Genomic DNA, 42720 nt, shown 5'->3' on the forward strand with positions numbered 1-42720 from the left:
ATGCGAATTTCATCAATTGATGAATAGGTGTAGCGTCCAGTTGTCTGTCGAACCGCGTCGCATCCCGCATCATGTTCATTTCTCCCCGCAAAGCCACGCCGGCTATGGCTTGCAGGCAAATGTCGCTACCTGTCTCTCACCTCCGTTTTGCGTCGCCGGCCATCGGAAATTCTCCCGATCGTCAAGAAATTTCCGGCCGCCACAGGCTTTTCATGCGCACGCAATCGCCGTCCCGCCTTTCGGACAGAACGCAAATTATTTGAAACACAACTGCCAGTCGCCAGTCGGCGGTGGCAGGGTTCCTCAGAAAAGTGGGGAAATAAGGGCTCGGCGTGTCCGCAGGTGACACCTTCGGGACATGCGAATCGAAGAATTTGACAGTACCGGCGATTTCGCTCGTTACAGCCAGAAAAACCAACATCAATCACTTCTTACACCACGCGCGGCAAGTCGAAAAACGGAGTGGCGAGATTGTATCCGCGAACCGGTCGGCCAACGTAAGAACGTCAAAATTATCCACAAAACCCCATTTTCGGGGGTGCTTTGCACAAAATTTAGGCGCCTGTGGATAACTTTATGGATAACTTATCGGACTAGATGTGCATGGGTTCGGGATAACTTGCGAATCTTTCCACAGGGGCAAAAACTGTCCCGAGTTGTTCTTGGGATACCCGCTGTTTTTCCATCCAGTTCTCATTCGGGCAACTTTCTGTTTACACAACGTTAACTGTGGTTATCCACAGGAGTGGGTTGCCTTTGTTAACTACTACTATGTATACATACAGTAAACCTATTAAAACCTTAAAAACTGACTACGAGCGACGCGAAAACCGGAAAACCCGCTCAGCCTGGACATCGGAAAACGCAGCGCTCGCGGTGCGTGATCCTGGCCTTGCCAGAACGTTCTGCCATCGTTAGCGGCACAAACGGGAGGCACGTTCCGTCCAGTGCCGCTGAATCCGCATGCTGCAAATCCAGCAGGCAATAAAAAACCCCGCCAAGGCGGGGGTTTCGTCACACCGATCGCATAACGACGGGCGTTGCCACAGACAAACGGTCGGGAAACGGCGCCGTTCCCCTCGACATCAGGTCATGCCACCCATCGCAAGCATTGCTGGCGAACCATTTCGTTGAGCGACTTCGCGTCGGCGTATACGTCGCGCAACCAGACTGCGTCGTTCTTGCCCGATGCAATGAGCTGACGAATCTCTTCACAGGCCGCTTCGGCCTCCAGCGCCGCTGCATGCGGCTTGATGACTTCCAGCGTCTGCGCGACGTGCTGACCCAGTGTGGTGCGCTCACCCGTCTGTGGGTCCACGTAGGCGCCGTCCAGACCGAAACGGCAGGCCTCGAAGCGATTGAACGTGTAGACGAGGTAATCGTCCTCACTCAGGATGAACGGACGCTCCTCGAGCAGATAACGGGCCAGAGACTGGATATAACAGGCGATGGCGGCCGCTCGGTCGACCGACAAGGGGGTATCCATGACTCGCACTTCGATCGTCCCAAAACCCGGTTTAGGACGGATATCCCAGTAGAAGTCCTTCATGCTCTCGACAACACCGGTTTTCACCATCTTGTCGAAGTACGTCTCGAAGTCCTCCCACTTCAGAACGAACGGCGCACGGCCCGAGAGTGGAAACGCAAATACCGAATTCAGACGCGCTGAATGAAAGCCTGTGTCGACCCCTTGCACGTACGGCGACGATGCCGACAGCGCAATAAAGTGCGGGATATAACGCGACATGGCGTGAAGCAGGTATAGCGCGCTGTCGGGGTCTGGACAGCCGATGTGGACGTGCTGTCCGAATACCGTGAACTGCTTGGCGAGGTAGCCGTAAAGCTCGGAGAGAAAGTGAAAACGCGGCGAGTCGTAAATCGTGCGTTCGCTCCAGCGCTGGAAGGCATGCGTGCCGCCACCGCACAAGCCGACGTTAAGTTGCTCGCTCGCGGCCACCAGCACATCGCGGACGCGTCGTAGTTGCGTCACGGCGTCGCTGTGGTGATGGCAGATGTCCGTCGACAACTCGATCATGCTTTCGGTCATTTCCGGTTTGATCTCGCCTGGATGTGTCTCCTTGGCCACGAGCCGCATCAGATCGGCAGCGGCCTTCGTCAGATCGTAATCGTGACGATTGACGAGTTGCATCTCCAGCTCCACGCCGAAAGTGCACGGCTTCGAGGGAATGAATTCTTCTAATGACATGGCTTAATCCTTCCGTTCACCGACAAGGGCCAATGCCCAATAGACTGCCAACGGCCCAACCAGTTGCAGCAGCGCAATGGCACACATCACCACGGCCTTGAGCATCGGGTCGAACTGCGGGTAGATATCGTACGTGTCGGCAACGAGTACGAACGCGAGGCTGGCCATCGGGCACAACGACAACCCGAGCGCGATGGCCTGCTTGTAGCTGATGCCTGCCTGATGGGCGACGGCAACCGTGCCCACCACCTTGGCGAGCGAGCGTACGATGATGATCGCCAATGCCGCCAACCCGCCGATCACAACGTATTGCCACTGGAACGCCAGAGATGTCAGAACGAAGAGCACAACCGCGAGCAACCAGCCCGCCGTGCCGAAGTACGCGGGCCAAAGCTGTGGGCGCTCCTCGACGTTCCGGAAAATGATCCCGGCTAGCAGCAGCGTGAGCGAGTTCGGCAGCTTGAGCATATGCACGAGCGCGACCATCAACATGATTAGACCGATGAGCACCACGAAGGCATGATGATCCTGACTGCCGAAATTGCGGAAGACGAGATTGCAGGCCTTCGCAAGTACGAACGCCAGCACGATCGAGCCGATGAGCAGATACAACGGGTGAAACAGCACTACCCAGAAGCTGGAGTGGTAAGCCTGGTGCATCCAGCCGTAGACAAGCTTGACCGCGACGACCGCGTACACGCTGTTGAGTGCCGCCAGTGCCAGCAAGCGCTCCGTCACCTGACCTTCGGCGCGCAGTTCGTTCTTGAGCTGGATGACCACGGCAGGCGAGGTCGCCATGCTGATGGCGCCGATGAGCACGGCCGTCAGCGGCGACACGCCGAAGACCCGCAGCACCACGTAGACGGCCACGAAGGTGAGCAAGGCCTCCAGCGCGCTAGTGACAATGATCCAGGGATTCGCCCGCATCCATTTCAGGTTGAGGCGGCTGCCCAGTTCGAATAACAACAGGCCCAACGCCAGGTCGATCAGCAGCCGGATGGCCGCGCTTGTCTGTGCGTCCAGCATCGACGAAAGACCCAGGGTGCCACCGGCTAGCCCGACCACGGCGTAACCGGTAATGCGCGGCAGGCGCAGTTTCCGGAAACAGATCTCCCCGGCGAGTCCGGCAAATACCAATGCCAGCCCGGCGAAGAAAACGGGATCGGGCGCCGGCGGCCAGCCCGGAAAAAGGGACAGTTCCGACGTCATTAATGCTCGCTTTGCGCCGCTTGACGGCGCATCAAGTGGTGGAAAGGAAAGAAGTCGCGCGCGGGGTTGCAGATGAAGGACAAATGCGCGACGAACCCGAAGGGTTGGGTTCATTTTGCCACACTCGGTTTCTGCCGATTTCAAACGGCCGTCACGTTGGTAGTACGTCTGCTGTGCGGGAACGTTCGGATGGTCGCGTTTCCTCACCCTGCCGAACAAGGGGAAGGTGACGCTTCGGGACGGATGTCGGGCGAGCGCAGAAAGGTACGGGGGCAAGCGCCGTAGGCGCGTCGCTCCCCGCACGGGGCGGGCTTTCTACCCATATAGGGTCAGATTCGATTTATTACCGCAGCGCCAATTTTCGGAGAAAAACACTTTAGGACCCGTCACACGCAGGCGTGAGGGGCGCGGCGAACGGATATGCGTGGGTTTTGGCTCGCGATCCAGAATAGATGGGAACCGGGCGGCGAGAGGTGACGCGCCGGTTCTCGGGCTTGTCAGCCTTTGCGCAGCGCGTGCATCACGTAGCGAGCAGGGTCGATGGCGTCGGCCAGATCCGCACCGATGGGCCACGGTTCGCCTTCGATTTGGCTGGCGACCAGTTCCGCACAAAGCGACGCGAACACCAGCCCCCGTGAGCCGAACGCAAAGCTTGCGTACAGGCCTTCTAGACGCGGCAGGTCCCGCAGGTGCCCACCGGTCAACCGTCGTCGTAGCGGCTCGATGGCGGCCATATCCGGCAGTTGCCCGGCCATCGGCAGCCGGTCGGGCATCAACGAGCGGAATGCCGTGCGTCCGCCTAGCTCGGCGGCGGCGCTTTCGCTGGCCAGTCCTGCATCGCCGAACACCTCGGCACGGGCCGGCAGCAGCGCGGCAAGACGGCGCAAATTGGCTTGATGGTCGGCTACACGCACTTCCTCTGCCGGATCGTCAAAGCCGTATGTCGCGCCTGTGATTGGCCCGGCGCCTCCGAGAGGCGATGGTGCGACATAGCCATCACCGCAGACCGGCACGCGCAACTCGGGCAACGTGTCGGGCGGCAGAAAGGTCAACTGCCCGCGCACCCGTTTGACGGGCAGGAACTCGGGCGCGAGATACGGGGCGAGCAGTTTCTGCGAGACATCGGCGGCCGTCACCACCGCGACGTCGGCCTCGGCGAGCACGCGTCCCGTCTCGTCGATCGCGGCCCAGCGGCCATTGCGCGGTTCGAGCCGTTGCACGTTCACGCCATAGCGCGCGTCAAGCGACGGGCCGGCAGCGACCAGTTCCGCTCGGCACAGCATGGCCGGTGCGAGCCAGCCGCCTTCCGGATACCAGATACCGCCGTGTGCCAGCGTTTCCCCGGCAAGTGCCGAGGCTTGGGTCTTGTCGACCCACTTCGCATACGTTTCCGGATACCCATGTACGGCAGCGAGCTGCTGCATGGCCTGCGCTTCCACGTCGGTCATGGCGACCTGCAACAAGCCGTCGGCCCGTCCGGGCAGCCCGCCCGGCAACGTTCTCCACTGCGAGAGTGCATACAAAAACCCTGCGCGGGTGAGGCGCGACAACACATTGTCGTCCGCCGAGAGTTGCGGATGAAAGACACCCGCCGGATTGCCCGACGCGGCAGTTCCAGGTGCCTGTGCCCGTTCGAACAGACGCACCCGCCAGCCGCGCGCGATGAGCCGCCGCGCCATCGCCGCGCCCGCCATTCCGGCACCGACGACAATGGCCTCGCGGCCTCGCGGCGGCGGGGCCGCAGGCGGATCGTACCGGCGCATCCGGTACGCTGGCGCGTAGTCGCCCGCGAGCATGTCGCGCTTGTAGCCATAACCGGGCCGCCGTGCCATCGTGAAGCCGGTGGCAATCAGATCGCGCCGCACCTGTCCGGCAGATGTGTAGGTGGACAGCGTCGCCCCGTCGCGCGCCAGGCGGCTGAGCGTCTTGAAGACGTTCGCCGTCCACAAGTCGGGATTCTTGGCCGGGGAGAAGCCGTCGAGATAGAAGGCATCCGCGCCGGCCCGCAGCAAAGGCATCAGATCGAAAAAATCGCCGAAGCCGACGCTCAGCACCACGCTTGGCGCCACTTCCAGCCGGTGCCAACCCGCCACCGGAGACGGCCAGAGGTCGCACAGCCGTTGCACGAGCGGCGCCAGTTCGGTCATGCCGGGCAGCACGAGCATCGACTCGAGAACGCGGCGCAGATCCTGCGCACGGAACGGAAACTTCTCTACCGACACGAAATGCAGCCGCGTGGGCCGCTGCGGATCGTCTCGCCACGCAGCCCACGTCGCCAGGAAATTCAGGCCCAGACCGAAGCCGGTCTCGACGATCACGAATTGCTCGCGGCCGCGCCAGCGCTCGGGAAGATCGTTGCCACCGAGAAAGACGTGCCGCGCCTGCCCCAGCGCCCCGTTGACGCTGTGATAGACGTCGTCGAATACCCTCGAGTAAGGCGTGCCGTCTGTGGCGGTTGCCGGTTCTGCCGGCTGGATGCGGCTCGGGCCTGGTCGATGGCTCATTCGCGCCCCCGTTCTTCGGTCACGATCTCGATGAGCCCCGGCAGCGAGACGACGCCCAGCCACTTGCCTTCCCCATCCGTCACGGGCACCCAGTCGGCGTGCATCGTGCCGACGGCGCGCAGGGCGCCGACTAACGTCATCTCGCCGTCGAGCGCCTTGCACGGCGTGATCGCTTCCGTCCACAGTTCCGGCTTGCCGGTGGCCTGACGCTTCCACCAGTTCGCGGCGTCCAGCATTCCGGCAAGACGCCCGTCCGGTGCACGCACCACGAGGTTACGATAGCCTGTCGCGATAAAGCGCTCTCCGATGATCTCCGAGTGGTCGGCGGCGCTCACTATGGCGTCGTTGTCCACTGCAAGCGATGACAGACGCATCGCGCTGCCTTCGCCGGTCATCGATAACCACCGGCCGGCAACCCGATTGCGGCGCAGCGACTTCGCGTACACGGAGTCGGCACGCAGTGTCTGAGCGGTGAGATAGGCCGTCACGCAGGCCAGCATCAGGGGCAGCACGACCTGGTAACTCAGCGTCATCTCGAAGATCATCAGAATCGACATCAGCGGCGCGTAGGTCGTTGCCGCCAGAAACGCGCCCATGCCGACCACGGCGTAGCTGCTGGCCACTGAGGCCGTCGCCGGAGCGAGTGCGTTCATCGCCAGACCGTAAAGGCTACCGAGCGCGGCACCGACGAAGAGCGTGGGTGTAAACACACCGCCCACCGCGCCGGAACCCGCCGACGATGCGGTCGCCAGCACCTTGAACACCAGCACCATCGCCAGCGCCTGCCAAGCCCAGTGGGTGTGCAGGATCGAGTTGACCACGCTGTATCCGTTACCCCAGACCTGCGGCACTTGCAGCGACAGCACGCCCACGACGAGACCGCCCAACGCCAGACGCACGAACAGCGGCACGGGCAATGCGCCGAAGCGTTCCTTGGCGGTGTCGAGCAGACGCAGGAACAGCGGCGCGAGCACACCCGCGAGCATGCCGAGACCCACATAGAAGAAGACTTCCCAGCCGGAAACGAAATCGAAGCGCGGCATCTGATAGACCGCTTCGTAGCCGAGGAACTGGCGGATGACGATGTTCGCGATGACCGAGGCCACGACCAGCGGGCCGAGCGTTGCCGTCGAAATCGAGCCGTAGACGATCTCGGAGATGAACAGTGCACCCGCGATCGGGGCGTTATAAGCCGATGTGATCCCGGCCGTCGCGCCGCAGGCGACGAGCAGACGCAGACGCTCCGGGGGAAACGCGAGAATACGGCCGACGAGCGACGCGAACATCGCGGCGAGCTGCACCATCGGCCCTTCCCGCCCGATCGACGCCCCCGAGGCCACTGAGCACAGCGACGACAGGCTTTTGACGAGCGTCTGGCGCAGGCTGAGCACGCCCGTGCCGATGGCAATGGCTTCCATATAGTCGTCGGCGCCCTTCTTCGGTACCCACAACGTGGCGTATTGCAGGATTAGCCCGGCGATCAGGCCGCCGGCGGTGGGCAGCAGCAGGCGCTGCCACCAGTTCAGGTTCTGCGCGAGTTCGACCATGCCGCTGCGGTGTCCGGCGAGCAGGAATTGCAGGCCCGAGAGCGCTTCGCGAAACGCCACGGTCGCTAACGCCCCCAGCAGACCGACGATGCAGGCAAGCAGCAGCGTGATTTGCAGAGTGTTTGGTGCGAATTGGCGCCGCACCCACACAACGACGGGCAATTTTGCCCAGGCGGACACTGCTGACACGGATAGAGGACGGTGCGTGATCGAAATTGGGTCCCATGGTATCGACCGACGCCTTTTTTTGAAAGCGCGCGACCCGCCGTGCGATTTTCGCCCTCAAAACTGAGTCGTGCTCAGGTAACATCGTTTTGACGGTGTTTTTCCCGCTGAAGCGGATTCGCGCCGCCGGGTGTTGGTGGGCTCCGCTGTGGATTGTCATGTGACGAGGCGATTTCGCAGATGACCTTCCACCAACCGGAATTCGCTGCCTGTCTCAGCATTGCGCTGTGAATGCCATCGGAACTGCCGATTTCACCGGTAAAACTGAGTCCCGTTCAGATAAAGGTAAATTCCGGGCACCTGGCGCGAGGTTGGGACATTTTTCTTCGTCGTATTCCGGGGCCGGCTTCACCGCCGGTGATGGTTTCCGCCGGTGTCGGCGTTGCCGGCACGAAAGCACTATCCTGGCCCTTACCGCGAGCCCTCTCGACCCGGTGTCATCGTTTCCTGTGCTGCGTGCGCCGGCTGCGTGGACTTCCCTCAAGATTTCACGCGAAGCGCGTCGTTCGGTTCGTCTTTCGAACTGGTCACATTCCACGCGGTGAAATAGAATGGCGCGCAATCGAATTGGAACTGAGAAGTCATACCGGAATGGCAGTGAGCAAAAAAGCCGCACAAAAATCACCCGTGCGTCTCGAAGAGCAGTTGGGTTTCGCGTTGTACTCGGCATCGCTTGCCATGACAAAAGCACACAAGCCGATGCTCGATAGATTGGGGCTGACCTATTCGCAATATCTTGTGATGATTGTGCTTTGGGAGCAGGACGATATCGCCGTCAATCAGCTTGGCGCACGTCTCGGACTCGACTCCGGCACACTCACGCCATTGCTGAAAAGACTGGAAATCATGGGGCTTTTGACGCGTCGCCGTGGAGAGGCGGACGAACGTCAGGTGTTCATCGACCTGACATCGAGAGGTGTGAACCTACGTCGAGAGGCGCGTCTGGTGCCCGCGCAGATACAGGCCGTCACCGGGCAATCCGATGCGGTGCAAAAGACCTTGCGAACCCTGCTCCTCCAACTTCGCGAAGTCCTCAACGAAGCGTGATCCAAAAAAAGACGCGCACTTCCTTGCGGATAAGTGCGCGTCATTCAGTGGTGCGCAATGCATTGCGCTAACGGCGAAAAATCAATGCGCCGGGACGAGCATGTCGATGCCGTCGATTTTCTCGACGGTGTAGCCGGCATCTCGCCAGGCGTCGAGGCCGCCAAGCAACGGGCGCACTTCGGCAAAGCCCTGCGCACGCAGTTGCTGTGCCAGACGGGCGGCCGTCACCTCGTTCGGACAAGCGCAAAACACCACAATCCGGCGATCGCGCGGAATGTCCCGCAGTTTCTCTGCGATTTCATCCGGCTCGATCGCGAGCGAACCGGGAATCGTGAACGGATCGATCGCCCGGCGAGCGGCCGAGCGCACGTCGATCACGACCGGCGTCACTTCGTCGTTCATCCACGCCTCAAGCGTTTGAACGCCGATACGCGCCATGCGCAGCGAGCGCAGCAGGCGGTAACGGTTGAGCCATCGATTGAGCAGATACAGCGCAAAGACGAGCGCGACCAGCCACAGCACGCCACGGCCGAGCGTATCGAAGGCGTCGAGTACGGCCACGATGTGCGACGCGAAGCCGAACCCGATAGCTACGGCGACACCTGACCAGAGCACCGCACCGATCGCGTCGTACATCAGGAACGTGCGCCAGGACACGCCGAGCGCACCGGCCATCGGCACCGACAGGGCCGAGAGTCCCGGCACGAAGCGGGCGAACATCAGCACTCGCACGCCATGACGTCCCATCGCACCCTCCGTGCGGCTCACGCACGTATCGGGAGAGATCGACAGCCGGCACATCAGCCGCAGAATGTGGTGGCCATAGCGTCGTCCGGCGAGGAACCAAAGGGTGTCACCCAGCAGCGCAGCGAAAACCGCGAGGCCGACAATCAACGCTGCCGGGAAGAGCGACGTCGACGCCGTGACGATGAGTGTGGGATAAGCCGGCAGCGGCAGCCCCAGCGCTTGTCCGAAGATGTTCAGAAAGACCAGCCAGAGCCCGTAGCGGGCGATCAGATCGAACAGCATGCCGGGTACCTGTTGGCGAATGAGCGCAATATCGCATGTTAGCGCCCGGTCGTGACGGCCAGAAGCCAGAATGCCGGAAAGTATTGTTGCTTTTCTGGAACGATCGCCGGGGCTGGCCGGACGAAAGCGAATGTCAGTGGCCCACCGCAGCTTTGGCGCCACGCTTGGGATGGGTTAGCCAGACGAGCGCCGCCATGACGAGAAAGACATATCCCGAGAGGTGAAAGACGTCGTTCGTGGCCAGCATGAAAGACTGCCGGGTGACGAGATCGTTGAGCACGCCGAAGTCGGCCCCGTTCGCGAGCCCCAGCCCCTGGCGCAACTGGTCGAGATAGCTCGTCGTGGCGTCGGAATAGGGGGTGATGCTCTCGGCGAGCCTTGCGTGATGGTAGATCGCCCGGTCTTCCCACAGGGTCGTACTCACGGCGGTGCCGATGGCGCCCGACAGGGTGCGGAAGAAGTTCGACAGCCCGGAAGCCGCGGCGAGGCGATCGTCTGAAATGCTCGAGAGCGTGATGGTCGTCACGGGCACGAAAAAGCACGCGATACCGATGCCCTGAATGAGCCGGGGCTCGATGACCTTCGCGAACGACAGATTCAGCGCAAAATGCGAATTCCAGAAGGACACCCCAGCGAACACGACGAACGCGAACGAGGCGACTGCCCGCAGGTTCAGCCGGTTCATGTTCTGCCCGATGAGCGGTGAGAGCACCAGCGCCAGCAGGCCGACAGGCGCCGTCGCCAGCCCGGCTTTGCCCGCCGTGTAGTCCATTACCGTTTGCAGCCACAGCGGGAAGATGACTACCGAGGCGAAGAACGTCATGAAGCCGAACGAAATCACCACCACGCCCAATGCGAAGTTACGATCCTTGAACAGCGTCAGGTCGACGATGGGTTTATCGGATGTCAGCTCCCACAGAATCAGGAACGACAGGCAGATCGCGGCGGTGAGGGCGAGCGTGACGATCAGGCTGCTGTTGAACCAGTCGCGGTCCTTGCCGAGGTCGAGCATCATCTGTAACGACCCTACGCCGATGGCCAGTAGCGCCAGGCCGATCAGATCGATGGACAGCTTTTGCGTCTTCGTCTCGTGCCCGCGTAACAGGAGGAAGCAGGACGCCGCCGAGAAGATGCCGACGGGCACATTGATGTAGAAGATCCACGGCCATGTGTAGGTGTCCGTGATCCACCCGCCCACGACGGGGCCGAAGATTGGCGCGACAATCACGGTCATGGCCCACAGTCCGAGCGCGAGACCCCGCTTTTTCTCGGGGAAGCTGCGCAGCAAAATGGTTTGCGAGAGCGGCACCATTGGACCGGACACAAGGCCCTGCAACAGGCGGAAGACGACGAGCGTTTCCATGTTGGGGGCCAGACCGCAGAGCATCGACGCCACCGTGAAGGCCGTGACCGACGACACGAACAACTTCGCTTCGCCCACGCGTCGTGCCAGCCAACCGGTGAGCGGCACCGCGATAGCCGCGGCCACTGCGTACGAGCTGATGACCCAGGTGCCCTGACTGTTCGACACCCCTACGCTTCCCGCGATGGTGGGCACCGCAACGTTGGCGATGGATGTGTCGAGCACTTCCATGAAGGTGCCCAGTGCGAGGCCTATCGTGAGGATCGCCAGTCGCGCACCGGTCAGCGGCGCCCCTTGCGGCGCGGCGGTGGCGTTTGCCGTGGCGGCGTCTGCCATATGCATCGTCTCCCTGAAATTGACGGCCGGGTAGTGATGGACCGCGACTGGAATCTTTCCCCGGATGGTGCCGCAGAACGGCAACCATGTGCGCCGCGAGTTTGGAAAACGGGCTCTAAATCGTCTTTGTCTTGCGAACGCAAGATGCTTTTGCCCCTTGGCGCGAGTGGGCGGGCAAGATTGAATCGGCACTGACGCACGACGTGCGCGATGCCACGTCGCAGTCCCCTGGGCGTGTGTGCCGGCTCAATAAAGTTCTCTCTCCCGCGCTTCCGGCGCCGGGGCGACAGCGAAACCACAGGATAAGCCCATGCAGCCAGGCAGCCTCGTTCCCCTTTAATACAGCGAGCTTCTTGTTCTACTTTCCTTCGTGATATCAGCGCTGGGGGCCTATGTCGCGCTGTGGCTGGCGTTCCATCTGGAGACCACGCTGGCAACGTGGGCTGGCGTCGTTGGTGATGGCGGTGGCCGTGTGTGGCATGCGCTACACGGGCATGCGCGCGGGCATGATCATCTGTCGCGCAAGCGGCGCGACTCGATGCGCTCATGCGCCAGTGCGCGGACCAGGTTTGAACCCCGTTCCGTCCACTTGACAAGCGAAACGCCGACCCGTCTTTCGATGGGCCGGCGTTTTCTTATCCGAGCGCCTTTCGGCGCAACACACTATTCAGTGCAGGATGGGGCTTCCCCCGACGGGCATCACATCGCCTGTTTCGATCAGGTCGACAATGAAGAACGGTTCGGTGTTGAGTTGTTTCGATGCACCGGGCTGGCCGGAGTACCAGCACACCATCGCCATGTCTCCCAGCATGCGGGTGACGATGCCCATGGCACCACGCGGCACTGCGATGTGATTGGATTTGACGATCGATCCGACTTGCACTTGAGCCTCCTGCAAATGACGAAAAACCGATGCGCCAACCGGTCGGCGCATCGTCATCCGAATATACCGTATTGCGTTGTGGCTATCGCCGATTTCTCCGTCGACGTTGAGAAAAATCCATCGGGCAAGGTGCCGCGATGCTCTGCGAGCACGCGGTAGTGCGGCCCGCGTGGTGTGCGCACCGAGTGCACGAGAACGTAGCCGTCGCAATGCCAGACGAGCGGACGCGGATACGGATCCGACGGCGCGCGACGCGCATGGCGCAGGAGTGAGACATGCGGGCGAAACGACTGCGTCACCACACGGGCACCCGTCGCGCGCCATTGAGACAGCAGTGTGTCGCGGGTGGCGACGAGGCTGTCGGGAACCGCAGGCGCACCGGCCCAGACGATCTTGCGATCGGACCAGTAGCCAAGATGATCGAAGGTGAGCGTGAACGGAGCGAGCGGCGTGCGTTGCATGAGCGCAAGCAGTACCGGAAGACGGGCGGGATCGACCTCGTCGAGAAAAACCAGCGTCAGGTGCAAAGTCTGGGCGCGCAGCACACGTCCGCCGCATTCCGCATGAGCCGAGACGGCCCATGCGTGAAGCTGCTCGCGTACACCCGGCCCGGGCCATAGGGCAAGGAAAAGTCGCATGAGAACACCAGAGGGTGGGTCCTGCTGATGATTCTCATAGTAGACGGGCGATCGGGCGAATGCCAGCCGGGCCCCGAGGGGGGCGGGGTATCGTGTGGCTGCCATTGGCGGGTGTCACCCGCGCGCGCGGACGCTACGTAGCGGGTGGTATACCGGTCGTGTCAGTTCGTCGAGATACCCGGTGTGATGCCGCGACCGCGGCGCGGCGTTGCGACCGGCTTGTCTTCGGGGTTGGTCTGCACGGGCGGGCGCATGATGCTGTTCCAGTTATTCTGAATGGCCGTGTCGGTAGTGTCGCGAGAGACCGCGCGTGAGATGTCGGCGCTCGGATTGAAGGTGCCCGAGCCCGTGGCGCCTGCCGTGCCTGCTGCATTCCCCGGCGCGGCCGAGTTCGCCGGTGCAGGCGTATTCTGCGCGTGGGCATGCGGCGTGAGCACAAGCACGGCGGCGATAGCGCCGGGCAGCATCCCCCAGCCCCATTTGCGCAGAGGGGAAATGTTGCGAGCGGAACGGGCAATCGAATCGTGGGTCATTGGGTGTCTCGGCGAAGCGACGCAATTTCGCCGGCATCGCCACCTTGCGGGGGCAATGCTGGCGTCACGTCTTATGTGGGATCAGTAGGTGCCGGGAGGCGGCTTCCAGCCCGGGGGCGGAGGCGGCGGCGGCGCATAGCGCTGCGTCGGCTGCGGCAACACCATGTCGCCGCGAACGGGGACGCGATTGCCGGACGCATACATGCACTGAACGTAGGCCTGATCATAGCGGCTTTGCGTCATATATGCAGACGACTGGGCGTTACCCATGCCCACTGCACTGCCGGCGAGCAAGCCTGCACCGGCCCCGATCGCCGCCCCGGAGCCACCTCCGAAGGCAGCGCCGGCTGCGGCACCGATCGCCGTGCCGATCACGGCGCTGCCGACGGCACTGTTGTTGGCGGCGGCCGCGCTATCCAGACCGCCATTCATGCCCGAGGCATATTGGCGGCAGTTGAAATCGTCCTGACGGAACTGATCGAAAGATTTGTTGGTGCCGGGCAATGCCATGAGGCTTGGGCCGGCGGGTGCCACAGCACAACCGGCGAGTGTGGCGACGACGATGGCCAAGGGCGCAGCGAGACGCCGGCGGGGGCGTGCGCCGCGTGTGGCACCGGCGATGGCCGTCGACGGTTTGCGAGGTTGGGAGACGAGGGGCGATTCATATGACATGGCGCGTCTCCAGATCAGTTCAACGGCTGCGCGGGCACTTCGCGCCATCCGCTCGGACATGTCTTCACGTAGGGATAGTAGGCACCGGCCTTGTCGCAGTAGTACCAGGTATCGCTGTTTGCGCCGGGCTGATCGTTCCGGGCGCCGGGCTGAGGCTGCTCGATGTATTGCTGAGGCTGGCTAGGCACGACGACGACGGGCGGTGCGTAATAGCTGGGCCCGTAGTACGGGTAGGCGTAGGGATAGGGGTAGTAGCCGGGACCGACCCAGACACGTACACCACCTCGCCAAGCGAAGGCGCTGCCACTGACCAGGGCAGCCGCCACGGCAACGAAGCCGATGACAATCGGAAGACGTTTCACGACACGGACCTCGAAGAACAAACTCCGGGCACGGTGGATTCCGCCTCGCGTACGCGCGGCGTAAGGAGGTGGATGTCCCCCAAATGTGCCGCAACGCCGCCCGGGAGTTGACGCTTCCGAGTCTAGGCCCGTCCCCCTCCCGGAGCAATGACGGTAGGTGTTAGAAGTGTTTCAAAGCATTACGTTTTTTGCGGGAATTTGCGGGGAAAACGGGTTGTGTGCCCGAAGTCCACCGAACGGTAGCGGTGGACTTCTTTACCGGTTTTTCCGGACTCGACTTCGAAACCGACTATTTTCCGATACAGAAGCGGCTGAAAATCACCCCGAGCAAATCGTCCGACGTGAACTCGCCGGTGATCGTGCTGAGTTGTTCCTGCGCGAGGCGCAATTCCTCCGCGAAGAGATCGAGCGCGCTCGCGTTCTGCCGCGCGTGTGCGTCCGCCATCTCGATATGATCGCGGGCCGCACGCAGCGCCGACAAATGCCGTTCGCGCGCGAGAAACACGCCTTCGTTCCCCGCTTGCCAGCCGGCAATCTTGAGCAGCTCTGCGCGCAGCAGATCGATCCCCTGCCCGCCTTTCGCCGACAATCGCACGCCAAGCGGTGCGGCGCCCTCCTCCGGCAACACGGTCGCGGGTTCGCCCGCCAGATCCGTCTTGTTGTACACGCGCACGATGGGCACGTGCTTGGGCAATTGCTTCGCGATGTCTTCGTCTTCCGGAGTCATCCCCGAGCGCGCGTCGAGCAGATGCAGCACGGCATCCGCCTTGGCGATCTCGCTCCAGCTACGCGCGATGCCGATACGTTCGACTTCGTCTTCCGTTTCTCGCAGACCCGCCGTGTCGATGATGTGAAGCGGAATGCCGTCGATCTGAATCGTCTGCTGCACTTTGTCGCGCGTGGTGCCGGCGATGGGCGTGACAATGGCCAGTTCCGCGCCGGCCAGTGCGTTGAGCAAGGACGACTTGCCGACGTTGGGCTGCCCGGCCAGCACCACATTGATCCCTTCGCGCAGCAATGCGCCCTGCTTCGCCTGCGACAGCACATGCGCCAGTTGCGCGCGAATCCGCTCGAGTTGCCCGAAGGCGTCGGCCGCCTCGAGAAAATCGATTTCCTCTTCCGGGAAGTCGAGCGTCGCTTCGACCAGCATGCGCAGATGAATCACCAGATCCACCAGCGAATGAATCTCGCGCGAGAACGCCCCGTCCAGCGAGCGGCTAGCCGATCGCGCTGCCGCTTCGGTGCTCGCTTCGATCAGGTCGGCCACGGCTTCGGCTTGCGCCAGATCGAGCTTGTCGTTCAGAAACGCGCGATGGGTAAACTCGCCCGGCTCCGCCAGACGAACCCCCAGTGCCGCGCCTTCGTCGATGCAACGTTGCAGCAACAATTGCAGCACGATAGGCCCGCCGTGGCCCTGAAGCTCGAGCACGTCCTCGCCGGTGTAGGAATTCGGACCAGGGAAGTACAGCGCGATGCCGCGATCCAATGCCTCGCCGCTGGCGTCGAGAAACGGCAGGTACGACGCATGTCGCGGCTTGAGCGGCTGCCCGACCAGACGCGCGATCACGCGCTGCACGGCGTCGCCGCGGTGCTTGCCGAAGGACACGCGCACTACGCCGATCCCGCCGCGTCCGGGGGCGGTGGCAATGGCGGCGATCGGAACAGTCGAGACGGTGGCGCTCATGGAACGATTCTTTGAAAACAGAGGCTTATTTTGACATGCACCAAACAAAACCGCCCGCGAGAGACTCGCGGGCGGTTGTGTCAGTCAGACGGTCGAACCTGAATCGTCAGGCCGCCTTTTCCTTCTTCTTGGTACCGAGCATCCGGTTGATCGACCATTGCTGCGCGATCGACAACGTGTTGTTGACCACGTAGTACAGCACCAGGCCCGAAGGCAGGAAGAGGAACATGACCGAGAAAATCAGCGGCATGAACATCATCATCTTGGCCTGCATCGGGTCCGGCGGCGTCGGGTTCAGCTTGGTCTGGATGAACATCGACACGGCCATCAGCACCGGCAGGATGTAATACGGATCCTGCGTCGAGAGGTCGTGAATCCAGCCCAGCCACGGCGCGCCGCGCATTTCCACCGACGACAGCAACACCCAGTACAGCGCAATGAACACCGGAATCTGAATCACGATCGGGATACAGCCGCCGAACGGATTAACCTTCTCGGTCTTGTACAGCTCCATGAGCGCTGCGTTCATCTTCTGGGGATCGCTCTTGTAGCGCTCACGCAGTGCCTGCATTCGCGGCGTGATTTCCTTCATGCGCGCCATCGACTTGTAGCTTGCGGCCGACAGCGGGAAGAACACCAGCTTGATGATCACGGTCACGGCGATGATCGCCCAACCCCAGTTGCCGATCAGTCCGTGCAACTTCGAGAGCAACCAGAACAGCGGCTTGGCGAGGATCGTGAAGTAACCGTAGTCCTTCGTCAGCTCCAGGCCCGGCGCAATCTGCTCGAGCATGTGCTCCTCCTGCGGACCGGCGAACAAGCGCGCGTCCACGGTCTCGGTGCCACCTGCCGGAATGCTCGCGAGCGGCTCTTTCACGCCCACGCGATAGAGGCCGTTGTCCAGCTTGCCGATGTAGTTGTCGCGCGTTGCGCCTTCCTTCGGAATCCAGGCCGTGGCGAAGTAATGCTGCACCATGCCGATCCAGCCATCGCTCGACTGCTTGACGTATTTCGCCTTGTCCTTGTCGATGTCGCTGAACGTGATTTTCTGGAATTTCTCGTCGTTGCTGTAGACCGTCGGGCCCGTGAACGTATGCGAGAACTTCGCGCCGCTGATTTCGCGGCCGTCACGCACTAGTTCCATATACAGCGTCGGCTTGATCGCGGCGTCGGTCTTGTTGACGATCGTGTTCGACACGTCGATCACGTAGCTGCCGCGATGGAACGTGTAAGCACGCACCAACTGCAGGCCGCCTTTGACCGGCGATTCGAACTTCACGGTCAGCGAGTCGCCGGTCAGCGTGGTCGGACCCGGCACTTGCGTGAAGATGTCGTTGTGATTCGGGTAGTCGCCGCCGATCAGACCCGTGCGAGCGAAGTACTGATGGCTCGGCGTGTTGTCGAACAGCACGACATGCTTGTCGGCTTCGTCGGCGTCAGGCCACTTAGTGAGCGCGAGGAACGACAGTGTGCCGCCCTGCGTGCTGATGTCGGCTTCGTAGACATCCGTCGTGATGCGCACCTTCTGCGCAGTGGCAGCGGTCGGCGCATTGCCCGGTGCGCTACCCGCGGCGGCAGCGGCGTTGGCAGCTTGCGGCAGGTCGTTGGCCGGCGTCTGATGGCCACCCGTGGCGGCCGGGGTGGACACCTCCGGCGACGGGAAGAACAACGACGAATGGCCATTACTGCGTTGCCAGTTGTCGAAAAGCATCACGACAGACAGCGCGAAAATGACCCAGAGTACGGTGCGTTTGATGTCCATGCGGTAACTCGTGGTGGACGAAACTCAGGAATGGCCCGGCGCGCGGCGCGTAACTGCCGATGCGGCCGCGGGCCCGGACGAGACCGCCTGCTTGGTTCGCGACGTGTCGCTTCCGGCGGCCTTCTCGGCGCCTTCGGCGGTGGGATCGGGAGCGTTGCAGACGTGTCGAGCCGGCGGTACGGGATCGAAACCGCCGGGATGAAACGGATGACAGCGGCATAGACGCCGGGCCGCGAGATAAGTGCCGTAACCGGCACCGTGCTCGACGATGGCCTCGCGCGCGTAGTCGGAGCAGCTCGGATGAAAGCGGCAACGGTTCCCCAGCCAGGGACTGATCACCAGCTTGTAACCGCGCAGGAGCAACAACAGCACGCTTCGCATCTCGATTCCGCCTGTCAGTCCGGCCGAGGTGGCCGGGTGGGCGGCGCATGCCCGGGTTCGGGCGCTACCGTTTGGGGACTAACTACCTTCCGTCTTGTCGTCGGCCGTGCGGCGTTTGCGGGCGGCTTTTTCGGCCGCGTCGAAGAGCTGCACGAATTCGGCCTGAACCAGCGTGTTCAACACCGGTGCAGCCGCCGCAGTGTACGTCCCCTTGTCGAAGCGCCGGGTCAGTCGCAGTACGAAGTCCCAACCAGCCAAAGCTGCGCGGCGCTGGCGGAACATCTCGCGTGCCTGACGTTTGATCAGGTTGCGAGTGACCGCGCGGGGCGCATGCTTCTTGCCGACGACAATGCCGATGCGGCCTTCATCAGACGTGGCATCGACAGGGGTGTCCGGCGCAGTTTCACGCCGACGCATGTACAACACGAAGTGCGCGCTGCGACGCAGAGGGCGCAAACTAAAAACGGATGAAAACTCATCCGTTTTGAGAAGTCGCGCAGCTTTGGGAAACCCCATTGCCGGGACTTCGCGCCTTGCGGATTTGACGCGCAAACCGCGGTACGACCGAGATCCGCGATTAAACGGCCAGGCGCTTACGGCCCTTGGCGCGACGAGCGGCGATGACCTTGCGGCCACCACGGGTCTTCATGCGAACCAGGAAGCCATGGGTGCGCTTGCGGCGCGTCACGGAAGGCTGAAAAGTACGTTTCATGATGCACTCACTGTGTGAAAAAATTCCCGCGCAGCAGCATCGTGAAACGCCACATGGACACCGTGAAAACCTGCAAATTCAAGGACTTTCACGCGCGACCCAGCCGTCGGGAGTTGGATAAGAATCCGGTTGTCTTTCTAACGAACCCGCTATTTAATCGGCTTTTCCGTTGTGTGTCAATAGGTTAGCCATCGCCCGCAACACGCTCGCGCGCCGGCGGTGCTGTCGATGTCCTGGATTCGCCACCCGGCGGCCTTCCGACTGTGGATAATGGCAGAAATTGCCTCTGAAATCAGTTTCCGTCAGTGGATAAATGTCTGGCGAGGAAGATATCCCGTCGGTCGCGGCAAATCGTCGCAATTGCTGGGCATTTGCGCAGTGGGCGCGCAAAGTCAGGCGGGTTAACGCGGCAGGCCCGCCCGGAGACGCCGGTGCTGTGGGCATTCCTGTGGATAACTCGCTTTGCCGACACTTTGGCGTTAAAATCCTCCATCAATTTTTTTCCCAGCAGAGTACCGGTGACGCCGCCATGTGGATAGCGCGCCGGGTTTTGTCGTCTGCGCGCGCCGAAGCCGGCCGCACCGCGCGAGGCAAAATCCGAACGCAGCGCCGTGGTTCGTGTGTTTCCGGACGTCTGCAATGCGCCGCCGGTCTGACTTGACCTCGGCCGGTTGCCTATCCGAACCTTGCTTGGGGACGGGGGTTGCCGGCTTGGTTTGCGACGTTCTGCCCCCATATCTGATGTAACGGATAGTGGACGGCAAGAGCGCCAACCGAAGCAGTCGGATAGGTTCCGCGCCACTTGGACACACGCTGCATGAATGATTTCTGGCAACACTGTGCGACTCGTCTCGAACAAGAGCTGACGCCCCAGCAATTCCGCACCTGGATCAAACCGCTGGCGCCGCTCGACTTCGATGAACAGGCGCGCACGCTCAAGATCGGCGCACCCAACCGCTTCAAGCTGGATTGGGTGAAGAGCCAGTTCTCCGGGCGAATCCAGAGCATGGCGGCGGATTACTGGAATGCACCGATCGAGGTCACATTCGTGCTCGATCCGAAGGCCGGCATGCGCGTGCCGTCGTCGACTCCCGCGCCGCCCCCGGCGCCCGCGCCGAGCGCCGCACCCGCGGTGGTGCCGGCCAGCAAGGCACGTGCGAATCCGGCGGCCGCTGCGGCACAGGTTGCGGTGGCAGGTGGACATGGCACCGATGCGGCGTCGCTCGACGGCGAGCGTCCCGATCTCGAAGCCAGCGAAGCCGAGGCGGTGCGCCGCAATTGGCGGGTCACACCGCAAGAGCCGGCACAGCTTGGGGAGGTCGAGTCGATCTACGAGCGCTCGAAGCTCAACCCCGTGCTGACGTTCGACAATTTCGTGACGGGTAAATCGAACCAGCTCGCCCGCGCTGCGGCGATCCAGGTCGCGAACAACCCTGGCACGTCGTATAACCCGTTGTTCCTGTACGGCGGCGTTGGTCTGGGTAAGACCCACTTGATCCACGCTATCGGCAACCAGTTGCTGGCGGAAAAGCAGAATCCGCGCATTCGGTACATCCACGCCGAGCAATACGTGTCCGACGTGGTCAAGGCATACCAGCGAAAGGCCTTCGACGAATTCAAGCGCTATTACCACTCGCTCGATCTGCTGCTGATCGACGATATTCAGTTCTTCTCGGGTAAGAGCCGTACGCAGGAAGAATTCTTCTATGCGTTCGAGGCGCTCATCGCGAACCGTGCGCAGGTGATCATCACGAGCGACACGTACCCAAAGGAGATCACTGGGATCGACGATCGCCTGATTTCACGTTTCGATTCCGGCCTGACGGTGGCCATCGAGCCGCCCGAGCTGGAAATGCGCGTGGCAATTCTTATCAAGAAGGCGCAGGCTGAGGGTGTGGGCTTGTCGGAGGACGTAGCGTTCTTCGTCGGCAAGCATTTGCGCTCGAACGTGCGTGAGCTGGAAGGTGCGCTGCGCAAGATTCTCGCGTACTCGAAGTTCCATGGTCGCGAGATCACGATCGAACTGACGAAGGAAGCGCTGAAAGATCTGCTGACGGTTCAGAATCGTCAGATTTCCGTCGAAAACATTCAAAAGACGGTGGCCGATTTTTACAATATCAAGGTCGCCGACATGTATTCGAAAAAACGGCCTGCCAATATTGCACGGCCGCGGCAAATTGCGATGTATCTGGCAAAGGAGTTGACGCAGAAGAGCTTGCCGGAAATCGGCGAACTGTTTGGCGGACGCGACCATACGACGGTGCTTCACGCGGTACGCAAGATTGCGGAAGAGCGGGGCAAGGACGCGCAGCTCAATCACGAGTTGCACGTGCTGGAGCAGACGCTAAAGGGGTAAAAACCGGCAGATACGCGGGATGGCGGGCGGGGTTGCCCGCGTCCCTGTGGATAAGCTGGGTGCGGTTTGGGGGGAACTGGCGTTTTCGGGCACAATAGCGGATCGGCGCACAATGCGTCCCCTGTTCGTCCACAGCGGTTTCCGCCCTGTTATCCCTTCCGCAAGCGATTGATTGATAAGGGAATCTTCGGGTTTTCAGCAAAAACTGATACCCGTTAACAGCTACTACGAAGGATAAATATGCAATTGGTCAAAACTCAACGAGACAATCTGCTGCGGCCGCTGCAAATTGTGAGTGGCATCGTCGAGCGTCGCCATACGTTGCCGATTCTGGCCAATTTGCTCATTCGCAAGCACGGACAGGACATTTCCTTCCTGTCGACCGACCTTGAGTTGCAGATCACGACCACCGCCGATTGCGGTGCCGGCGCCGATGATGTGGCGACGACCGTGGCGGCGCGCAAGCTGCTCGACATTCTGCGCAACATGCCGGATGCCGAAGTGGCGCTGTCGCTGTCGGACAAGCGTCTGACGGTGCAGGCCGGCAAGAGCCGATTCCAGTTGCTGACGCTGGCTGCCGAAGATTTCCCGACCGTGGCCGCAGCGAAGGACTATGCTGCGAGCTTCGAGCTGCCGCAGCGTGCGCTGCGTCAATTGCTGGGCATGGTGCATTTCGCCATGGCGCAGCAGGACATCCGTTACTACCTGAACGGCATGCTGCTCGTGGTCGAGGGCGAGAAGATCGAAGCGGTGGCAACGGACGGTCACCGACTGGCGTACTGCAACACCACGATCGAGGGTCAGAATTTCGCGCGTCAGGAAGTCATCATCCCGCGCAAGACGATTCTCGAGTTGCAGCGTCTGCTCGAAGACATCGACGACAAGGTGAAGATCGATGTGGCGCCGAGCCAGGTCAAGTTCACCTTCGCGAATGTCGAGCTGGTTTCGAAGCTGGTCGAGGGTAAGTTCCCCGACTTCAACCGTGTGATTCCGAAGGGTTACAACAAGAGCTTCGTCATCAGCCGCGAAGAGTTGCATCGGTCGTTGCAGCGCGCGGCCATCGTGACGTCGGACAAGTTCAAGGGCGTGCGTTTCCTGGTGAGCGAGAACCTGCTGAAGATCAGTGCGAGCAACGCGGAAACCGAAGAAGCGCAGGAAGAACTCGAGATCGATTACACGGGCGAGTCGGTGGATATCGGCTTCAACGTGACGTACCTGCTCGACGTGTTGTCGAACCTCAAGGTCGAACAGGTAAAGGTGAGTCTTGGCGACGCCAACTCGAGCGCCCTGATTACCTTGCCGGACAACGACGAATTCAAATACGTCGTCATGCCGATGCGCATTTGAGCGGATATTCCGCCATACGCGCCGTCATATGCGCGAAGGGGCCGAGTGCCCCTTTGGCGTTTCTAGAGAATTATCCTTTTGCAGGATAAGCCTGCCTTCGCGGCGCCAAAAGCACGCGGGGGTGGCGGGTCATGAAGCAGTAATTCGTCAGTTAATGACGCAGTAACCGGAAGATTGTCATGAGCGAACAGCAAAAGCAGGCCGACAGCGGCTATGGTGCAGCCTCCATCCAGATCCTTGAAGGTCTGGAGGCTGTGCGTAAGCGTCCCGGCATGTACATTGGCGACACGTCGGACGGCACGGGCCTGCATCACTTGGTATTCGAGGTGCTGGACAACTCGATCGACGAGGCGCTTGCGGGTTACTGCGACGACATCCACGTGATCATTCACGCGGACAATTCCATTTCCGTGACGGATAACGGTCGCGGCATTCCCACGGGCATCAAGTTCGACGACAAGCACGAGCCGAAGCGTAGCGCTGCGGAAATCGTGATGACCGAGCTGCACGCGGGCGGCAAGTTCGACCAGAACAGCTACAAGGTGTCGGGCGGTCTGCACGGCGTGGGTGTGTCGTGCGTCAACGCGCTTTCTACGTACCTGAAGCTGACCGTGCGTCGCGATGGCAAGAAGCATTTCATGGAGTTCCACCGTGGTGTGCCGCAGAACCGCGAGCTGGAAGTCGTCGACGGTATCGAGACGTCGCCGCTGAAGCTCCTGGGCGACACGGACAAGCGTGGCACGGAAGTGCACTTCTTGGCTGACGAGACGATTTTCGGCAAGGTCGAATTCCACTACGACATTCTCGCCAAGCGTATGCGCGAGCTGTCCTTCCTGAACAACGGCGTGCGGATTCGTCTGACGGATCAACGCACGGGCAAGGAAGACGATTTCGCGTTTGGCGGTGGCGTGAAGGGCTTCGTCGAGTACATCAACAAGTCGAAGTCGGTGCTGCACCCGACGATCTTCCATGTGACGGGCGAGCGCGACGGTATCGGCGTGGAAGTCGCCATGCAGTGGAACGACAGCTACAACGAGACGGTGCTGTGTTTCACGAACAACATTCCGCAGCGTGATGGTGGCGCGCACTTGACGGGGTTGCGCGCGGCGATGACGCGCATCATCAACAAGTACATCGACGAGAACGAACTGGCGAAGAAGGCCAAGGTCGAGACGACTGGCGACGACATGCGCGAAGGGTTGACGTGCGTGCTGTCGGTGAAGGTGCCGGAGCCGAAGTTCTCGTCGCAGACGAAGGACAAGCTGGTGTCGTCGGAAGTGCGTGCGCCGGTGGAAGAGTACGTGGCGAAGGCGCTGGAAGAGTTCCTGCAGGAAACGCCGAACGACGCGAAGATCATCTGCGGGAAGATCGTCGAGGCGGCGCGTGCGCGCGATGCTGCACGCAAGGCGCGTGAAATGACGCGTCGTAAGGGCGTGCTCGATGGCGTGGGTCTGCCGGGCAAGCTGGCGGATTGTCAGGAGAAGGATCCGGCGCTGTGCGAGATCTACGTGGTCGAGGGCGACTCGGCAGGCGGCTCGGCGAAGCAGGGCCGCGACCGGAAGTTCCAGGCGATTTTGCCGCTGCGCGGCAAGGTGCTGAACGTCGAGAAGGCGCGTTTCGACAAGTTGATTTCGAGCGAACAGATCGTGACGTTGATTACCGCGCTGGGTTGCGGTATTGGCAAAGACGACTACAACATCGACAAGTTGCGTTATCACCGCATCATCATCATGACCGATGCTGACGTGGACGGTGCGCACATCCGCACGCTGCTGCTGACGTTCTTGTACCGTCAGGTGCCGGAGCTGATCGAGCGGGGTTATGTGTATATCGCACAACCGCCGTTGTACAAGATCAAGCACAACAAGGACGAGCGTTACATCAAGGACGAAAGCGAGCTGGGACAGTACATGCTCAAGCTCGCGCTGAACAATGCCGAGCTGATGCCGACGACGGGCGCTGTGCCGATTACGGGCGACGCACTGGGCGAGCTGACGCGCAGCTACCAGTTGTCCGATGGTGTGATCGAGCGTCTGAGCCGCATTTACGAGTCGTCGGTGCTCACGGCAGTGACCGAAGGTGTCGAGATCGATCTCGGTAGCGAAGCGTCGGCACAGGCCTCGGCCAAGGCGCTGGAGGCGGCATTGAGCAACGATCCGCTCGCCCCGGAGATCACGATCACGGCGGTGATGGAAGATGTCGAGAATGCCGAACCGGCACCGTCGCTGCGTGTGGAGCGCCGTCATCATGGCAACGTGAAGGTGACGGTGATCGATCAGGACTTCCTGCAGACGGCGGACTATGCGCAATTGCAGAAGACGGCCGAGACGTTCAAGGGCCTGATTGGCGAAGGTGCGATGATCAAGCGCGGCGAGCGTTCGCAACCGGTGGCGAACTTCAAGTCGGCGATGAAGTGGTTGATGGCCGATGCGGAAAGCAAGGTCTCGAAGCAGCGCTACAAGGGTCTGGGCGAAATGAACGCCGAGCAGTTGTGGGAAACCACGATGGACCCGACGATGCGCCGCCTGCTGCGCGTGCAGATCGAAGACGCGATCGCTGCGGACGGCATCTTCACCACGCTGATGGGCGACGATGTGGAACCGCGTCGCGCGTTCATCGAGTCCAATGCACTGCGTGCTGGGAATATTGATGTTTGATTGTGTCTGTTGTCGTAGGGCGCCAGAGTATGTGCGACTGGCGCCACAGTTTTGCGACTGTGGGACCGAGTTTGTGCGACTGACCTACCAAGGCGAGAAAGTTTCCAAGATGCTGCGTTTGCCCGAGAGATAAAATTAAGTCCGAAATCGCAGCGGCGCGTTGGCAAACGGATACACCTGCATGGCAGCGCGTTCGTAACGCGAAGGGCGGGAGGTCGATGCACCTCCTCTCCACCAAAGATATATCCAAAGCAGTACACCGAAGTCCTGAAACCCGCGTAGCCAAAAGGCTCCGCGGGTTTTCATTTCCATTTTTCTCCAAGGGTATTCGCTGACATCCAGGGGCAATGGGGGGGCAACTGGCAGATCTAACTTCGGGTTGCCGCTTGCGCGCGCTGGCCCGTGGCGGGCTCTTGTCCATCCAGCGTGACGATTGCCGAAAGGATGGTGGAGATGGGTTGCGGGGTGTAGAACTCACCGGCCTTCTTGCCCGAGCCTGCCGCGAACCGGCCGCTAAGGTATTCATAGGCATCACCCAGCGTGTCGCTGTCGGTTGAGAACTGACTCAATCCATCCGCAATTTCCTTGATGATCTTGCACGGGCGGGCATTGCGCTTCGTGTACGTTTTGCCCAGCTTGTCCGAGGCCAAGTTGATCTCGGAGAACAAGCCTCGGAAAGTGCTGGCGAAAGGTTCGGTCTCGATGTAGCTCAGGCCCCGCTGGAGTGTCTTCAGCAACTCGCTATCTTGGATCCGCGCCATCTCCGCAATGTTGCCCCACAGGTATTGCGGCTCGATCACGTAGTGCACCTTGCGGCGCATCTGTTTCTCGAACGCTGGCACATCGGCGAGGTTGTCTTCATACCAAGCCTGAAGTGGCGCGTGTTCACGCCAGTTTGATTCAATACGTCGGCAGGGAGGTCTGGGTAGTCGGTTCCTAGTTCTTTTCTTGCTGCCGCCTCGTAGTTGCCATATGCGCCTATTGGCGATCACAGCGGTAACTCGTTGATTTATCGGGGCCTAGAGTTGCATGGACTCTGACGCCCTACGGTAGCGTAGGGAAACGGAATTGGTGAGATGACGCATGACGTCACGTCAATTGAGCCGAAATAGGTGGCCCTTCGCCAACGGGTTTTCCGACCAGACAGTTCGCGAGACAACCTGCGAGTCACATCGACGCCGCGCCATCCTTGCGGAGCCGGTCGTCGGCGCGCTTCTTCAGCGTGCCGTCTGCGCGCAGGTAATTTTTCAGCGCGCTAGACGTGACGCCGTACTGCCCGGCCACGCCGTCAAGCCCCCCCGCCTCATCGATCCTCTGCTTGCCGAGGCACCGCCACTCCTGCAACATCTCGGGGGTGATGTCCTTGCCCGGCGGATTGAGCCGGTTCTCCGCGGGCTTCGTCAGCGTGCCGTCTGCACGCAGGTAATTTTTCAGCGCGGCCGATGCGACGCCGTACCGCCTGGCCACGCCGTCAAGCCCCCCCGCCTCATCGATCCTCTGCTTGCCGAGGTGCTGCCACTCCTGCAACATCTCGAGGGTGATGTCCGCGCCCGGCGGGTTGAGCCGGTCCTCGGCGCGCTGCGTCAGCGTGCCGTCTGCACGCAGGTAAACTTTCAGCGCACCAGACGCGACGCCGTACTGCCTGGCCACACCGTCAAGCCCGCCCGCCTTACCAATCCCTTGCTTGCCGAGGTGCTGCCACTCCCGCAACATCTCGAGGGTGACTTCCGCGCCCGGTGGGTTGAGCCGGTCCTCGGCGGGTTTCGCCAGCGTGCCGTCTGCGCGCAGGTAATTTTTTAGCGCGCCAGACGCAACGCCGTACTGCCTGGCCACGCCGTCAAGTCCCCCCGCCTCATCAATCCCTTGCTTGCCGAGGCGCTGCCACTCCCGCAACATCTCGAGGGTGATGTCCGTGCCCGGCGGATTGAGCCGGTCCTCGGCACGCTTCGTCAGCGTGCCGTCTGCACGCAGATAATGTTTCAGCGCGGCCGATGCGACGCCGTACTGCCTAGCCACGCCGTCAAGCCCGCCCGCCTCATCAATCCCTTGCTCGCCGAGGTGCTGCCACTCCCGCACCATCTCGGTGGTGACCGTCGCTCTCCCGCGCCCCGTGCTAGTTTCTCTGCGGAGGATTTGGGCCGGCGGAGGCATTAAACCGGCACATCTCCCACTGTCTGCGTCCTGTGGCGCTACGCGCTTTCGATGGCAACCGCCGGCATGCAGCCCCTGAGTTTCGGGGTGCGGCGATCGTTGGGCCGAGGTTGACGGCATGCCAGAGAACGCATCGGTATGCGACGCCGGTATCCCTTGCATGTCCAGCACTGCGTCAAGTATTACTGCTGTCGAGGGGCGAGATGGATATTGAAGCGAACTCGGCGGTATGCCAGAGAACGCACCGGTATGCGATGCCGGTATCCCTTGCATGTCCAGCACCGCGTCAAGTATTGCTGCTGTTGAGGGGCGAGACGGGCGTTGAGGCGAACTCGATGGCATACCGGATGACTCACTGGTCTGATACACCGCGTACACGCTGGCGGCCAGCGTAGTCGGCGGTAGTGCGCTCTGTCGGGGCGATGCTGAGATTGATGCAGCCACTGAGGGCTGGAGGCGTCGGGCCTCTGCGCCGGAAACGGGAAGCATGGCGTTGCCTGATAGAAGTTCCTGTTCGCGATGTGCCTGCCATCGCTAGATGGCCCATTGTGGGCAGTCTCACTGTTACATAAGCTCGCCATAGGCGCTTGCATGAATCGCTCACTGGGGTGGCAAGCCGCAGCCCCCGCCGTGCGCTTGCCAGACCCACTTGGCCGCTTTCCCGTGCGCCGCTACACCTAGTGCAACCGGTCTTTAGACGATGATCGAGGCATTGACCGCGCTGAATCAGGGGCTGCCAAAATTCACGCGTCACCCTGCGCCCGATAGGCAAGAACCGCATCTGTCTCATGCCGCTCGCCGCACAACCCGATCCACCGAACTTGCAGCGTGTGAAAGCGGAGATAGGTATCTACTGGCCTGCTCGTGACCCTGACCCAGAATTAGTCCCGGTCGGAAGTAGAAATTTCCGGCTTCGGGGTTCCGTCTGTCGGGGCGCGCTGCCGCGCCCGACGGGCGAATTCGGCGGGTGTCTCCCACTGCAATGCGGAGTGGGGACGGCTCTCGTTATAGTACTGCCGCCAAGCGGCGATTTTGCCTCGGGCGTCGTCCAGCGACAAGAACCAATGCTCGTTCAGACATTCTTGTCGGAAGCGTCCGTTGAAGCTCTCGACCTTGGCGTTGTCGGTGGGTGTTCCCGGTCGACTGAAATCGAGTTCGACGCCGTTTTCATAAGCCCACCGATCCATCGCTTTCGAGATAAATTCGCTGCCATTATCGACTTTTATCGTCTGCGGCACACCGCGCTCGGCCACAATCATCGTCAGGACTCGCACGACGTCCTCCCCCTTCAAGCTCTGCCCGACATCGATGGCCAAACTCTCCCGCGTGTAATTGTCGACCACTGTCAGAGCACGTAAGCGTCTACCGTCAAACAATGCGTCGGAGACGAAGTCCATGCTCCATATCTCATTGATGGCCGTGACGATGCTCTTGGGTTGGCGCACCCGCGCTGATTTGTTTCGCTTTGGCCGCTTATGCCGCAGCGATAAGCCCTCGGCTCGATAGAGCCGATAGACCCGTTTGTGGTTGTCCTGCCAGCCTTCTCGCTGCAACATCACGTGCACTCGGCGATAGCCGTAATGTACGCGAGTCGCGGCAATCTCTTTGATGCGCGCAAGCAATGCCGACGAGTCCCGAGCTACCGATTGGTATCCGTACAGTGACCTCGACATGCGAAATAGCGCGCACACTTTGGTCAGGCTTGCCCGATACCGATCACGCAACTCGTCGATCAGTGCCCGTTTGCGAGAAGGCTTCAGAGCTTTTTTGCGTGAACTTGACGGTCGAATCTCCGGTTTTGACAAGCGCATTGATGCTGTCTTCAAGGCCAGTGAAACATGCCAGCGCATCGCGAAGATCGAAGGCGTCGGCCCGAAAACAGCCACCGCCATTGTGGCCGCTGTCTCGGACCCTAAAGACTTCAAAAACGGGCGTCATTTCTCCGCATGGCTGGGCTTGGTGCCTCGCCAGTGCTCAAGCGGCGACAAAACGAGACTCCAGGGAATCAGCAAACGCGGTGATCGACATCTGCGAACACTACTGATTCATGGCGCACGAGCGGTACTGCGAACTGCCCCCACCAAACAGGATAGGAAGCATGCTTGGGCTTTGGCGCTTCAAGAGCGGCGTGGCGCAAATCGTGCGATCGTCGCAATGGCCAACAAGATGGCTCGTACCATCTGGGCCATACTCGCCTCAGGTCAGCCTTACCGTCCTGCGTGACCTAACCTCTACCAACGATGCGTTGATGACTGACAGTGGCACACCGGTCGATCCGGCGAACAGGGAACCTGATTTTTATAACGGCCCTTGATGTCTTCCAGTTGTTGAGGCCTGTTCGTGCGGATTTCCACTTAGGCGCAGGGCTTACCCATGACGCCGGATATATGTACGCAATCGACTTCCGTGCTATCAAAACATCAACTTGCTATCCAGGGTAGTCCATATATGTAGAACGTCGCCTCGCTGATTCCCAGCTTACGGCACACCTCTTCGACCTTCGTACCTAGCTCCACCTGCTTCAAGGCAAACGCGATCTGTGCTTCCGTGAACTTGCTCGTCTTCATGGCATGTCTTCCGTTTCAAACTCTCAAAATCATGCCGGATTTTCTATTTTTCAGCGGTACTGTTTTCTGGGGTAGGGTCAATTTTGATAATTCCCGGAAAGTTCCGATCAAATATCAAAGAGGGCCCTACTTTCAGGAAGATTTCCGGTGGAATGTGGATTGATGTAAACGCATCCGTGTTGAAAGTTAATTTTCACGGGAAAATCACGAAATTATCATTTTTACTTCATCGAATCGATGATTACGGTACCTAATATAGAGGCAACGCAGAAAGTAAATTATCGACGTTTAACCCGGTGGTGTACCAATAGGGAAAATCAACAAATTCCAAACTGATTTTTAGTGAGGAATTCCAAAAAACAAGAGCAGTAGGCGCCGCTAAATATGGCGGTATTCATTGGTTTGATAAAGGAGCATCGTATGCGTACTCTTTCTCTCCATGAAGTGGAACTTGTTTCTGGTGCAAGCGTTGGCGACGCTGTTGCTATAGGCACGGTGCCGGGCTGGGGTATCGGCGCAAGCATAGGTGGCCTTGGCGGCCTCATAATTGGCGGCCCAATTGGTGCTGCAGGTGGTGCAGCTATCGGATCGGTGGCAGGAACAGTGATCGGTGGGGTAATTGGCGGGGTAGGTTCGCTTTTTGAGTGGTGGGGTAAGTAATTTTTCCGACAACCCAGCCCAACTAACTGTATTTACAGTAGGCGAATCTAAGAAGTAGGCGCTGCTAAAGATGGCGGCATTCATTGGCTTAAATAAAGGAGCATTGTATGCGCACTCTTTCTCTCCATGAAGTTGAACTTGTTTCTGGTGCAGGCGTTACTGACTTTATTGATGAAGGCATGGTGTCGGGCGCGATGATGGGTGGAGGCATAGCTAGCTTTGTCGGCTTAGGAATTGGCGGCCCAATTGGTGCCGTCGCTGGTCTCGCCGTTGGTGCCGCTATCGGATCGGCGGCAGGAACGGTGATCGGTGGAGCAATTGGCGGGGTGGTTTCGCTTTTCGAGTAGTGGGGGTAAGTAACTTTTTCGACACCCCAGCCCAACTAACTGTATTTACAGTGGGTGAATCTAAGAAGCCCTCGCGCGAAAAAGGCTGACTGTACTGAAAGGTGGCTCAGATTTACTTTGCGCGAAGTGGCTCAGTATTACTTTGCGCGCAACAACGTATCCAGCAGCGTCGGTGTGTAGCGCCGAAGTTGGGTGAAGCCGTCGCCGACCAAGGCTAGAAAATCGAAGTCCTCCGGTCGAGCCAACGCCTCCGCTTCGTTAATGCTGTCGCTGAACGCATCCCATGGGATGATCGACTCAATGGCGGCGAACGGATCACCGCCCGACTGCTCGGCTTCCAGTAAGGCGCGGCCGATTCGAGAGTAAAGCCGAACCTTGGCGTTGATTGCCTTGCCCGACTGCTGGAAGCGGTCCGCATGGTTGCGCCTGGCCCTGCGCGAGAAGCCGAACACAGCGACATCGATACGCTTGCTGTCGAGGGGGGAGATGGATTGGAGTTGCCCCTGTAATTCCGGACACAGCATCACACTAAAGTTGCTGAATCCATCGCGCGGCGAAACGCTCGTGGCGAGCGATATTTCAACGCGCTATGGGGATGCTTCTCGTTGTAATGCTCGAAGACGATAACCAGGTTGCGTGCCGCAGTCGCCGCATCCGGTTTCGGCATGAAGGCCACGTAATCGCGTTTCATCGTTTTTACGAAGCTCTCGGCCATGCCGTTACTTTGCGGGCTGCGCACGGGCGTGGTCAATGGCTTCAGACCGATATCCACGGCAAACCGGCGTGTCTCGTCGGCCGTATAGCCCGAGCCGTTGTCGCTCAACCATTCGATTTCGGATGGCGTATGCAAGGCAGCACCGAAGCGATTTTCTACCGCCGCCAGCATCACGTCGCGCACGATGTCACCGCTGTGGCCTGCCGTCGTAGCGGCCCAGCTCATCGCTTCGCGGTCGCAGCAGTCCAGCGCGAACGTCACACGCAACGGCTCGCCGTTGTCGCACCGGAACTGGAAGCCGTCCGAACACCAACGCTGGTTGCTGCGCGCCACGGCCACCTTGCCGTCGTGTCGCCGCTGCGGACGGGGTGGCGCAGGACGCCGCTCCATCAGCAGACCATGAGTGCTCATGACGCGATAGATGCGTTTTGCATTGAACACCTGCAGCCCAATGGCTTGTCGTTCTTCGCGCAGCATGCCCCAGACACGACGATAGCCGTAGCTCGGCAAATTTCCAATAATCCGGCGGATTTCCTCCACCACCGGCGCATCAGCGGTTTGCCTGGACTTCCGACCATCCTGCCAGTCTGCAGGACGCGCAAGCAGTGCCGAAACGTTCGAGCGCGACACACCGAGAACTTCGCAGACCCGTTTCACTGCTCGTCGCCCGGCAACAATGGCGCGTGCGCGATCCTTTTTTTGCTCGGCCATATTCAACTGCTTCGCGGAGAATCTCGTTCTCCACAACCTTCTTGCCGAGCATCCGTTGCAGCTCACGAATCTGTTTGAGCGCATCGGCCAGTTCCGACGCCGGAACCACTTCCTCTCCAGCTTTGACCGCCGACAGGCTTCCGCCTTGGTACAGCTTGCGCCAGTGGAACAACTGGTTCGGATTCACGCCGTGCTGCCGAGCCACCAGCGAAACGGTCTTCCCCGGCTCGAGGCTCTCGCGAACCATTGCCATTTTCTGTTCCGCCGTCCAGCGCCGCCGACGCTCAGGGCCCGTCAACACATCCATCATTTCCTGCCGGGTGTTAGTCAAAAACACAGTCTTATGCCTACCCGTTATTTTAAGTGGGAGACTGTGTCCGGTGTTTCAGGAAGCTACTCCATCGACATCCTGTTGTCCGTGATGTTAGTGAGCAGCGCGAAGCGCGCGTGCCGCCGAGCGGATGCGTTTCGCGGCATCTCGCGCCGTATCGGAAACGTTCGTCCAGTCGTGGTGCCACCGTTCTATGACCTGTGCGGCGTCAGCAAGCGTACGCGATGCAACTACGTCACGTATTTCGTCCACCACATCATCCCACCACTCGGCAGACTCGGCGTCGCTCGCGCGAGGATCGATCGCAGTGCGGTAGATCGCTTTCGCGCGATCGACACTCAGTGAAGGTGTCATGGCATTTTCCGACCAGACTGTCCGCGTGCCAGCCTTGCGGAGCCGGTTCTCGCCGAACGGGGTGAGGCTGCCGTCGGCACGAAGGTAATGTCGCAGTGCCGTAGCCGGGACATTGTCCCGCCTAGCCACGCCGTCAAGCCCCCCCGCCTTGTCAATCCCTTGCTTGCCGAGGCACTGCCACGCCCGCAACATCTCGGGGGTGATGTCCGCGCCCGGCGGGTTGAGCCGGTCCTCGGCGGGCTTCGTCAACTTGCCGTCTGCACGCAGGTAATTTTTCAGCGCGCCAGACGCGACGCCGTACTGCCTAGCCACGCCGTCAAGTCCCCCCGCCTCATCAATCCCTTGCTTGCCGAGACGCTGCCACGCTCGCAACATCTCGAGGGTGATGTCCGTGCCAGGCGGGTTGAGCCGGTCCTCGGCGCGCTTCGTCAGCGTGCCGTCTGCGCGCAGATAATGTTTCAGCGCACCAGACGCGACGCCGTACTGTTTGGCTACGCCGTCAAGTCCCACCGCCTCATCAATCCCTTGCTTGCCGAGATGCTGCCACTCCCGCAACATCTCGAGGGTGATGTCCGTGCCAGGCGGGTTGAGCCGGTCCTCGGCACGCTTCGTCAACGTGCCGTCTGCATGAAGGTAATTTTTCAGTGTGCCGGACACGACGCCGTACTGCATGGCCACGCCGTCAAGCCCGCCCGCCTCATCAATCCCTTGCTTGCCGAGACGCTGCCACGCTCGCAACATCTCGAGAGTGATGTCCGTGCCAGGCGGGTTGAGCCGATCCTCGGCGGGCTTCGTCAACGTGCCGTCTGCACGCAGGTAATTTTTCAGCGCGCCAGACGCGACGCCGTACTGGCTGGCCACGCCGTCAAGCCCCCCCGCCTCATCAATCCCTTGCTTGCCGAGACGCTGCCACTTCCGCAACATCTCGAGGGTGATGTCCGTGCCAGGCGGGTTGAGCCGGTCCTCGGCGGGCTTCGTCAGTGTGCCGTCTGCACGCAGATAATGTTTCAGCGTGTTGGACGCGACGCCGTACTGTTTGGCTACGCCGTCAAGCCCCCCCGCCTCGTCTATCCCTTGCTTGCCGAGATGCTGCCACTCCCGCAACATCTCGAGGGTGATGTCCGTGCCAGGCGGGTTGAGCCGGTCCTCGGCGGGCTTCGTCAGCGTGCCGTCTGCACGCAGATAATGTTTCAGCGTGTTGGACGCGACGCCGTAATGCCTAGCCACGCCATCAAGCCCCCCCACCTCATCTATCCCTTGCTTGCCGAAGTGCTGGCACTCCCGCAACATCTCGAGGGTGACGTCTGTGCCAGGCGGGTTGAGCCGGTCCTCGGCGCGCTTCGTTAGCGTGCCGTCCGCACGCAGATAATTTCTCAGCGCGACAGACGCGACGCCGTACTGCCTGGCCACGCCGTCAAGTCCCCCCGCCTCATCAATCCCTTGCTTGCCGAGACGCTGCCACTTCCGCAACATCTCGACGGTGACTTCCGTGCCAGGCGGGTTGAGCCGGTCCTCGGCGCGCTTCGTCAGCGTGCCGTCTGCGCGCAGGTAGATTTTCAGCGCACCAGACGCGACGCCGTACTGTTTGGCTACGCCGTCAAGCCCGCCCGCCTCATCAATCCCTTGCTTGCCGAGACGCTGCCATTCCCGCAACATCTCGGTAGTGACCATCGCTCTCCCACGCCCCGTGCCAGTTTCTTTGCGGAGGATTCGGGTTGGCGGAGGCATTAAATCAGCGTCGCTGCTACTGCCTGCGTTCTGTGGCGCCACACGCTTTCGATCGCTGCCGCTGGCATGCAGCCCCTGAGTTTCGGGGTGCAGCGATCGTTGGCCTGAGGTCGGCGGCATGCCAGAGAACGCATCGGTATGCAAAGCCAATTCGTCCTCCAGGTCCAGCACCCCTTCGAGTATTGCAGCTGTTGAGGGGCGAGACGGGTGTTGAAGCGGACTCGGCGACATGCCAGACAACGCACCGGCACGCGACGCCGGTACCCCTTGCATATCCAGTATCGCGTCAAGTATTGCTGCTGTTGGGGGGCGAGATGGATGTTGAAGCGGACTCGGCGGCATGCCAGAGAAAGAGAACGCATCGGTATGCGACGCCGGTACCCCTTGCATATCCAGCACCGCGTCAAGTATTACTGCTGTTGGGGGGCGAGATGGATGTTGAAGCGGACTCGGCGGCATGCCAGAGAAAGAGAACGCATCGGTATGCGACGCCGGTACCCCTTGCATGTCCAGCACCGCGTCAAGTATTACTGCTGTTGGGGGGCGAGATGGATGTTGAAGTGGACTCGGCGGCATGCCAGAGAAAGAGGACGCATCGGTATGCGACGCCGGTACCCCTTGCATGTCCAGCACTGCGTCAAGTATTGCTGGTGTTGCGGAGGAAGGTGGGCGTTCCGGCCAACTCGACGGCATGCCGAATGACTCACCGGCCTGATACACCGCACGCACGCTGGCGGTCAGCGTCGGCGGCTGCTGTGCGCTTTGTCGGGGTGGTGTTGAGGTTGATGCAGCCACTGAGGGCTGGAGGCACTGAGCCTGTGCGCCGGAAATGGGAAGCATGGCGTTGCCTGATAGAAGTTCTTGTTCGCGATGTGCCCGCCATCGCCAGATGGCCCATTGCGGGCAGTCTCACTGTTACATAAGCTCGCTATCGGCACTTGCATGAATCGCTCACCGGGGTGGCAAGGCGATCATACGCCGGTATTTTGAACTCCACTCCGGCTGACTGAGCGCCATCGTTGGTGTCAGTAAAATCGTCAGCATCCGCCATTCATCTGGTGAATGATATGAACGCCCCCCACCCATCGCTATGTGTCGCGTCGGTGGTCGGCGGCCGCCACTGAATAGAAATCGGTGATCATATTGGCCTACTCAGCCGGAGGTTCCGTCATGACGCCTACGATCATGGGTGTTGACATTGCAAAAAACGTAATGCAGGTGCACTGGGTGGATCCGGAAACTGGCGAGATCGTGAACAGACCTATCAAGCGGGCAGCGTTTCTCGAATATTTTGCGAATCGTAAGCCTTGCCTCATTGGGATGGAGTCCTGCGGCGGATCCCAACACTGGGCACGGCGATTGATCGAAATGAGCCACCAAGTGAAGTTGATGCCAGCCAAATTCGTCAAAGCGTTCAACATCCGAAACAAGAACGATGCCGCCGATGCACGCGCCATCTGGATGGCGACACAGGTGGCGAGCAAGGAAGTTGCTGTAAAGACCGAGGCGCAGCAGGCAGTGCTCGCGTTGCATCGTATGGAAGATCACGAGATTGGCGATCAGATGGTTATACTTAATGATCTTCAATTGATCGTCGCGCACGTTCTCCGCGATGATGTCGGAACCGAAATACGCCCACTGTGCAAACTTATTGAAGCCTTCGCATTTGTTCTGCGCCGCCTGCATGACGCGACGCAGGTCTTCGTGGCTGATGTATTCGAGCAGAAATATCGTGTGCACCACCCGACCCAGTTCCTGGAATGCAAAGTAGAGCCTGTTTTTCCGGCTTGCTGTACCTAGTCGGACCAGAACAATGCGGAGAGCCTCACTACGCAAGGCTCCGGCCCCTGAACGGTGTTGTTGGATTTGCAGGAAGCGGGCATATTGACGGGTGAGTCCTGCAATTTTTGATGAGGTGCGGATGGGGCCGAAGACGCCTGTGACGGAGCAAGACTTTTTCCGGCATCCGCTGCGCGAACAGATCAACCTGAAGCATTCGTTGGTACGCCTGGCCGATCTAATCGATTGGGATCGGTTGAGTGCGTCGATGAGCGAGAGCTTTGTGTCGCGCAAGAGACGGCCCGCGACGTCGCCGCGCCTGATTGCTGGATTGCTCTATTTGCAGCACGCCTTCGACTTGTCCGATGAAGAGGTCGTCTGGCAATGGGTCGAGAATCCTTACTGGCAGGTCTTCACGGGCGAAACCTACTTGCAGACTGAGTCGCCGATCGCCCCGTCAAGCCTGACGCGTTGGCGCAAGCGGCTTGGCGAGGCCGGCGCTGAGGAGTTGCTGGCCGAGACGATCGAAGCGGCCAAGCGCGCCGGCGTAATCAAAGCGTCGAGCGTGAAGCGCGTGATCGTCGATACGATGGTGATGGAGAAAGCGATTGCGCACCCGACTGATTCGAGGCTGCTCGAGCGGTGCCGCGAACACTTGGTGAAGGCTGCCGCCCGGCACGGCCTGAAGCTCAGGCAGAACTACAACCGGGAGGCGCCGCGTCTGGCAGGTCAGATCGGTCGTTACGCGCACGCCGTATGAATTCGGCGTGAAAGTGTCGATCACGACGACCTACAAGGAAGGGTTGGTGGTCGGCGCCCGCTCGATGCCCGGCAATCCGTACGATGGGCACACGCTGGCCGAGGCACTGGAGCAGGCGTCGATCTTGAGCGACGTCAAGCCGGAGGTCGCCATTGTGGACCGCGGCTACAAGGGTGTCGTAATCGACGGCGTGAAGATTTACCACCCGGGCTTGCGACGTGACATCACCCGCGGACTACGCGCGATGATCCGGCGACGCAGTGCCATCGAGCCGATCATCGGCCACATGGAGGCGGATGGAAACTGGATCGGAACTGGCTCAAAGGCGCGCTGGGCGACGCGATGCACGCAGTGCTGTGGGGTGCCGGTCACAACCTGCGGATGATCCTGAGGAAGCTCCGGCTTTTTTACGCCTTCATTCTCATCGCTTTGCTAAACAACGGTCTCGCCGCTGCCGCTACAACTTGAACCTGACAGCAGGTAAAGCGATTTGTTCAGGGCCGACTACCCAGCTTCGACGTCGCTCCAGCATCCAACACCCCACCCAGCGCATTGCCCCCACCCAACCCCGCCGCAATTGCTCCAAGGAACCGGCCGTGCTCTTGTTCACCTACTACCGTGGCGAAAGGCTGACGCGCAACGGCGTCGACTCGATCCTGCAAAAAGCCGTATCGCGCGCGGCAGGCACTTGTCCTGCTTTGAGCGGAAAATACATCTCGCCTCACGTTGTTCGGCACACGACGGCCATGTATCTATTGCAGTCCGGTGTTGACATGAGCGTGATCGCATTTTGGCTCGGCCACGAGAACCTGAACACGACGCATATCTACATGGAAGCCGATCTCGCGCTCAAGGAGAAGGCGCTGAATCGGCTTCAGCCGGCAGGGCAGGCATCCATTACATCTCCACGCCACCCTTGCGGAGCCGGCCCTCGGCGCGCTCCGTCAACGTGCCGTTTGCACGAAGATAATGTATGAGCGCGGTAGACGCGACGCCGTACCGCGTGGCTACGCCGTGAAGCCCGCCCGCCTCATCAATCCCCCGCTTGCCGAGGCGCTGCCACGCCCGCAACATTTCGAGGGTGATGTCATTGCCCGGCGGATTGAGCCGGTCCTCGGCGCGCTTCGTCAGTGTGCCGTCTGCGCGCAGGTAAGTTTTCAGCGTGCCGGACACGACGCCGTACTGCTTGGCCACGCCGTCAAGTCCGCCCGCCTTGTCAATTCCCTGCTTGCCGAGGTGCCGCCACGCCCGCAACATCTCGAGGGTGATGTCCGTGCCCGGCGGGTTGAGCCGGTCCTCGGCGCGCTTCGTCAGCGTACCGTCTGCACGAAGGTAATCTTTCAGCGTGCCAGACACGACGCTGTACCGCGTGGCCAAGCTGTCGAGCCCGCCCGCCTCATCAATTCCCTGCTTGCCGAGGCGCTGCCACGCCCGCAACATCTCGAGGGTGATGTCCGAGCCGGCCGGGTTGAGCCGGTCCTCGGCGCGCTTCGTCAGCGTGCCGTCTGCACGAAGATAATTTCTCAGCGCGACAGATGCGACGCCGTACTGCCCGGCTAAGCCGTCAAGCCCGCCCGCCTTGATAATCCCCTGCTTGCCGAGGCCCTGCCATTCTCGCAACATCTCGAGGGTGATGTCCTTGCCCGGCGGATTGAGCCGGTCCTCGGTGCGCTTCGTCAACGTGCCGTCTGCACGAAGGTAATTTTTCAGCGTGGCAGACGCGACGCCGTACTGCCTAGCCACGCCGTCACGCCCGCCCGCCTTGTCAACCCCCTGCTTGCCAAGGTGCTGCCACGCCCGCAACATCTCGAGGGTGATGTCCGTGCCCGGCGGGTTGAGCCGGTCCTCGGCGCGCTTCGTCAGCGTACCGTCTGCGCGAAGGTAATCTTTCAGCGTGCCAGACACGACGCTGTACCGCGTGGCCAAGCTGTCGAGCCCGCCCACCTCATCAATTCCCTGCTTGCCGAGGCACTGCCACTCCCGCAACATCTCGAGAGTCACTTCTGTGACGGCCGGGTTGAGCCGGTCCTCGGCACGCCTCGTCAGCGTGCCGTCTGCACGAAGATAATTTTTCAGCGTGCCAGACACGACGCCGTACTGTCTGGCCACGCCGTCACGCCCGCCCGCCTTGTCAATTCCCTGCTTGCCGAGGTGCTGCCATTCCCGCACCATCTCCGTGGTGACCGCCGTTCTTCCGTGCCCCCTGCCAGTTTCTTTGCGGGGGATTTGGACCGGCGGAGGCATTAAATCAGCATCGCTGCAACTGCCTGCGTCCTGTGACGCTACGCGCTTTCGATCGCTGTCGCCGGCATGCGTCTCCTGAGTTTCGGGGGGCAGCGATCGTTGGGCCGAGGTCGACGGCATGCCAGAGAACGCATCGGTATGCAAAGCCAATTCGTCTTGCATGTCCAGCACCGCGTCAAGTATTGCTGCTGTTGAGGGGCGAGATGGGTGTTGAAGCGGACTCGGCGGCATGCCAGACAACACACCGGTATGCCACGCCGGTACCCCTTGCATATCCAGCACCGCGTCAAGTATTGCTGCTGTTGCGGGGGGAGATGGGCGCTCCAGCCAGCTCGACGGCATGCCGGATGACTCACCGGCCTGATACACCGCGCGCACGCTGGCGGCCAGCGTAGTCGGCGGTTGTGCGCTTTGTTGGGGCGGTGCTAAGGTTGATGCAGCCACTGAGGGCTGGAGGCACCGAGCCTCTGCGCTGGAAACGGGAAGCATGGCGTTGTCTGATGAAAGTTCTTGTTCGCGATGCGCCTGACCGCAAGTGACACTTTTACTGTCGAAATAGTGACAGTTTTAATACGGTCCACGCATGTTGGCCTGCCAGACACGCTGGATTTCCGGGCACAGCACGCCATCGCGCTTCGCACGGGCGCAGCGCTTCGATGGATCACGAAGCTGAGCCGCATGGCGCCAGTAGGCCTACGGGGCAATCCGCAAAACCTTGCAGATTGACTCGACCCCGAAGGTGCCGCGATGCTGATCGATGAAGGCCTTCAGGACTTGATACGGCGGTCGAGCTCCGCCTAGGCGAAAAACGCGCTCGCCAGCTTGAAAATCTCGTTGGTCTTGCGCAATTCCTTATTCTCGCGCTCCAGCACCTTCAGGGCGCTCACGCTCGTTCGTCGTCAGACCAGCACGTTCGCCGTTATCAATTTCGTCTCGCTTGACCCAGTCGTGCAGCGTTTGCGGCGTGCAGCCGATCATCGGTGCAATCGATTCGACCGCCGCCCACATCGACGGATGCTCGCTACGCTGCTCGCGCATCGGGCGTACTGCGCGCTCCCGGACTTCCGGGGAAAACTTGCTCGATTTCTTGTTCGTGGCTCCGTTCTCTCAAGAGTTGGAGCCTCCTCAAATCCCGGGGCGATTCAGTTCACTCTGCCTCGGCCATGACAAGACGCGTTATGGTCACGTGCTCCGCGCCAAGCCGACGGAGTCCCATGGCACTACCGTCCACGATTTGCTGATAGAAATCTTGCGAGAATCTTAGGTCGGCCTTAATCGTCACGTTGTATTCCTGGGTGTGGTTCTTTATTTCAAATGTGCTCCGCACAGTCCGGGTTTGGTGAAACTCGGTGGGGATTTGCCACGTAATCCTCGCACTTGACGATACATGGTCCACCTCGTCGTCCGTTAGAAACTTCTTGCAAAAGTCATCGTCCTCCCGCAAGGAAGCTTGCCACTGGACAACTTTGGCACTCAGCAGCGTCGAATAGCGTTGATCGATGAGCAAGGCGGCAACATTGGTCGCTCCGTCACCCTTCATTATGGCAGCATCCAAGTCCTTAGACTGTGGGAGATGATCTTTGGCCTGGACTCGGCTTCCATCGGCGAGGACAAACTGGACATCGCCTGTCCGGCCGAAGTCCAACCAGTATTGCTCCCGATGAGTGTTACCAATGGTATTGCCAGTTGGCCCGTTATCCCTCTCAAGCTCTTGATTGATCCCGGCTTGAAGCACCGTCTGTGTCGCCTTCTCGATAAGTGACTGGTCTCCGATGCGGGCCTCGAACACTCGGCGGATCTCATTTCCCGTCAGCCCACCCTCGCCGCCCTTAAAGCACTCCGCGACTATCGGAAGTCTCAGAAATTCGCCGTCACCGAACCCGAGCTTAAGGGCGAGCACACACTCATCTCCCAGCAATACTGGCCGATCAAGCGCCTCCCACCGTGCGTCCTCCGTCAGGTTCTTTAGCAGCCGTGCGCAAGCTGCCGCTTCATCCGGCGGGACTAAAAAACTGGGCTCATCCGGTTCTCCAGAATGGCTCGGCCGATATTCCCCCATCTCCAGCAACTTTGCTGCGATGACTGCCGTGCACAGGTCATGCAGAACCTGCTTTTTTGCACCGCCTCTGAACCAATCCTTAATTTTGTCCCAGCACCCCATATGGGAGAACCTCCTCCGGAAGCTCTCCCGCCCCTCCGGGGCCGTCAGATTGTAGTCTTCAAGTGAACGGAGGTTGTCGATACGGTTCCGGCTTGGCTCAAAGCCATAATATTGGTATTTGGTAATCTGCATTGTCATCACCAGTTGTTGTGGTGTGGCGGGTGCCAAAAGACGCTCGCCATGTAAGTGACACTCGTACGCTGACGGTTCGGTGCTCACCAGCGTGAGCCCATTCCTGGCCCGAAGAGCACAAAAGCTAGCGCGCCCGTGCTGAGGACAAGCCTATGCTAAGCATCGGGACATGGCTTTCACGATTTGGTCACTTGGTCCCACCTGACGCTGGACCTCCACTCAAAATTCAATAGAGGTGCAATCTCCCACATCGCAAAAAATTGGCGCTAAGTGGGGTAGCGCGCACATAGCCGCCAAAAGTGCCATTTGCGAATATGGACGTCGCTGCCCGACAGTCTCAGCCTGACTCGGTTGTCTTGGCAGCGGCGAGGATCCGATAGACGGTGGCCTCGCCCAGGTTGAGCTGGCGGGCAATACTGACTTTAGTCGTTCCGAGCGACGCCAACTGCAGGACCGCATCCCGAAGTTCAGGGGCAATCGGCTTGCGCCCCTTGTATCTGCCCGCCGCCTTGGCTTTGGCCACGCCTTCGCGCTGGCGCTCGAGTGATCCGCTTTAGGAATCTTGGACCGATCCGAGCGCGAGTTTTGCGGCAAACTTCACCCTGAACCGGGAGGTGGTTTGTCATG

At 60.5% G+C, this 42720-nt stretch carries 30 protein-coding genes, 9 pseudogenes and 1 other annotated feature; of the genes and pseudogenes, 10 read left to right on the top strand and 29 right to left on the bottom strand.

Going from position 1 to position 42720, the window contains the following annotated elements; genetic code table 11:
- Positions 1–181: 181 nt before the first annotated feature.
- The 5 genes from PHO31112_RS12820 to PHO31112_RS12840 form a co-directional block, all read right to left on the bottom strand.
- A complete protein-coding gene (locus PHO31112_RS12820; protein WP_150620845.1) occupies positions 182–421 on the bottom strand; it encodes a hypothetical protein in 240 nt (79 codons plus the stop codon).
- A 669-nt stretch (positions 422–1090) separates the two neighbouring features.
- Positions 1091–2206: a YbdK family carboxylate-amine ligase gene (locus PHO31112_RS12825; protein WP_150620846.1), complete on the bottom strand. Its 1116-nt coding sequence runs from the start codon at positions 2204–2206 to the stop codon at positions 1091–1093.
- A gap of 3 nt (positions 2207–2209) precedes the next feature.
- Positions 2210–3415 (bottom strand): cation:proton antiporter, encoded by a 1206-nt coding sequence (locus tag PHO31112_RS12830; protein ID WP_150620847.1) that lies wholly within the window; start codon positions 3413–3415, stop codon positions 2210–2212.
- 497 nt (positions 3416–3912) lie between these two features.
- Entirely contained in the window at positions 3913–5919 is a 2007-nt protein-coding gene (gene mnmC, locus PHO31112_RS12835) for a bifunctional tRNA (5-methylaminomethyl-2-thiouridine)(34)-methyltransferase MnmC2/FAD-dependent 5-carboxymethylaminomethyl-2-thiouridine(34) oxidoreductase MnmC1 (protein ID WP_150620848.1), read from the bottom strand.
- Positions 5916–7616 (bottom strand): ClcB-like voltage-gated chloride channel protein, encoded by a 1701-nt coding sequence (locus PHO31112_RS12840; protein WP_150620888.1) that lies wholly within the window; start codon positions 7614–7616, stop codon positions 5916–5918. Before PHO31112_RS12840 ends, mnmC begins: the two co-directional genes overlap by 4 nt.
- 306 nt (positions 7617–7922) lie before the next feature.
- Here PHO31112_RS12840 and PHO31112_RS28030 point away from each other — a divergent pair, with 306 nt between their 5' ends.
- Complete coding sequence (locus PHO31112_RS28030; protein ID WP_343042734.1) at positions 7923–8738, top strand: MarR family winged helix-turn-helix transcriptional regulator; 816 nt, start codon at positions 7923–7925, stop codon at positions 8736–8738.
- An 81-nt stretch (positions 8739–8819) separates the two neighbouring features.
- Here the strand turns inward: PHO31112_RS28030 and PHO31112_RS12850 are convergent, their stop codons facing one another.
- The 12 genes from PHO31112_RS12850 to rpmH form a co-directional block, all read right to left on the bottom strand.
- Positions 8820–9767 (bottom strand): DedA family protein/thiosulfate sulfurtransferase GlpE, encoded by a 948-nt coding sequence (locus PHO31112_RS12850; protein ID WP_150620849.1) that lies wholly within the window; start codon positions 9765–9767, stop codon positions 8820–8822.
- A gap of 133 nt (positions 9768–9900) precedes the next feature.
- The gene (locus tag PHO31112_RS12855; RefSeq protein WP_150620850.1) at positions 9901–11466 is read right to left on the bottom strand and encodes a DHA2 family efflux MFS transporter permease subunit; all 1566 of its coding nucleotides are present in this window, start codon (positions 11464–11466) and stop codon (positions 9901–9903) included.
- Positions 11467–12133: 667 nt separating this feature from the next.
- Complete coding sequence (locus PHO31112_RS12865; protein WP_150558212.1) at positions 12134–12349, bottom strand: hypothetical protein; 216 nt, start codon at positions 12347–12349, stop codon at positions 12134–12136.
- 53 nt (positions 12350–12402) lie between these two features.
- Positions 12403–12987 (bottom strand): RNA 2',3'-cyclic phosphodiesterase, encoded by a 585-nt coding sequence (thpR, locus tag PHO31112_RS12870; protein ID WP_174995693.1) that lies wholly within the window; start codon positions 12985–12987, stop codon positions 12403–12405.
- 161 nt (positions 12988–13148) lie between these two features.
- Positions 13149–13520, bottom strand: a complete 372-nt coding sequence (locus PHO31112_RS12875) for a hypothetical protein (RefSeq protein WP_150620852.1) — start codon at positions 13518–13520, stop codon at positions 13149–13151.
- 81 nt (positions 13521–13601) lie between these two features.
- The gene (locus PHO31112_RS12880) at positions 13602–14192 is read right to left on the bottom strand and encodes a YMGG-like glycine zipper-containing protein (protein WP_425495185.1); all 591 of its coding nucleotides are present in this window, start codon (positions 14190–14192) and stop codon (positions 13602–13604) included.
- A gap of 14 nt (positions 14193–14206) precedes the next feature.
- A complete protein-coding gene (locus tag PHO31112_RS12885; RefSeq protein WP_150620853.1) occupies positions 14207–14554 on the bottom strand; it encodes a hypothetical protein in 348 nt (115 codons plus the stop codon).
- 289 nt (positions 14555–14843) lie between these two features.
- The gene (gene mnmE, locus PHO31112_RS12890) at positions 14844–16238 is read right to left on the bottom strand and encodes a tRNA uridine-5-carboxymethylaminomethyl(34) synthesis GTPase MnmE (RefSeq protein ID WP_150620854.1); all 1395 of its coding nucleotides are present in this window, start codon (positions 16236–16238) and stop codon (positions 14844–14846) included.
- A 106-nt stretch (positions 16239–16344) separates the two neighbouring features.
- Positions 16345–18000, bottom strand: a complete 1656-nt coding sequence (gene yidC, locus PHO31112_RS12895) for a membrane protein insertase YidC (RefSeq protein WP_150620855.1) — start codon at positions 17998–18000, stop codon at positions 16345–16347.
- A 24-nt stretch (positions 18001–18024) separates the two neighbouring features.
- Positions 18025–18381, bottom strand: coding sequence for a membrane protein insertion efficiency factor YidD (gene yidD, locus PHO31112_RS12900; RefSeq protein WP_036664670.1), 357 nt, complete (start codon positions 18379–18381; stop codon positions 18025–18027).
- Between the two features lie 78 nt (positions 18382–18459).
- Positions 18460–18897: a ribonuclease P protein component gene (gene rnpA, locus PHO31112_RS12905; protein WP_150620856.1), complete on the bottom strand. Its 438-nt coding sequence runs from the start codon at positions 18895–18897 to the stop codon at positions 18460–18462.
- 61 nt (positions 18898–18958) lie between these two features.
- Positions 18959–19093 carry a 50S ribosomal protein L34 gene (gene rpmH, locus PHO31112_RS12910; RefSeq protein WP_010806664.1) on the bottom strand — a complete coding sequence of 45 codons (135 nt, stop codon included), beginning with the start codon at positions 19091–19093 and terminating at the stop codon, positions 18959–18961.
- 817 nt (positions 19094–19910) lie between these two features.
- On the opposite strand from rpmH, the gene dnaA reads away from it, so the two are divergent.
- The 3 genes from dnaA to gyrB all read left to right on the top strand — a co-directional run bounded on the left by dnaA (position 19911) and on the right by gyrB (position 25453).
- Complete coding sequence (gene dnaA, locus PHO31112_RS12915; RefSeq protein ID WP_150620857.1) at positions 19911–21449, top strand: chromosomal replication initiator protein DnaA; 1539 nt, start codon at positions 19911–19913, stop codon at positions 21447–21449.
- A gap of 240 nt (positions 21450–21689) precedes the next feature.
- Entirely contained in the window at positions 21690–22796 is a 1107-nt protein-coding gene (gene dnaN / locus PHO31112_RS12920; RefSeq protein ID WP_010806666.1) for a DNA polymerase III subunit beta, read from the top strand.
- 179 nt (positions 22797–22975) lie between these two features.
- Positions 22976–25453 carry a DNA topoisomerase (ATP-hydrolyzing) subunit B gene (gene gyrB / locus PHO31112_RS12925; protein ID WP_150620858.1) on the top strand — a complete coding sequence of 826 codons (2478 nt, stop codon included), beginning with the start codon at positions 22976–22978 and terminating at the stop codon, positions 25451–25453.
- A gap of 389 nt (positions 25454–25842) precedes the next feature.
- Here gyrB and PHO31112_RS12930 read toward each other — a convergent pair.
- The 3 genes and pseudogenes from PHO31112_RS12930 to PHO31112_RS12940 form a co-directional block, all read right to left on the bottom strand.
- Positions 25843–26420, bottom strand: a pseudogene (locus tag PHO31112_RS12930) (N-6 DNA methylase); the annotation flags it as partial.
- A gap of 200 nt (positions 26421–26620) precedes the next feature.
- Entirely contained in the window at positions 26621–27532 is a 912-nt protein-coding gene (locus PHO31112_RS12935; RefSeq protein ID WP_150620859.1) for a hypothetical protein, read from the bottom strand.
- Positions 27533–28485: 953 nt separating this feature from the next.
- Positions 28486–29421 (bottom strand): annotated as a pseudogene (locus PHO31112_RS12940) (IS3 family transposase); the annotation flags it as partial.
- On the opposite strand from PHO31112_RS12940, the pseudogene PHO31112_RS12945 reads away from it, so the two are divergent.
- Positions 29372–29827, top strand: a pseudogene (locus PHO31112_RS12945) (IS110 family RNA-guided transposase); the annotation flags it as partial. The pseudogenes PHO31112_RS12940 and PHO31112_RS12945 overlap by 50 nt on opposite strands.
- A 227-nt stretch (positions 29828–30054) precedes the next feature.
- On the opposite strand, the pseudogene PHO31112_RS12950 reads toward PHO31112_RS12945, so the two are convergent.
- Positions 30055–30171 (bottom strand): annotated as a pseudogene (locus PHO31112_RS12950) (transposase); the annotation flags it as partial.
- A 420-nt stretch (positions 30172–30591) separates the two neighbouring features.
- Between PHO31112_RS12950 and PHO31112_RS12955 the strand changes: the two are divergent.
- Both PHO31112_RS12955 and PHO31112_RS12960 read left to right on the top strand, forming a co-directional pair.
- On the top strand, positions 30592–30831 hold the full coding sequence (locus PHO31112_RS12955; RefSeq protein WP_217427026.1) for a hypothetical protein: 240 nt from the start codon (positions 30592–30594) through the stop codon (positions 30829–30831).
- A gap of 107 nt (positions 30832–30938) precedes the next feature.
- Positions 30939–31178, top strand: coding sequence for a hypothetical protein (locus PHO31112_RS12960; RefSeq protein ID WP_150620861.1), 240 nt, complete (start codon positions 30939–30941; stop codon positions 31176–31178).
- A gap of 143 nt (positions 31179–31321) precedes the next feature.
- Here PHO31112_RS12960 and PHO31112_RS12965 read toward each other — a convergent pair.
- From PHO31112_RS12965 to PHO31112_RS27595, 3 genes and pseudogenes are all read right to left on the bottom strand, one after another.
- Positions 31322–31591 (bottom strand): annotated as a pseudogene (locus PHO31112_RS12965) (hypothetical protein); the annotation flags it as partial.
- Positions 31592–31701: 110 nt separating this feature from the next.
- Positions 31702–32911 (bottom strand): IS3 family transposase gene (locus PHO31112_RS12970; RefSeq protein ID WP_150620891.1). Its coding sequence is split into 2 segments (ribosomal slippage): positions 31702–32587 and positions 32586–32911, totalling 1212 coding nucleotides; the frame shifts between segments, so codons are not numbered across the junction.
- Between the two features lie 117 nt (positions 32912–33028).
- On the bottom strand, positions 33029–34960 hold the full coding sequence (locus PHO31112_RS27595; RefSeq protein ID WP_246178126.1) for a hypothetical protein: 1932 nt from the start codon (positions 34958–34960) through the stop codon (positions 33029–33031).
- Positions 34961–36187: 1227 nt separating this feature from the next.
- On the opposite strand from PHO31112_RS27595, the pseudogene PHO31112_RS12980 reads away from it, so the two are divergent.
- Positions 36188–36604 (top strand): annotated as a pseudogene (locus PHO31112_RS12980) (IS110 family transposase); the annotation flags it as partial.
- Here PHO31112_RS12980 and PHO31112_RS27600 read toward each other — a convergent pair.
- Positions 36545–36829: pseudogene (locus PHO31112_RS27600) on the bottom strand (Tn3 family transposase); the annotation flags it as partial. The pseudogenes PHO31112_RS12980 and PHO31112_RS27600 overlap by 60 nt on opposite strands.
- A gap of 109 nt (positions 36830–36938) precedes the next feature.
- Here PHO31112_RS27600 and PHO31112_RS12990 point away from each other — a divergent pair.
- Positions 36939–38024 (top strand): annotated as a pseudogene (locus tag PHO31112_RS12990) (transposase).
- Positions 37913–38533, top strand: a complete 621-nt coding sequence (locus tag PHO31112_RS27915) for a tyrosine-type recombinase/integrase (protein WP_150620862.1) — start codon at positions 37913–37915, stop codon at positions 38531–38533. Before PHO31112_RS12990 ends, PHO31112_RS27915 begins: the two are co-directional and overlap by 112 nt.
- On the opposite strand, the gene PHO31112_RS13000 is transcribed toward PHO31112_RS27915, so the two are convergent.
- The 4 genes and pseudogenes from PHO31112_RS13000 to PHO31112_RS13015 form a co-directional block, all read right to left on the bottom strand.
- Complete coding sequence (locus PHO31112_RS13000; RefSeq protein ID WP_150620863.1) at positions 38454–40244, bottom strand: hypothetical protein; 1791 nt, start codon at positions 40242–40244, stop codon at positions 38454–38456. The two genes, PHO31112_RS27915 and PHO31112_RS13000, sit on opposite strands and share 80 nt — an antisense overlap.
- A 135-nt stretch (positions 40245–40379) precedes the next feature.
- Positions 40380–40838 (bottom strand): annotated as a pseudogene (locus PHO31112_RS13005) (IS3 family transposase); the annotation flags it as partial.
- Positions 40497–40613, bottom strand: a sequence feature (AL1L pseudoknot). (Overlaps the previous pseudogene by 117 nt.)
- A gap of 109 nt (positions 40839–40947) precedes the next feature.
- Positions 40948–42180 carry a hypothetical protein gene (locus PHO31112_RS13010; protein WP_150620864.1) on the bottom strand — a complete coding sequence of 411 codons (1233 nt, stop codon included), beginning with the start codon at positions 42178–42180 and terminating at the stop codon, positions 40948–40950.
- A 250-nt stretch (positions 42181–42430) separates the two neighbouring features.
- Complete coding sequence (locus PHO31112_RS13015) at positions 42431–42616, bottom strand: helix-turn-helix domain-containing protein (RefSeq protein WP_217427027.1); 186 nt, start codon at positions 42614–42616, stop codon at positions 42431–42433.
- Positions 42617–42720: the final 104 nt, after the last annotated feature.

The organism is Pandoraea horticolens, assembly GCF_902459555.1.
Lineage (GTDB): Bacteria > Pseudomonadota > Gammaproteobacteria > Burkholderiales > Burkholderiaceae > Pandoraea > Pandoraea horticolens.

What these genes read in the sequence shown, in the direction of transcription:
- PHO31112_RS12820 (WP_150620845.1), bottom strand. Translation starts at nt 421, where the DNA reads ATGTTGGTTTTTCTGGCTGTAACGAGCGAAATCGCCGGTACTGTCAAA.
- PHO31112_RS12825 (WP_150620846.1), bottom strand. Translation starts at nt 2,206, where the DNA reads ATGTCATTAGAAGAATTCATTCCCTCGAAGCCGTGCACTTTCGGCGTG.
- PHO31112_RS12830 (WP_150620847.1), bottom strand. Translation starts at nt 3,415, where the DNA reads ATGACGTCGGAACTGTCCCTTTTTCCGGGCTGGCCGCCGGCGCCCGAT.
- mnmC (WP_150620848.1), bottom strand. Translation starts at nt 5,919, where the DNA reads ATGAGCCATCGACCAGGCCCGAGCCGCATCCAGCCGGCAGAACCGGCA.
- PHO31112_RS28030 (WP_343042734.1), top strand. Translation starts at nt 7,923, where the DNA reads ATGCCATCGGAACTGCCGATTTCACCGGTAAAACTGAGTCCCGTTCAG.
- PHO31112_RS12850 (WP_150620849.1), bottom strand. Translation starts at nt 9,767, where the DNA reads ATGCTGTTCGATCTGATCGCCCGCTACGGGCTCTGGCTGGTCTTTCTG.
- PHO31112_RS12855 (WP_150620850.1), bottom strand. Translation starts at nt 11,466, where the DNA reads ATGGCAGACGCCGCCACGGCAAACGCCACCGCCGCGCCGCAAGGGGCG.
- thpR (WP_174995693.1), bottom strand. Translation starts at nt 12,987, where the DNA reads ATGCGACTTTTCCTTGCCCTATGGCCCGGGCCGGGTGTACGCGAGCAG.
- PHO31112_RS12875 (WP_150620852.1), bottom strand. Translation starts at nt 13,520, where the DNA reads ATGACCCACGATTCGATTGCCCGTTCCGCTCGCAACATTTCCCCTCTG.
- PHO31112_RS12880 (WP_425495185.1), bottom strand. Translation starts at nt 14,192, where the DNA reads ATGTCATATGAATCGCCCCTCGTCTCCCAACCTCGCAAACCGTCGACG.
- mnmE (WP_150620854.1), bottom strand. Translation starts at nt 16,238, where the DNA reads ATGAGCGCCACCGTCTCGACTGTTCCGATCGCCGCCATTGCCACCGCC.
- yidC (WP_150620855.1), bottom strand. Translation starts at nt 18,000, where the DNA reads ATGGACATCAAACGCACCGTACTCTGGGTCATTTTCGCGCTGTCTGTC.
- yidD (WP_036664670.1), bottom strand. Translation starts at nt 18,381, where the DNA reads ATGCGAAGCGTGCTGTTGTTGCTCCTGCGCGGTTACAAGCTGGTGATC.
- rnpA (WP_150620856.1), bottom strand. Translation starts at nt 18,897, where the DNA reads ATGGGGTTTCCCAAAGCTGCGCGACTTCTCAAAACGGATGAGTTTTCA.
- rpmH (WP_010806664.1), bottom strand. Translation starts at nt 19,093, where the DNA reads ATGAAACGTACTTTTCAGCCTTCCGTGACGCGCCGCAAGCGCACCCAT.
- dnaA (WP_150620857.1), top strand. Translation starts at nt 19,911, where the DNA reads ATGAATGATTTCTGGCAACACTGTGCGACTCGTCTCGAACAAGAGCTG.
- dnaN (WP_010806666.1), top strand. Translation starts at nt 21,690, where the DNA reads ATGCAATTGGTCAAAACTCAACGAGACAATCTGCTGCGGCCGCTGCAA.
- gyrB (WP_150620858.1), top strand. Translation starts at nt 22,976, where the DNA reads ATGAGCGAACAGCAAAAGCAGGCCGACAGCGGCTATGGTGCAGCCTCC.
- PHO31112_RS12935 (WP_150620859.1), bottom strand. Translation starts at nt 27,532, where the DNA reads ATGGTGCGGGAGTGGCAGCACCTCGGCGAGCAAGGGATTGATGAGGCG.
- PHO31112_RS12955 (WP_217427026.1), top strand. Translation starts at nt 30,592, where the DNA reads ATGCGTACTCTTTCTCTCCATGAAGTGGAACTTGTTTCTGGTGCAAGC.
- PHO31112_RS12960 (WP_150620861.1), top strand. Translation starts at nt 30,939, where the DNA reads ATGCGCACTCTTTCTCTCCATGAAGTTGAACTTGTTTCTGGTGCAGGC.
- PHO31112_RS27595 (WP_246178126.1), bottom strand. Translation starts at nt 34,960, where the DNA reads ATGGTCACTACCGAGATGTTGCGGGAATGGCAGCGTCTCGGCAAGCAA.